The sequence below is a fragment of the Bradyrhizobium iriomotense genome, from assembly GCF_030160715.1.
Classification (GTDB): Bacteria; Pseudomonadota; Alphaproteobacteria; order Rhizobiales; family Xanthobacteraceae; genus Bradyrhizobium; species Bradyrhizobium iriomotense.
Genome location: NZ_BSOW01000055.1, coordinates 1 through 50,837, shown reverse-complemented (window position 1 = coordinate 50,837; position 50,837 = coordinate 1). Strand labels below are relative to the sequence as shown.

50 protein-coding genes are annotated in these 50,837 nt (G+C 64.4%); 26 read left to right on the top strand and 24 right to left on the bottom strand.

The features are described 5' to 3' along the window. Positions 1-128 precede the first annotated feature (128 nt). The 4 genes from QQL28_RS42790 to QQL28_RS42775 all read left to right on the top strand — a co-directional run bounded on the left by QQL28_RS42790 (position 129) and on the right by QQL28_RS42775 (position 3,363). Positions 129-908, top strand: a complete 780-nt coding sequence (locus tag QQL28_RS42790; RefSeq protein ID WP_284275518.1) for a DUF502 domain-containing protein — start codon at positions 129-131, stop codon at positions 906-908. 114 nt (positions 909-1,022) lie between these two features. Beyond that, positions 1,023-1,880: an NAD(P)-dependent oxidoreductase gene (locus tag QQL28_RS42785; protein WP_284275516.1), complete on the top strand. Its 858-nt coding sequence runs from the start codon at positions 1,023-1,025 to the stop codon at positions 1,878-1,880. Between the two features lie 134 nt (positions 1,881-2,014). After that, positions 2,015-2,404 (top strand): nuclear transport factor 2 family protein, encoded by a 390-nt coding sequence (locus QQL28_RS42780; protein WP_284275514.1) that lies wholly within the window; start codon positions 2,015-2,017, stop codon positions 2,402-2,404. Positions 2,405-2,514: 110 nt separating this feature from the next. Continuing rightward, complete coding sequence (locus QQL28_RS42775; protein WP_284275512.1) at positions 2,515-3,363, top strand: helix-turn-helix domain-containing protein; 849 nt, start codon at positions 2,515-2,517, stop codon at positions 3,361-3,363. Between the two features lie 180 nt (positions 3,364-3,543). Here QQL28_RS42775 and QQL28_RS42770 read toward each other — a convergent pair whose 3' ends face one another. The 4 genes from QQL28_RS42770 to QQL28_RS42755 form a co-directional block, all read right to left on the bottom strand. Beyond that, complete coding sequence (locus tag QQL28_RS42770) at positions 3,544-3,750, bottom strand: hypothetical protein (protein WP_284275510.1); 207 nt, start codon at positions 3,748-3,750, stop codon at positions 3,544-3,546. 413 nt (positions 3,751-4,163) lie between these two features. Continuing rightward, on the bottom strand, positions 4,164-6,272 hold the full coding sequence (recG, locus tag QQL28_RS42765) for an ATP-dependent DNA helicase RecG (protein WP_284275508.1): 2,109 nt from the start codon (positions 6,270-6,272) through the stop codon (positions 4,164-4,166). Positions 6,273-6,377: 105 nt separating this feature from the next. Next, positions 6,378-7,001, bottom strand: coding sequence for a peptide chain release factor H (prfH, locus tag QQL28_RS42760; protein WP_284275506.1), 624 nt, complete (start codon positions 6,999-7,001; stop codon positions 6,378-6,380). Continuing rightward, positions 6,998-8,191, bottom strand: coding sequence for an RNA ligase RtcB family protein (locus QQL28_RS42755; RefSeq protein WP_284275503.1), 1,194 nt, complete (start codon positions 8,189-8,191; stop codon positions 6,998-7,000). Before QQL28_RS42755 ends, prfH begins: the two co-directional genes overlap by 4 nt. A gap of 413 nt (positions 8,192-8,604) precedes the next feature. Here QQL28_RS42755 and QQL28_RS42750 point away from each other — a divergent pair, with 413 nt between their 5' ends. From QQL28_RS42750 to QQL28_RS42730, 5 genes are all read left to right on the top strand, one after another. Beyond that, entirely contained in the window at positions 8,605-8,895 is a 291-nt protein-coding gene (locus tag QQL28_RS42750; protein WP_284275501.1) for an FAD assembly factor SdhE, read from the top strand. Beyond that, entirely contained in the window at positions 8,892-12,410 is a 3,519-nt protein-coding gene (gene mfd / locus QQL28_RS42745; protein WP_284275500.1) for a transcription-repair coupling factor, read from the top strand. Before QQL28_RS42750 ends, mfd begins: the two co-directional genes overlap by 4 nt. A 237-nt stretch (positions 12,411-12,647) precedes the next feature. Then, a complete protein-coding gene (locus tag QQL28_RS42740; protein WP_284275498.1) occupies positions 12,648-12,782 on the top strand; it encodes a hypothetical protein in 135 nt (44 codons plus the stop codon). A 159-nt stretch (positions 12,783-12,941) separates the two neighbouring features. Next, positions 12,942-13,217: a hypothetical protein gene (locus QQL28_RS42735; RefSeq protein WP_284275496.1), complete on the top strand. Its 276-nt coding sequence runs from the start codon at positions 12,942-12,944 to the stop codon at positions 13,215-13,217. Beyond that, positions 13,210-13,836, top strand: coding sequence for a TerC family protein (locus QQL28_RS42730; protein WP_284275495.1), 627 nt, complete (start codon positions 13,210-13,212; stop codon positions 13,834-13,836). Before QQL28_RS42735 ends, QQL28_RS42730 begins: the two co-directional genes overlap by 8 nt. A gap of 99 nt (positions 13,837-13,935) precedes the next feature. On the opposite strand, the gene QQL28_RS42725 is transcribed toward QQL28_RS42730, so the two are convergent. From QQL28_RS42725 to QQL28_RS42705, 5 genes are all read right to left on the bottom strand, one after another. Next, complete coding sequence (locus QQL28_RS42725) at positions 13,936-15,615, bottom strand: arylsulfatase (protein ID WP_284275494.1); 1,680 nt, start codon at positions 15,613-15,615, stop codon at positions 13,936-13,938. Positions 15,616-15,644: 29 nt separating this feature from the next. Beyond that, entirely contained in the window at positions 15,645-16,637 is a 993-nt protein-coding gene (locus QQL28_RS42720) for a formylglycine-generating enzyme family protein (protein ID WP_284275492.1), read from the bottom strand. Positions 16,638-16,993: 356 nt separating this feature from the next. After that, positions 16,994-18,217 carry a GGDEF domain-containing protein gene (locus QQL28_RS42715; RefSeq protein ID WP_284275491.1) on the bottom strand — a complete coding sequence of 408 codons (1,224 nt, stop codon included), beginning with the start codon at positions 18,215-18,217 and terminating at the stop codon, positions 16,994-16,996. Between the two features lie 84 nt (positions 18,218-18,301). Next, the gene (locus QQL28_RS42710; protein WP_284275490.1) at positions 18,302-19,804 is read right to left on the bottom strand and encodes a class I adenylate-forming enzyme family protein; all 1,503 of its coding nucleotides are present in this window, start codon (positions 19,802-19,804) and stop codon (positions 18,302-18,304) included. 28 nt (positions 19,805-19,832) lie between these two features. Further along, on the bottom strand, positions 19,833-21,656 hold the full coding sequence (locus QQL28_RS42705) for an extracellular solute-binding protein (protein ID WP_431309727.1): 1,824 nt from the start codon (positions 21,654-21,656) through the stop codon (positions 19,833-19,835). A gap of 265 nt (positions 21,657-21,921) precedes the next feature. On the opposite strand from QQL28_RS42705, the gene QQL28_RS42700 reads away from it, so the two are divergent. After that, the gene (locus tag QQL28_RS42700) at positions 21,922-22,737 is read left to right on the top strand and encodes an invasion associated locus B family protein (RefSeq protein ID WP_284275489.1); all 816 of its coding nucleotides are present in this window, start codon (positions 21,922-21,924) and stop codon (positions 22,735-22,737) included. A 79-nt stretch (positions 22,738-22,816) separates the two neighbouring features. Here the strand turns inward: QQL28_RS42700 and hspQ are convergent, their stop codons facing one another. Further along, entirely contained in the window at positions 22,817-23,149 is a 333-nt protein-coding gene (gene hspQ, locus QQL28_RS42695) for a heat shock protein HspQ (protein ID WP_027523411.1), read from the bottom strand. Positions 23,150-23,255: 106 nt separating this feature from the next. On the opposite strand from hspQ, the gene QQL28_RS42690 reads away from it, so the two are divergent. Then, positions 23,256-24,209, top strand: coding sequence for an AEC family transporter (locus QQL28_RS42690; RefSeq protein ID WP_284275488.1), 954 nt, complete (start codon positions 23,256-23,258; stop codon positions 24,207-24,209). Between the two features lie 18 nt (positions 24,210-24,227). Here the strand turns inward: QQL28_RS42690 and QQL28_RS42685 are convergent, their stop codons facing one another. Beyond that, complete coding sequence (locus QQL28_RS42685) at positions 24,228-25,412, bottom strand: UbiH/UbiF family hydroxylase (RefSeq protein ID WP_284275486.1); 1,185 nt, start codon at positions 25,410-25,412, stop codon at positions 24,228-24,230. Between the two features lie 134 nt (positions 25,413-25,546). Here QQL28_RS42685 and pcsA point away from each other — a divergent pair, with 134 nt between their 5' ends. The 3 genes from pcsA to QQL28_RS42670 all read left to right on the top strand — a co-directional run bounded on the left by pcsA (position 25,547) and on the right by QQL28_RS42670 (position 28,059). Continuing rightward, the gene (gene pcsA, locus QQL28_RS42680) at positions 25,547-26,272 is read left to right on the top strand and encodes a phosphatidylcholine synthase (RefSeq protein WP_431309726.1); all 726 of its coding nucleotides are present in this window, start codon (positions 25,547-25,549) and stop codon (positions 26,270-26,272) included. Continuing rightward, the gene (locus tag QQL28_RS42675; protein ID WP_284275484.1) at positions 26,269-26,994 is read left to right on the top strand and encodes a TerC family protein; all 726 of its coding nucleotides are present in this window, start codon (positions 26,269-26,271) and stop codon (positions 26,992-26,994) included. Before pcsA ends, QQL28_RS42675 begins: the two co-directional genes overlap by 4 nt. Before the next feature lie 90 nt (positions 26,995-27,084). Next, complete coding sequence (locus QQL28_RS42670; protein ID WP_284275483.1) at positions 27,085-28,059, top strand: quinone oxidoreductase family protein; 975 nt, start codon at positions 27,085-27,087, stop codon at positions 28,057-28,059. 203 nt (positions 28,060-28,262) lie between these two features. On the opposite strand, the gene QQL28_RS42665 is transcribed toward QQL28_RS42670, so the two are convergent. The 3 genes from QQL28_RS42665 to QQL28_RS42655 form a co-directional block, all read right to left on the bottom strand. Continuing rightward, positions 28,263-29,459 carry an acetylornithine transaminase gene (locus QQL28_RS42665; RefSeq protein WP_284275482.1) on the bottom strand — a complete coding sequence of 399 codons (1,197 nt, stop codon included), beginning with the start codon at positions 29,457-29,459 and terminating at the stop codon, positions 28,263-28,265. Positions 29,460-29,728: 269 nt separating this feature from the next. Then, complete coding sequence (locus QQL28_RS42660) at positions 29,729-30,886, bottom strand: tetratricopeptide repeat protein (protein WP_284275480.1); 1,158 nt, start codon at positions 30,884-30,886, stop codon at positions 29,729-29,731. Then, entirely contained in the window at positions 30,883-31,023 is a 141-nt protein-coding gene (locus QQL28_RS42655) for a hypothetical protein (RefSeq protein WP_284275478.1), read from the bottom strand. The genes QQL28_RS42660 and QQL28_RS42655 overlap by 4 nt, the downstream gene beginning before the upstream one ends. A gap of 123 nt (positions 31,024-31,146) precedes the next feature. Here QQL28_RS42655 and QQL28_RS42650 point away from each other — a divergent pair, with 123 nt between their 5' ends. Continuing rightward, positions 31,147-32,091, top strand: a complete 945-nt coding sequence (locus tag QQL28_RS42650) for a hypothetical protein (protein ID WP_284275476.1) — start codon at positions 31,147-31,149, stop codon at positions 32,089-32,091. A 13-nt stretch (positions 32,092-32,104) separates the two neighbouring features. On the opposite strand, the gene rimO is transcribed toward QQL28_RS42650, so the two are convergent. Further along, positions 32,105-33,430, bottom strand: a complete 1,326-nt coding sequence (gene rimO, locus QQL28_RS42645; protein ID WP_284275474.1) for a 30S ribosomal protein S12 methylthiotransferase RimO — start codon at positions 33,428-33,430, stop codon at positions 32,105-32,107. 112 nt (positions 33,431-33,542) lie between these two features. Here rimO and QQL28_RS42640 point away from each other — a divergent pair, with 112 nt between their 5' ends. The 6 genes from QQL28_RS42640 to QQL28_RS42615 all read left to right on the top strand — a co-directional run bounded on the left by QQL28_RS42640 (position 33,543) and on the right by QQL28_RS42615 (position 40,242). After that, positions 33,543-34,133, top strand: coding sequence for an ANTAR domain-containing response regulator (locus QQL28_RS42640; RefSeq protein WP_027523399.1), 591 nt, complete (start codon positions 33,543-33,545; stop codon positions 34,131-34,133). Further along, positions 34,130-35,299: a CmpA/NrtA family ABC transporter substrate-binding protein gene (locus QQL28_RS42635; protein ID WP_284275471.1), complete on the top strand. Its 1,170-nt coding sequence runs from the start codon at positions 34,130-34,132 to the stop codon at positions 35,297-35,299. Before QQL28_RS42640 ends, QQL28_RS42635 begins: the two co-directional genes overlap by 4 nt. A gap of 346 nt (positions 35,300-35,645) precedes the next feature. After that, positions 35,646-36,476, top strand: coding sequence for a formate/nitrite transporter family protein (locus tag QQL28_RS42630; RefSeq protein WP_284275469.1), 831 nt, complete (start codon positions 35,646-35,648; stop codon positions 36,474-36,476). Between the two features lie 13 nt (positions 36,477-36,489). Continuing rightward, the gene (locus tag QQL28_RS42625) at positions 36,490-38,292 is read left to right on the top strand and encodes a NirA family protein (protein WP_284275458.1); all 1,803 of its coding nucleotides are present in this window, start codon (positions 36,490-36,492) and stop codon (positions 38,290-38,292) included. Then, positions 38,289-39,902 (top strand): sulfite reductase subunit alpha, encoded by a 1,614-nt coding sequence (locus QQL28_RS42620; protein ID WP_284275456.1) that lies wholly within the window; start codon positions 38,289-38,291, stop codon positions 39,900-39,902. Before QQL28_RS42625 ends, QQL28_RS42620 begins: the two co-directional genes overlap by 4 nt. Before the next feature lie 187 nt (positions 39,903-40,089). Further along, positions 40,090-40,242 (top strand): hypothetical protein, encoded by a 153-nt coding sequence (locus QQL28_RS42615; protein WP_167561251.1) that lies wholly within the window; start codon positions 40,090-40,092, stop codon positions 40,240-40,242. 108 nt (positions 40,243-40,350) lie between these two features. Here the strand turns inward: QQL28_RS42615 and QQL28_RS42610 are convergent, their stop codons facing one another. The 3 genes from QQL28_RS42610 to pxpB are packed head-to-tail and all read right to left on the bottom strand — an operon-like array spanning position 40,351 to position 42,917. After that, the gene (locus QQL28_RS42610; protein ID WP_284275453.1) at positions 40,351-41,121 is read right to left on the bottom strand and encodes a LamB/YcsF family protein; all 771 of its coding nucleotides are present in this window, start codon (positions 41,119-41,121) and stop codon (positions 40,351-40,353) included. 30 nt (positions 41,122-41,151) lie between these two features. Continuing rightward, positions 41,152-42,189, bottom strand: coding sequence for a 5-oxoprolinase subunit C family protein (locus tag QQL28_RS42605; RefSeq protein WP_284275451.1), 1,038 nt, complete (start codon positions 42,187-42,189; stop codon positions 41,152-41,154). Next, positions 42,186-42,917 (bottom strand): 5-oxoprolinase subunit PxpB, encoded by a 732-nt coding sequence (gene pxpB / locus QQL28_RS42600; RefSeq protein ID WP_284275448.1) that lies wholly within the window; start codon positions 42,915-42,917, stop codon positions 42,186-42,188. Before pxpB ends, QQL28_RS42605 begins: the two co-directional genes overlap by 4 nt. A 237-nt stretch (positions 42,918-43,154) precedes the next feature. Here pxpB and QQL28_RS42595 point away from each other — a divergent pair, with 237 nt between their 5' ends. Beyond that, positions 43,155-43,853, top strand: a complete 699-nt coding sequence (locus tag QQL28_RS42595; protein ID WP_036012452.1) for a ribonuclease activity regulator RraA — start codon at positions 43,155-43,157, stop codon at positions 43,851-43,853. Positions 43,854-43,876: 23 nt separating this feature from the next. Continuing rightward, entirely contained in the window at positions 43,877-44,281 is a 405-nt protein-coding gene (locus QQL28_RS42590; protein WP_284275442.1) for a (R)-mandelonitrile lyase, read from the top strand. Between the two features lie 89 nt (positions 44,282-44,370). Here the strand turns inward: QQL28_RS42590 and QQL28_RS42585 are convergent, their stop codons facing one another. The 4 genes from QQL28_RS42585 to QQL28_RS42570 form a co-directional block, all read right to left on the bottom strand. Next, complete coding sequence (locus QQL28_RS42585; RefSeq protein WP_284275441.1) at positions 44,371-44,556, bottom strand: hypothetical protein; 186 nt, start codon at positions 44,554-44,556, stop codon at positions 44,371-44,373. Between the two features lie 233 nt (positions 44,557-44,789). Beyond that, positions 44,790-45,353 carry a hypothetical protein gene (locus QQL28_RS42580; protein WP_284275440.1) on the bottom strand — a complete coding sequence of 188 codons (564 nt, stop codon included), beginning with the start codon at positions 45,351-45,353 and terminating at the stop codon, positions 44,790-44,792. Positions 45,354-45,374: 21 nt separating this feature from the next. Further along, entirely contained in the window at positions 45,375-46,547 is a 1,173-nt protein-coding gene (locus QQL28_RS42575) for a TAXI family TRAP transporter solute-binding subunit (RefSeq protein WP_284275439.1), read from the bottom strand. Positions 46,548-46,915: 368 nt separating this feature from the next. Then, complete coding sequence (locus tag QQL28_RS42570) at positions 46,916-47,272, bottom strand: hypothetical protein (RefSeq protein WP_284275436.1); 357 nt, start codon at positions 47,270-47,272, stop codon at positions 46,916-46,918. 195 nt (positions 47,273-47,467) lie between these two features. Between QQL28_RS42570 and QQL28_RS42565 the strand changes: the two genes are divergently transcribed. Further along, on the top strand, positions 47,468-48,280 hold the full coding sequence (locus tag QQL28_RS42565) for a class I SAM-dependent methyltransferase (RefSeq protein ID WP_284275433.1): 813 nt from the start codon (positions 47,468-47,470) through the stop codon (positions 48,278-48,280). Here QQL28_RS42565 and QQL28_RS42560 read toward each other — a convergent pair. Then, a complete protein-coding gene (locus QQL28_RS42560; RefSeq protein WP_284275432.1) occupies positions 48,277-48,660 on the bottom strand; it encodes a winged helix-turn-helix transcriptional regulator in 384 nt (127 codons plus the stop codon). The genes QQL28_RS42565 and QQL28_RS42560 overlap by 4 nt on opposite strands. A gap of 165 nt (positions 48,661-48,825) precedes the next feature. On the opposite strand from QQL28_RS42560, the gene QQL28_RS42555 reads away from it, so the two are divergent. Together QQL28_RS42555 and QQL28_RS42550 are read left to right on the top strand one after the other, a co-directional pair. Further along, positions 48,826-49,947, top strand: coding sequence for an L-dopachrome tautomerase-related protein (locus QQL28_RS42555; protein ID WP_284275430.1), 1,122 nt, complete (start codon positions 48,826-48,828; stop codon positions 49,945-49,947). A gap of 75 nt (positions 49,948-50,022) precedes the next feature. Continuing rightward, complete coding sequence (locus tag QQL28_RS42550) at positions 50,023-50,409, top strand: DUF1330 domain-containing protein (protein WP_284275427.1); 387 nt, start codon at positions 50,023-50,025, stop codon at positions 50,407-50,409. A gap of 15 nt (positions 50,410-50,424) precedes the next feature. Here the strand turns inward: QQL28_RS42550 and QQL28_RS42545 are convergent. Beyond that, the coding region (locus QQL28_RS42545; RefSeq protein ID WP_284275424.1) for a DUF2147 domain-containing protein at positions 50,425-50,837 on the bottom strand (413 nt) is incomplete at its 5' end.

Below are 50,837 nucleotides of genomic sequence, written 5' to 3'. Positions count from 1 at the left end.
GATACCGTGCACATGTACGTCGCAAGAAAAAACGTACTCGAAAATCGCGAAATACCCCCTATTTTAAAGGGCGAATGTGTTTCGCGACAGAAACTAGCTAGAGTTGCTGCGACCGACTTGGAACCCGAATGACCGCCCGTGACGACGCGCCCCCGCCCGCGCCTGCCGAAGACCTGCCGCCGGAGCCGCATACCGGCCTGATGGGCCGATTCCGCAACTATTTCCTCACAGGCCTCGTCGTTACGGGACCCATCGCGATCACCCTCTATCTGGTCTGGTGGTTCGTCACCTGGGTCGACGGGGTGGTGCGGCCGTTCGTGCCGCTGGCCTATCGGCCCGAAACATATCTACCGTACGGTGTTCCCGGCTGGGGACTGATTGTCGCATTCTTCACGCTGACGCTGGTCGGCTTCCTCGCCGCCAACCTGATCGGCCGGACCCTGGTCGACGTCGGCGAGACCTTCCTCGGCCGGATCCCGGCGGTGCGCGCGATCTACCGCGGCCTGAAGCAGGTGTTCGAGACGCTGTTCTCGGGCAAGGGCTCGAGCTTCCGGAAGGTCGGCCTGGTCGAGTTTCCCTCGCCGGGCATGTGGTCGATCGTGCTGATCTCGCAATCGCCGAGTGAGGACATCGCGCGCAGCCTGCCGGGACAGGAGGAGCATGTCTCGGTGTTCCTGCCGTGCTCGCCCAACCCCACTACGGGATTCTTCTTCTACGTCCCCAAGAGCAAGATCATCGAGGTCGAGCTGAGCGCTGAAGATGCGGCGACGCTGATCATGTCGGCAGGCGTGGTGCAGCCGGGATCGAGCCCCGATCCGAAGAAGGTCGCAGCTCTTGCGGGCGTGGCGAATGCGGCCCGCATTGCCAATGCCGCCGTCGTGCGCGCCGAGCCCGTCAAGGTGGAGTGAGCGTCCGTCATTCCTTCGCGGGATGGCCGGCATTCGCTTTGCGGTTCCCTCACTCTGCTATCATTCCGGATGGCGGAGGCGCAGATCGCGCTCGCATTCGAACTGGAGTGAGCCATGTCCCCAACCATCGCGATCCTCGCACCTGGCGCCATGGGTAGCGCGGTCGCTCGCCGCCTGAGCGAAAACGGCGCGCGCGTGCTGACCTCGCTGAAGGGCCGCAGCGAGCAAACCGCAAAGCGAGCCGCCGAGGCGGGTATGATCGCCGCCGAGGATGCCGATGTCGCGGGTTGCGACATCATCCTGTCGATCGTGCCGCCGGGCGAGGCCGTTGCGCTCGCCGAGCGGCTGGCCGCAGTCATCGTGAGGCGGGAGAAGAAGCCGCTCGTCGTCGACTGCAACGCCGTCAACGTCGATACCGTGCTGGGAATCGAGGAGATCATCGGCTCGGCGCAAGCGCCGTTCGTCGATGCCGGCATCATCGGCTTTCCGCCGCAGCCCGGAGCCAAGGGACCGGCGTTCTACGTGTCCGGCGAGCACGCCAAGGATCTGGCCGTGCTGAAAGAGCTTGGTCTCGACCTGCGGATCGTCGAAGGCCCGGTCGGCGCGGCGTCCGCGCTGAAGATGTCCTATGCCGGCATCGTCAAGGGTCTCGCCGGCATCGGCTCGGCCATGGTGCTCGCAGCCACCAAGGCCGGCGCGTCCGATGCGCTGCGCGACGAACTCGCGCTCAGCCAGCCCGCGATTTTGGCGCGGCTGTCCACCGCGCTGCCGGACATGATCCCGAAGACCTATCGCTGGGTCGCAGAGATGCGCGAGATCGCGGGTTTTCTCGGGCCCGATCATCCGGCCAGCCAGATCTATGAGGGCTTTGCGCGGTGGTTCGAGCATCTTGCTAGTGATGCGAAAGGCGACGCGGTGGATGCAGAGCTTTTGAAGGCGTTCGCAGCAAAGAGCGAGAAGAGGGAGGTCTAGGCGTGTTGCCGAGCCCGCTTTATTACCTCGCATGTAATTGAGCCCATTCGCTGCCCGACTACTCTGCTGATCACCCACCCGCCAGGAGCATCCAATCAAGGTTGCTGGCGAGGGTGTGACTACAGGAGAGAGATATGCAAGTCGTGTTTACAAAGAAGGAGCCGCCCCAATGGCTTCTCGAGATGTGGAAGGATATCGACGACAAGACGTTCGGAAAGGGTTTCGACTGCTTCACCGAGGACGCCGTCTGCAATCTCGGCGTGGCTGATTGGAAGGGGCGCGAAGAGATCCGCGCCAATTTGAAGGCCTTCATCGACACCGGCTTCACCGCGCTGCATCACGTTACCGAATATTGGGATGCCGGCTTCCTGAAGGTGTTTCGCGGTGTCGTCGACATGACGCCCGATGATCGTTCGAAGGAGACAGTGCATCCCACGATGACCCACTTTTTCTACATGGACGAGAAGGACAGTACCAAGGTGCGGCGCTGGGTGGGCGCCGTGGGCCCGGTTGGCTTTGGCTGATCTCCCTTCTGCCCAGCAACCAGCGGCGCGATTGTGTCTCGGGTAATCCGAGGCACCGTCGCTGATGCGTGTTGACGAGGCTGCACATCGACAAGAAGGATCAGCCGAGAATGAAAGTGCCGGCCAGCGACATCAAGACAGGCGCCAGTTCAGCAGGCGCTCTCCTGCGTCAATGGCGGGATATTCGCGGCAAGACGCAGCTCGATCTGTCGTTCGATGCCGGTGTCTCGCAGAAGCACATCAGCTTTGTCGAGAGCGGCCGGAGTGTCCCGAGCCGCCAAATGCTGCTCGATCTCGCTCAAGCCCTCGAGGTCCCATTGCGCGAAAGAAATGAGCTGCTGCTGGCCGCCGGCTACGCGCCGTCATATTCCGATCCCGCACTCGATACGCCCGCCATGACGAGCATCAACCGCGCCCTGCGACGGATGCTGCGTCAGCACGAGCCCTTTCCGGCTATCGTCATGGATCGGTATTGGAACGTGCTGATGACCAACGAGGCCGCACCGCAGCTGTTCAACTGCTTCATCGACATGTCCGCACGACCCACTCCGCGGAACTTGCTGCATCTCATGTTTGACCCGGATGGCATGCGACCCTTCGTGGCGAACTGGCCGCAGACGGCCCGCGGACTGCTCGCGCGGGTATATCGCGAGGCGGTCGGGCACGTCATCGACGAGAGGACGAGGGCGCTTCTGGAGGAGTTGACGCGATATCCCGGCGTGAAGCCGGAATGGCGCGCGCCGACGCCGGCTGACGCGTTGCCGATGATCCCGCTCACCTTCGTCAAGGATGACGTGAGGCTGGAATACTTCTCCATGATCACGACGGTCGGAACACCGCAGACGATTACGGCCGAGGAGCTACGGCTCGAGTGCATGTTCCCCGCCAACGATTCGACCGAATCCGAGCACGGGAGGTTCGTACGGGCGCATTCCGGGCTCCGGCTGGCGCCTCATTGAGCCGGGCGGATCGCCTCGTAGCGCTCACGAGATACAGCAGACATCGCGGCGCTTCGCCGCGGTCGCCTTGCGCCACGGACTAAATCGCGATGAGATTAGGATGAATCGTCATCGCGCTTTAGGTTGTTGTTTGCGCATGATCTTTTCGGAAAACCGCTTCACACTTTTCCGGATCATGCTTTAGCCCGAGTCAGTCCATTTGCGCCAGTGGGTCGGCTGTATGTCGGCGTGCATTTTGCCCCGACCATCGACCCAATTGGATCCGTCCGTGTGACAAGGAAAAGGAAGCGCATGGACGATGCCATCAAAGTCCAGCGCGCAGAGTTCCAGATCTCTGTCTGATGGAGCTGTCGAAGTGGGCTGCCATTCGGTGGAGACGAACTGCATGATCTACCTCCAGCAGTGATGCAGGGGCGATGGCGGTCGGCGGCCGGATGAGTTTCGCCTCTCCGAAGCGGCACATGCTTTGCTTCGCTGACCTGCGACATCCGACTATAGCACGAGTGATCCATCTGCGAATGTGAACCAGCTCGCATCAAGGTACCTAAATTGCACCGGTGATCAGCCGTTGCATTGTACCTCCGGGCGAGCGATCACCGCTTGCAAGTGAGTCCGACGTGGCCTCCGGAGGTTCACGACATGGAGTGAGGCCGAATGTCGCGAACGTTCAGTTCAGCTCTTGCGCCCCCGCGGCCGAACACTTTCAACTCGTCATGCGCGAGTTTGACCAGAGCATCTATCAAAGATGCATGCATAAAGAAGAGACGCCCGACCAAGCCCTGCAATGATGGGCGTCGGTGTCAGCCCGCCCCGATCAGCGGGATCGCCTCGTCCCGCTCATACAGATACAGCAGGCAGCGCAGCGCCTCACCGCGCTCGCCTGTGAGCTTCGGATTGTCCTTCATGATGCGCAGCGCCTCGTCGCGGGCCTGCGTGATGAGCTGGCTGTGCACCTCGGAGCGCGCGATGCGGTAGCCGGGCAGGCCGCTCTGGCGCACGCCCAGCACGTCACCTTCGCCGCGCAATTTCAGATCCTCCTCCGCGATCCGGAAACCGTCCGTGGTCTCGCGGATCACCTTCAGCCGCGCTTTCGACATCTCGCCGAGCGGCTCCGAGTAGAGCAGGAGGCAGGTCGAGGCTTCCGAGCCGCGTCCGATACGGCCGCGTAACTGGTGCAGTTGCGCCAGGCCAAAGCGCTCGGCGTTCTCGATCACCATGATGGTGGCCGCCGGCACATCGACGCCGACCTCGACGACGGTGGTGGCGACCAGAAGTCCGATCTCGTGGGCGGCGAACTGCGCCATCACGCGGTCCTTCTCCATGCCCTTCATCTGGCCGTGGACCAGGCCGACGCGATCGCCAAAGCGCTTATGCAGACTCTCGAAGCGTTTGGTCGCATTGGTCAGGTGCTCGGTACCCTCGGCCTCGGATTCCTCGACCAGCGGACAGATCCAATAGACCAGCTTGCCGGATTGCAACGAGCGGGCGACGCCATCCATGACCTCGGAAAGCCGGCTCATCGGCACCGCCCGGGTGTCGATCGGCTGGCGGCCGGCCGGCTTCTCGCGCAGCTCCGAGACGTCCATGTCGCCGAAATAGGTCAGCACCAGCGTGCGCGGGATCGGAGTCGCGCTCAGCACCAGCACATCGACGGCCTCGCCCTTTGAGGTCAGCGCCAGCCGCTCGCGGACGCCGAAGCGATGCTGCTCGTCGACGATTGCAAGGGCGAGCGCCCTGAAGACCACGTCGTCCTGGATCAGCGCGTGGGTTCCGACCAGAAGATCGATCTCGCCTTCGGCAAGGCGTGCAAGGATGTCGCGCCGCTCCTTGCCTTTCTCCCGGCCGGTGAGGATCGCAACGCGCAGGCCAGCGCGCTCGGCGAGCGGGGCGATGGTCTTGATGTGCTGGCGCGCCAGAATTTCGGTCGGCGCCATCAGCGCGGCCTGCTTGCCGACTTCCGCGACGGCTGCGGCAGCCAACAGCGCCACCACGGTCTTGCCCGAGCCGACGTCGCCCTGAAGCAGGCGTAGCATGCGCACGGGCTGTTGCAGATCATCGGCGATCGCGGCAGCGGCGCTGCGCTGGGACGGCGTCAGCGCATAGGGCAGGGCGTCGATGATCTTGTTGCGCAAATGACCATCGCCTGCATTGCGCACGCCGGCAGGCCGGCGCAATTGTGCGCGGACCAGCGCCAGCGCGAGCTGGCCGGCGAGCAGCTCGTCGAAGGCAAGCCGCGACCAGAACGGCTGGTCGGGCAGCACGTCGGTGAGCTCGACGGGCTGGTGCACACGGGTGAGCGCTTCCGCGATTGGCGGGAAGTGGCAGCGGCGGATGACCTCCGGGCTGATCCATTCCGGCAGGGCCGGCAGCTTTTGCAGAGCCTGCGCGATCGCGCGCCGAAGCGAGCCGAGCGCCAGCCCTTCGGTGAGCGGATAAACGGGATCAATTCCCGAGAGTTTTGCGATGGCCTCCTCGTCCAGCACACGGTCGGGATGCACGATCTGCGGAATGCCGTCGTACATCTGGAGCGTGCCGGAGACGTAGCGCTTCTCGCCCATCGGCAGCAGTTTTTCGACATAGCCGGGCTTGGCGCGAAAGAAGGTCAGCACGACGTCGCCGGTATCGTCGCTGGCGTAGACCAGATACGGCGCGCGCGCATTGCGCGGCGGGGGCGGGCGGTGGCGATCGATCGTCACCTCCAGCGTCACCACGGTTCCGGGGACGGCGTCGCGGATTTTTGGCCGTGCCCGTCGGTCGATGACCTGACTCGGCAGATGGAGCAGGAGATCGACCAGCCGCGGCGTCTCCTCGCGGCTCAGCAGATAGCGCAACAGCTTGTCCTGCTTCGGCCCGACGCCGGGCAGGCTGGTCACGGGAGCAAACAGCGGATTGAGCAGGCTGGGGCGCATAGGGAAAGCTAAGACCGTTTCGTGCTGTCATGTGCGGCCTTGTGCGCGACGTCCACGGCTTTTTTCGTACCGCGGCGGAACGCTGCCGGCCAGAACTCAAGCATGCTAAGAGGCCCGAAAGGCGGCGCCCTTGAATTGCTTCACCGGACGCCCGCGCTCAAGCCGATCGTGCGCTGCATGCATCTCGTTCTGCGAGGCGACCGCTTCCAGTTGGCCTTGAAGTCTGAGCAACGCCTCCAGCCGCTCCAATGCCAGCGCCTTGTTTCGATGCTGCGAGCGTTCTTCGCGAGCTACGACGGTGAGGCCGCTCGGACCGTGGATGGCACGCACGGCGCTCTCGGTCTTATTTTGATGCTGGCCGCCGGGACCGCCGGCCCGGAAGGCTTCGAAGCGAACGTCCACGGTGGATATGGCGTTCGGGGGATCAGGTAATGGGGGAAGCTCGAAGACGCCGATGAACCAGTTTTTCCGTTTGTGGTGCGGTCTGAGTGGGCTTTGCGCGGTCCATTGGATCGCCCCGATCCACGGCCGCGCAAAGCTGGGGGCGGCTTGACCATGGACTATCACGATCGCGGATGCAGGACCATGCCCGTCTGGATTCGGCCCTTCAACGCAATCGGTATCAAGGCCGAGCGATTCGGCTTCGGCGGTGAGAGCTGCAACCGCGTTGGCGACCGCGATCCGGCATTCCGCCGGACCGCGTCCGCTGGTGAAGAGAAGTCGGATCATCGACGATCCTCCTTCCAAGACTTGCTCCGATTGCTCTCGCGCAGCGCGGCATCGGATTGAGCCCTCTTGAAGGTCAGCAGCGGTCGGAAGGTCGCCACCACGCGCGCCAAGCCAAACTCCACGAGGTCAGCGATGACGCGATCGATGTTCTTGTAAGCTTCTGGCGCCTCCTCCGCGAGCAAGCCGCGATCGCCGCAGACGACGATGCCGCCATAGGGATTGCGCTCCAACCGCGCCACGTCGGACCTCTTGACCCGCACGCGGCCATGCATGGATGCGCGATCGTACTTGCGACCCGCTCCATGCGCGAGCGAGGCAAGTGCCTCGGCTCGCATCTCACACAACGGCTCCACCAGATACGACAGCGTTCCGCGCGATCCCGGCACAGGAACCAGTCCACGGTCGGAGGCCGCAGCTCCCTTGCGATGCAGTGCCATGACATCGCCGGTCGCGCCGGCCTGACGCTCGACCATGTTATGGGCGAGGTCGTTCAGGAGACGAAGGTCCGTGCGCGCCGCCACGGCGGTCCGCTCGGCGATGATGCGACGATTGAGCTTTGCCCACTGCACGGCATGATCATGCGCGCTCATGTAGGCGTTCCCCTCGTCACTCGTGGGATGAAGAGCTGTCTGGCCGTTGCGCAGGGCGGTTTCCAGAATCGAGAAGCCGAAGCCTCGTGAACCGGAATGGACCAGGATATAGGCATGATCCCGGTCAAGCCCGGCTTGCGCGGCCGTGTCCGGCGCCAGAATCTTGTCGACGGCCTGGATCTCGCAGAAATGATTGCCGCCGCCGATGCTGCCAAGCGCGGCATCGAACGCAGTAGCGCCGAGACCTGCGTCAGCCAGGGCCCTAGTCACGTCGCCGTCGCAGGGTTGGTCGAGCACGTGCAGCCGGTCGGCCAATTGGTCGAGCCTTAGCTTGCGTGCCGCAATATCGAGCTCGAACAACCCCATGCCGCAGCCGATGTCCGAGCCGACAAGCTGAGGGTGAATCCGGTCCGCGAGTATCACGCAGCCCACGGGGCCAAATTTGCCGGGATGGAGATCAGGCATGGCGGCGACCGCCTGGACCCCGGGCAAACCGGCGACGTGTTCGAGTTGAAAGGTTGCGTTGCCCTCAATCCACGATTTGGACGAGGCGAAGACGCGGATCGGCGCGCGGCCGTCCGCTTTGGGAGAAGTGCCCATTGAAAAAACTTTCGGGAGGCAGAAATCGTCTACACGCGCAGAACAGCGATCGCTGACTTAAGCGTGCGATTTCCCAAGCGACGTGGCTAACGCACACGCCCTCAGGCGATGCCCTCGACGGGGCGGCGAGACGTCGTCGTCATCGAGCCTTCTCCCTGATGACCGTCCCCAAATTGGCGACGGATCGCGCAGACACATAACGGCGAAACGGAAAAGCTGCAAGTGCTTCGGCAGGTGAGGAGCGCGCGCCCTGCCGATCTGCGTTCGGGGGCGGGGCCCGGCATTTGCCCGACAAGCCACACTTTCGCATGGACCAATCCGAGGAAACGCTGCTGACTTTTGCGAATGTGGGGGCTATATCACCCCCCGCCCGGCACGTCCGGGCTTTCGGCGTTGGACTGGATCTCACGAATATGACGGGAACGACACGATCGAGCGGTGGCCTGGACGAGCGCCGCAAGCGGCTTCTGTTCCGCTGCTGGCACCGCGGCACGCGCGAGATGGACCTCATCCTCGGCCGCTTTGCCGACGCCGAGATCGGCAACCTCACGGAGGGCGAACTCGCCGAGCTCGAGCAACTCCTCGAGGTCAACGATCCCGATCTCTATGCCGCCATCACCGGCGACAAGGTGCTGCCGACCAATGTTGCAGGCGCCCTGTTTGCCCGCATCAAGGCGTTTCCCGTGGCGGATGGCAACGTATGAAACAGGCGTTGAAATCGCCAGCCGAATCGCTGGCGCCCGGTCGCGTGCTGATGCTCGCCAATGTCGCCGAAGGTGCCGAGGGGCTCGTCGTCTCCGATCTTGCGCGTGCGATCGCGGCGCGGCCGAAGAAATCCGCCGTCAGCCTCGCGGTGATCTGCCGCGACGGTCCGCGCATGCAGCAGCTGGAGCGCGCGCTGCAATTCTTCGCGCCGGATCTGCCGGTGCTGCAGTTCCCGGCCTGGGACTGCCAGCCCTATGACCGCGTCTCGCCGCATGGCGGCATCCTGGCCCAGCGCCTGACCACGCTGGCGCGCCTCGCTTCGCTCACCGGCAGCGACAAGCCGCTGATCGTGCTGACCACCGTCAATGCCATCGTGCAGCGCGTGCCGTCGCGCGATCTCGTGGCGGCGCAAGCGCTCTCGCTCGCGCCCGGAAACGTCGTGCCGATGGACACGATCGTCGCCTGGCTCGAGCACAACGGCTATGGCCGCTCTTCCACCGTGCGCGAGCCCGGCGAATATGCGGTGCGCGGCGGCATCCTCGACCTGTTCCCGGCCGGCCTCGACCAGCCCGTCCGCTTCGACTTCTTCGGCGACAGCCTGGAATCGATCCGCTCCTTCGATGCCGAGACCCAGCGCACGCTCCTGGACATGCGCTCGCTCGACCTGGTGCCGATCTCGGAATTCCAGCTGGTCACCGAGACCATCCGACGCTTCCGCATGGGCTATGTCGCCGAATTCGGTGCGCCCGAGCGCGACGATGCGCTCTACGAGGCCGTGACCGAAGGCCGCCGCCATCCCGGCATGGAGCATTGGCTGCCGCTGTTCCAGGAGCGGATGGACACGCTGTTCGACTATCTGCAAGGCGCGGCCGTCGCGATCGAGCCGCAGGCGGAAGACGCGATCCGCGAACGCTTCAAGCAGATCCTCGACTACTACCAGGCGCGCCGCGATGCGCTGGAGCATCCGACCGGCGGCGCCGTCTACAAGCCGCTGCCGCCTGACAGGCTCTATCTGACCGAAGAGGAATGGGGGAAGCGGGAAGGCGCGATTCCGCTGGTGCGGCTGACGCAGTTCTCAGTGCCTGCCGACGGCACCAGCGTCATCGATGCCGGCGCGCGTAAGGGCCGCGACTTTGCGCCCGAGCGCAACGATTCCACCGTCAACGTCTTCGAGGCGGTGGTCGCGCATGTGATGGCCTTGCAGGCGCAGCGCAAGAAAGTCGTCGTCGCGCTCTGGACCGAAGGCTCGCGCGACCGCATGACCTCGATGCTGCGCGACCACAAGCTCACGCACACGACCAGCGTCAATAGCTGGCGCACCGTGCAGGCGACCCCGCGCAACGAGACCATGCTCGCCGTGCTGGGCCTCGAAAGCGGTTTCGAGACCGACGAGATCGCGCTCATCAGCGAGCAGGACATCCTCGGCGACCGCCTGGTGCGGCCGCGCAAGGCGAGCCGCAAGCTCGACAATTTCATCTCGGAGGTGACGAGCCTAGCGGCCGGCGACATCGTCGTCCACGTCGATCACGGCATCGGCCGCTTCGTCGGCTTGCAGACGCTGGAGGTCGGCGGCGCGCCGCATGACTGTCTCGAGCTGCATTATGCCGCCGAGACAAAGCTGTTCCTGCCGGTCGAGAACATCGAGCTGCTCTCGCGCTACGGCTCCGACCAGACCACGGTCGAGCTCGACCGCCTCGGAGGCGGTGGCTGGCAGACCCGAAAAGCAAAACTGAAGAACCGCATCCGCGAGATCGCGGGTGAGCTGATCAAGATCGCCGCCACGCGCCATTTGCACGAGGCACCAAAGCTCCCGGTGCAGCAGGGCCTTTATGACGAGTTCTGCGCGCGCTTCCCCTATGACGAGACCGAGGACCAGTTAGGGGCCATCGAATCCACCCTGAAAGATCTCGAACTCGGCCGGCCCATGGACCGGCTGATCTGCGGCGACGTCGGCTTCGGCAAGACGGAGGTAGCGCTGCGCGCAGCCTTCGCCGTTGCGCTCGAGGGCAAGCAGGTTGCGGTCGTGGTGCCGACCACGCTGCTCGCGCGCCAGCACGCAAAGACCTTCACCGAGCGCTTCAAGGGCTTTCCCGTGAACGTGGCGCAGGCCTCGCGCCTGATCGCGACGAAGGAACTGAACCAGGTCAAGAAGGGGATCGCCGACGGTTCGGTCGATATCGTCGTCGGTACCCACGCGCTGCTCGGCAAGGCCATCAAATTCCGCGATCTCGGCCTCGTCATCGTCGACGAGGAACAGCATTTCGGCGTCACCCACAAGGAGCGACTGAAGGCGCTTCGCTCCGAGGTGCACGTGCTGACGCTGTCCGCAACGCCGATCCCGCGCACGCTCCAACTCGCACTCACCGGCGTGCGCGAGCTCTCGATCATTGCCTCGCCGCCGGTCGACCGCCTCGCGGTCCGCACCTTCGTCGCCCCGCACGATCCCCTCATGATCCGCGAGGCGCTCTTGCGCGAGCGCTATCGCGGCGGGCAGGCGTTCTACGTGGTGCCGCGGATCGACGACCTGGCCGAGGTCAAGGACTTCCTCGACAAGAACGTGCCGGAGATGAAGGTCGCGGTCGCGCACGGGCAGATGCCGCCCGCCGTGATCGAGGACATCATGACCGGGTTCTATGACGGCAAGTTCGATATCCTGCTCTCGACCACGATCGTCGAGTCCGGCCTCGACATTCCCAACGCCAACACGCTGATCGTACATCGCGCCGACATGTTCGGCCTTGCCCAGCTCTACCAGCTCCGCGGCCGCGTCGGCCGCTCGAAGCTGCGCGCCTACGCGCTGTTCACGCTGCCGGCGCAGCAGAAGATCACCGCGCAGGCCGAGCGCCGCCTCACCGTGCTGCAATCGCTGGAGACGCTCGGCGCGGGTTTCCAGCTCGCCTCGCACGACCTCGACATCCGCGGCGCCGGCAATCTGCTCGGTGAGGAGCAGTCCGGCCATATCAAGGAGGTCGGTTTCGAGCTCTATCAATCGATGCTGGAGGAGGCGATCGTCAACCTCAAGGCCGGTGTTTCCGAGCCCGCGGCCGACCGCTGGTCGCCCTCGATCACGATCGGCATGCCCGTGCTCATTCCGGAAGATTACGTCGGCGACCTCTCGGTGCGGCTGTCGCTCTACCGGCGGCTGGCCGATCTCGACACCGAGGAGGAGATCGAGAACTTTGCCGCCGAGATGCGCGACCGTTTCGGCGTGTTGCCCGACGAGGTGCGCTACCTCTTCAAGATCGCGGCGATCAAGGCCTATTGCCGGCGCGCCAATGTCGAGAAGGTCGATGCCGGCCCGAAGGGCGCGGTCATCGTCTTCCGCGACAACTCCTTTGCCCATCCCGACCGCCTGGTGTCGTTCATCCGCAGCCACGGCGAGGCTGCGAAGGTGCGGCCCGACATGAAGGTGGTGTTCTTCCAGGACTGGGAGACACCCGAGGAGCGGCTTGCGGGCACGACGGAGATCCTGCGCCAGCTCGCGCAGCTCGCCATGAGCAAGAAGGCGGCTTGATTTGCGGTGCATAGCTGAGCCGATCGGTTACGCAGCCGTGGCTGTTCGCCTTTCTCTTGAAATTTGCTGGTGAAGCACGAGGTGGCGGCATGCCGCCTCGGTGACGCCCTAAGTCATGTTGCCGCGCGGTCAAAACCCGCGCGGCGATAGGTAGCATTGTCTTTTCGGTCGCAAAGGCACGTCCTTTAGAGACTGGATTTTATCGCTCGTAAGTGGGCTCTCGATAGGGGCCAGCTCATGCTTGAGCTTTGGAACAAATGGTACGCGACCTTGGCCTCGGTCGAGGCGCTTGCCACTGTCGTCGTTATTGCCGTGGTGGCTGCTGGCGTCATCACGCTCGTGGACGGTCGGCGGCATCGGACAAAACATTGATCTGGGGAGGCGTCGGCAAACCGGCCGTCCAGACCAGGAGTGGTTCGGTCGGTTAGCCGCGCCGGCTCGGTCAAGACGCCCCCTGTGCAAGAGGACAAAATGATTGCTCCTCATGCAAGCTGGACCAACAGGAATGCGCCCTGGCGGGACTCATTCGGCATGCTCGCGCTGTTGAGCATGCTGATCGCAACTCCCGCATTGTTGATGATCTGCTTGCTGGAGCCCGAACTCGTCCTGCCTGCGCTCAGCATTCTGCTTTTCTTGGGTGCAACGATCGCCGCCCTGTTGGCCCGAACAGATTCAGAGAAAGTCACGTTACAAAACGTAACGCTATGGGATATTGCCGGTGCATTCACCATGATGGGTTGCGCCGCGGCGATTTTTAGCGAGCCGGATCAAGTGGCGCTGTTTTTCGAGCCGCTGACCCGTGATTGAATTTCTCATCACAGATGTCCTGAACGTACTGTTGCAGGTCATTCTGATCGACCTCGTGCTCGCTGGCGACAACGCCATCGTCATTGGTCTTGCCGCCGCGGGACTTCCTCAGGCGCAGCGAGTCAAGGCGATTTTGATCGGCATCGTGGTCGCGACGATGCTGCGCATGCTGTTCGCTGCGTTAGCGACGCAAATCCTCCAGATCGTCGGCCTCCTGCTCGCCGGCGGAATCCTGTTGTTGTGGGTGTGTTGGAAAATGTGGCGAGAGTTGCGCGCCTCCTCCGCGGAGCCCACGGGTTCGAAGGAAGCTGGAGCAAGCGCAGGGAGCAAGCCCCGGAAAACGCTGCTCCAAGCAAGTTGGCAGATTATCGTGGCCGACGTTTCCATGTCACTCGACAACGTCCTGGCGGTCGCAGGGGCGGCACGCGAGCATCCCGTGGTCATGATTTTCGGCTTGGGGCTTTCCATTGCGATGATGGGCGTGGCCGCTTCTTTCATTGCGCGGCTGCTGCAAAATCATCGATGGATTGCTTACGTGGGCCTGGCCGTGATTCTGTACGTGGCGGTGGAGATGATCTTTCGCGGAACGCTGGATATCATCAAGGTTGCGTCAATATGACATGACGGTCGCGTCGTTTCTTGCGTGCCCGCCTGGGGCAAACCTCAGTCCGCCAATGGCACAGGCGCCCCGGACCTGGGGCGCCCGTCACCGCATATTCTACTTGCCAGCGTGCGACTGCATGGCCTTCTCGATCTGCTCCTTGACGGCTTCCAGGTTGAAGCTCGCACCTTTCTGCATCGGTGGAAACTCGATCGCAGTTTGAGCGAGCTTGCCCACCTCCTGCTGCACGAACTGGAATCGCCAGAACTCGTAGGCAAACCAGTTATAGAATGCCAACGATCCCTTATCGCCGTTTGGCAAGTTTGTGCGTTCGAAGGGATCAAGGCGGATATTGGTGAGGATGGGCCAATCAACCTTGACCGTGCCGCCCAACCAGCCGCCCGGCTGATCGGTGAAGCGATACTTGAAGTCGTCGATGCGCACCGCGCTCAGTGTGCCCTCAGTGAAATAGAAGATCGAGTGGCGGGCAGACGGGCCTTTTCCGGTAATCAGGTCCGTCTGGTTGTACCCGTCGAGGTAGACCTTGTAGGTCTTGTCGCCGAGCTGCTTTCCCTTCCTCAACTCGTCGGCGATATTCGGATTGCCGGCGGCGGCGACGAAGGTCGGGAACCAGTCGAGTCCGGACATGATGCCGTTCTCGACTTTTCCCGCCGGCACCTTGCCCGGCCAGCGGATCATGCAGGGCACGCGGAAGCCGCCTTCCAGGGCCGTTCCCTTGCCGCCCGCAAATGGTGTTTGTCCGCCATCAGGCCAGGTGAAGTTCTCCGCGCCGTTGTCGGTTGTGAACGCGACGATCGTGTTGTCGTCGAAGCCCTCGTCCTTGAGCTTCTTCATGACGGAGCCGACGATGTCGTCGAGTTGGGCGAACCCGCCCTCGGAAACCGACCAGCCGTTTTCCGAGTTGCGCATGTTCTCGTATTTTTCCGAAAGATGGGTGACGACGTGCATGCGCGTGGGATTGAGCCAGACGAAGAACGGCTTGTTGTCCTGCTTCGCCTTGTCGATGAAGGCGAAGGTGGCCTGCAGAATCTCGTCGTCGACCGTTTCCATCCGCTTCGGATAAAGCGTCCCGGCGTCCTCGATCCGCTGCTTGCCGATCTTCCCCCAGCGCGCTTGCACCGACGGATCGTCGACGTTGGTCGCCCACGAATGAACCATGTTGCGGGGACCGACGGTAGCCAGCAGCGATTGCGGGTAATTGCGGTGCGCCGGGTCCTCCATCGCATCGAGGTGATAGAGGTAGCCGAAGAACTCATCGAAGCCGTGCATGGTCGGCAGGAACTCGTTGAGGTCACCCAGGTGGTTCTTGCCGAACTGTCCCGTCGCGTACCCCATTGACTTGAGCACCGTGGCGATAGTCGGCGCTTGCGCCGGCATGCCGATGGGAGAGCCGGCCTGGCCGACCGTGGTAAGGCCGGTGCGGATCGGCAGTTCGCCGGTGATGAAGTTGGCGCGACCCGCGGTGCAACTCGCCTCGGCGTAATAGTCGGTGAAGCGCATGCCTTCCGCGGCGAGCTTGTCGAGGTTTGGTGTCCGGCTGGCCATGATTCCCTGGTGGTAGGCGCCGATGTTGAACCAGCCGATGTCGTCACCCATGATAAAGACGATGTTCGGCGGCTGGCCGGCCGCAGCGGGCGCCGGCGCCGCAGCTCGTTGCTGCGCTTGCGCGGGGCTCGACAATCCGACGGCCGAGAGCGCCGAAGCGGCGACGAGAGAACTACCACTCAACAAGAGATCGCGGCGTTTCAATCCTCCGCCGATTGGTCCCGTGCTCATCTCAGGCTTATCCGGAATCCTATCGTTCCTCATGACGTGATCCTCTTCCTGATGATGCACCTGAAGCCGACATGGCTTGCTGAGGTGTCGATCGGCTCGGCATGACGCGCGGCCGGACGATAGCGGCGGCAGTAGTTGGGAGCGCAAAGATGCGAGCCGCCTTTGAGCACCTTGCGCGGAATCCTGAGGTTCGGCTGACGAGAGTCGTAGCTCGCGCCCTCGGGCCCGCCGCGAGGATTTTGCGGAATGCAGCAGGCTTTCGGGGCGTCGGCTTCGTGCTTCTGCGAATACCAGTCGGCCGTCCATTCCCAGACATTGCCGATCATGTCGTGGAGGCCGTAACCGTTGGCCGGGAATGCGGCGACGGGCGAGGTGCGTTCGAAGCCATCAGCCGCGAGATTCTGGTGGGGGAAATGACCCTGCCAGGTGTTCGCCATATGCCTGCCGCCGGGAAATTGCTCGTCACCCCAGGCGAATTCCGCGCCGTCCAGTCCGCCGCGTGCGGCGAATTCCCATTCGGCCTCGGTCGGCAATTCCTTGCCGGCCCATTTGGCATAGGCTTCGACGTCCCGGTAGGCGACGTGGACGACCGGGTGGTCGTCGAGCCCGCTGATGTTGGTGCGCGGACCATAGGGACGGCGCCAGTCGGCGCCGAATTTGAACGTCCACCATTGCGCCCAGTCGTGCAGGTCCACAGCTCGCTTGGGCGGCGTGAAGACCAGCGAGCCGGCCTTGAGCATGTGCGGCAGGGCGCCCGGATAATCCTTCGCATCAGGTGTAATTTCGGCGAAAGTGACGTAGCCGGTCGCGTTCACGAATTTGCGGAATTGGCGGTTGGTGACCGGCGTGCGATCCATCCAGAATCCGTCCACGGTGACGCGATGGACCGGCGCTTCCTCCGGATAATGCCGATCCGAACCCATGCGAAACGTGCCGCCCGGCAAATACAGCATCCCGTCATCTGCTGGAGGCTCGAACGCTTGTCCGGAGCCTGACGACGATTTCGTATCGGCCAGATTCATGACGATCTCCGGGCCTGCGCTTCAGCGGCCGGCGTTTCGTGATACTGCCCGAAGAGCTATTCCGCTCGATATGCGTCGGTAGCGGGTCGTTTGACGGATGGTGGCGTACAGAAACGGAGCGGCTCGCTCTCGCGTTGATCTAGATCAAAGGGTGTCCAAGCTGGGTCAAACCGAGAAGAACATAGTGTGAGCAATTCCGGATTACCCGGCGGGTTCAACTGATCGCCGCAACACGTTCTGCGAATTTAGCGAAATCACTGAAAAGACTGACGAGGATTCCCGGTCAAACCAACGTCCGATCGAGCTCATCGACTCGCCCAGGGTGGACGGCCCCCGAACATCGAGCGCGATGATATCTACGACGCAGCGCGCGGTGCTTCGGCAGAAAGGCGCGCGAGCAGCGATCTCGCGGTATCCGACGGTGACAGCGAGTCCACGCTAACGACGGGCTCGCTGCGGGGTTCGCGCTTGCCGTTCGAGGTGTGCCGCATCACGGCGGAGAGGCGGCGGGCGATCATGTGGGCGGTACGGAAATCGGTCTCGGCGAACACCACGATGACGGAGCCGTCCTTTTGCGCGGCGCCAAAGTCCATCTGCCGCATCAGCCGGCTCAGGATCCGTGCGGCATCGAGCTGCGCGCGTGGATTGCTTGCATCGAAAGCGAAGCGCGCCACCGACAGGCCGCCGCCGCGGGCGAGCGTCTGCTCGACCGCCTTGGAAAAATCACGGGCAAAGGCTTCCGGCGTGAGCAGGCCGCTGCGCGGATCGAGCCAGCCGCCGGCGTCGATCGAGCGCAGCGTGCGGCTGAACTGCGCCTCCATCGCGTGCTGACGGATCAGCGGCAATGCGTTGGCGGCGATCTGCGTCGGCTCGCCGGAGATGAGCTCGAGGTTGGGCAGGTCGTAAGTCTGGGTGAGCTGATGCGCGGTGACGATCACGGGCATGTTGCGAAAGCGGGTGTCTTCCGCAAGCACCGTGAGGAAGGCGTCGGCGACGCGCGCGGTAAAACCTTCGGCGAGCACGACGCCGTCGATGTCGCGGGTGTTGAGATGTTTTGCGGCGGCTTCGATGGAGAGCGCTCCGATCACGCCCATGCGCTCGCCGAGGGCGACCGAGAGCGCCGGATAGGCGGAGCCGCGGCCGATCAGCAGCACTGTGGCGTCGCGCGCGGGGTCGGTTTCTGGCAGTGAGATCTTCGCCTCCGGCAGGCGGCGCAGCACGGTTGCGTGCAGCGTGCGGACGCGCATCGCGGCGCGCAGCCGCGCGATGAGGCGGTCGGAATTGTTGTCGCGCAGCGTGAACGGCAGCGCGTTATGGGGCAGCGCGGTCTGGGGATCGACGATGATCAGCGGCAGATAGAGCGTCTGGTCCGCAATCGCCTTTGCGACCGCGGCAAGATGCGGCTCATGTCCACTGCCAGGCGCCGCGACGACTGCGGCCGGCTGGACCTCTTCGACGGCGCGGGCTGCGCTCGACCAATCACTGTCGATGACCGGAAAAAGGCGGGCCTCGTCGAGGGCCGAAATGAAGGCCGGCCGCTGGGCATTGGACACAAAAAGGATCGGGCCCGCCTGGGACATCTCAAGCTCTGATTACGCACACGAATGCCGCGCAATCTAGTTGGGCCGCCTTAATGCCCGGTCAACGGACGCGGTGAAATGCATTCAACCGGGCCCGGTGCGGTCGCGAAAAGCCTCAACCATCAGGGGGTTAAGCCCGAGTTCGCCGAGCGCCTCGCGGGCCCTTGCATTGTCCTGGGCGCGCCCGGCCAGACGGTGTCCGGAGAGCCGGTCAGGCAGCGCCGTGAGCAGGGCGCCCTGGCCGAGCCGGCGCGCCCATTCCTGCAAATCATTGGACAGGAAGCGGTAGCCGCCGACGGCCATGATGCCGGACGGGGGCGCCGTGATGCAGATCGCGCCACTCGGGCGATCGAGCCGCGCGGCGTAGCCGGTGTCGACATAGTCGCGCGGCGGCTGCGCTGTCAGCATGTCGCCGACCGGCTGCGGCGGGGCATAGGCCGCGATCGGTACCATCGGCCCGCGCAGGCCGAGCGTGCCCTTCGGCGTCAGCAGGATCTCGCCGGCAACCGAGGAGCCGGACTGCTCCCGCGGGGCGCCGTGCGGCCCTGGCATCACCGGCACGGGCATGCCGTCCTCGCCGCGCCGCGCCCCGAACAGGCCGGCCTCGCCGAACAGATAGACATCCGTCAGCGGCGCATGCGGCGCGATCCAGGCATCGCTCGCCGCGACCTGCTCCGGCGCGCGCCACAGGCCGACGACGTTGCGCAAGCCCGGCATCCGCGCCGCGAGATCGGCCTCGCCGAGCCGCAGGGCGAGCAGGGCGGGCGCGATCAGCACCTCGCAGCCCTGCTCATTGACTTGCTGCTCCAGCACCTCGCCATCGAAGGGATGATGCAGCGCGAGCGTTCCACCAGACAGCAGCCAGATCGCAAGCGAGGAGGCGAGACCGGCAAACGACATCGGCGTGAACGCCGACATGATGGTCGCGCCCTGCGGAATGTCGGCTTCGAGCGACATCGCAAGCCCGCCCGCGATGATGCTGAAATGCGGCCGCGGCACCGGACGAAAGCCTTCCGCAGTGACGTCGAAGGAGATCATCGCCGCCTTGCGGCCGTCCTGGATGACACTGCGTGTCGTGCCGGGTGCGCGCGAAAGAACATCGTCGAGCGAGGCCATGCCTTCGGGCAGATCGGTGCCGAAGCCGCAGACGTGACGGATGGAGAAGGCTTCCGCCGCGGCATGCATGGCGAGATCGGCGTAGACGACCCCGTCGACCTTGCTCATGGTGACGATCGCACGCGCCGCGGTGCGGTTGAGCGCCGCGGTCAGCTCGGCGTGACGCCACAAGAGCGGCAGCACGGCGACGACGAGGCCGGCGCGATGAGCGGCGAGCACCGTGAGCACGAACTCGACAGTGCTAGGCAATTGCACGGCGATGACGGAGTTGGCCGGCAGACCGGACTCGACGAAATGGGCCGACAGCGCCTCGATCGCCCGATCGGCTTCCGCATAGGTCAAGCGCCTGGGCAGATGCCCGGTGATGCGAATCTTGTTGAGGGGATCGTACAGCGCCGGCGCATGCGGCTGGCGGGCCAGCGTCCGCTGGAACAGCGTGTCGAGCGTCGGCGATACGGCTGGCTGGATCACGGCATCACGTCGCTTGCTGGTTGCCTTGTTACTTGCTCGGGGCGTCCGCCTTCTGCCACCAGGTCTCCGGCAGATAGCCGGACAACGCGGTAGCCGATGGCCGTTCTATCCGATTCCAACGCGCGATCCATTGCTCCGATACGTTAAACAGGGGGATCGTGTAGAAACCAGCGATCAGGGCGCGGTCGAGGGCCCGGACGGCGGAGACAAAATCCGCGTGGTCACGGGCCTCCAGCAGGGCTGCGATCATCGCGTCGACGGCCGGGTCCTTCGCGCCCATGTAGTTGCGGGTGCCTGGATTGTCGGCCGCGACGCTGCCCCAGTAGAACGACTGCTCGTTGCCCGGCGAGAGCGACTGGTCCCAGCGGTTCTGGATCATGTCGAACTCGAAGCCGAGCCGGCGCTGGTCGAACTGCACCGGATCGACCGAACGCACGGTCGGCTCGATGCCGGCGCGCTTGAGGTCACGCACGAAGGCGAGCGCAATGCGCTCCTGGTCGCGCGTCGTCACCAGGATCTCGAAGGTGAAGGGCGCCTTCGTCGCGCGGTTGCGCAGCACCGTGCCGTCGAGATCGTAGCCGGCCTCCGACAACAGCTTCAGTGCCGCGCGCAGCGTCGTGCGGTCTCGGCCCGAGCCGTCGGTCACCGGCAGGCGATAGCTGCCATCCATGATGTCCGGCCGGATTTGCGCCGCATACGGCTTCAGGAGCTCCCGCTCGCGCGCGTCGGCGGGGCGGCCATAGGCGGAGAGGTCCGAGCCCGCGAAGTAGCCGGCCACGCGCGAATAGAGCCCGAAGAAATAGCTGCGGTTGACCAGCTCGAAATCGAACAGCAGCGTCAGTGCCTGCCGCACCCGGATGTCGGCAAACATCGGGCGGCGGGTGTTGAACACGAGAAATTCCGAGGGCTGCGGCACACCGGGCTTGATAGTGTCGCGGATCACCTCGCCGTTCTTGACGGCGGGAAAGTCGTAGGCGTCGTGCCAGCGCAGCGGCTCGGTCTCGACGCGAAAGTCATAAAGGCCGCGCTTGAAGGCTTCGAACTGGCCGTTCGCCTCACGATAATAATCGAGCCTGATCTCGTCGAAATTGTAGAGGCCGCGATTGACCGGCAGGTCGCGGCCCCAATAATCGGGATTGCGGGTCAGCGTCACGCTGGTGCCGGGCTTCACGGCCGTGACGCGATAGGGGCCCGAGCCGGTCGGGCCGGTCATCGTCGTCTCCTCGAAGGTCGCGACATCGACGCCGTGCCTCGGCAGGATCGGCATCAGCCCGAGGATCAGCGGCAGTTCCCGGTCATTGGCCCCGGCGAGATCGAAGCGGACGGTGAGGGGATCAGGTGCCTCCGCCTTGGCGACTTTGGTGTAAAATTGGCGGTGGTTGGGGCGGCCATGGTCGCGCAGGAGTTGCCAGGAGAACAGTACGTCATCGGCCAGCACCGGTGTTCCGTCGGAGAACCGCGCTCGCGGATCGAGGTGGAATGTCACGTAAGTCCGGTCGTTGTCGGTCTCGACCGTCTTGGCGAGCAGGCCGTACAGCGTGAAGGCCTCATCATTGCCGCGCGCCAGCAGGCTTTCGACGATGTAGCTGCGAACCTGCTGGACTGCGATACCCCTCACGATGAACGGATTGAGGCTGTCGAAGGTGCCGAGCACCGACCAGATCAGCCTACCGCCCTTGGGTGCATCTGGATTGGCATAGGGCATGTGGGTGAAATCGGGCGGCAGGGCCGGCGCGCCATGCATGGCAATGGCGTAGCTGTCGGCGGCCCTGCCCGGAACGGACATCGGCGCCGCAAATGTGAGCGCGAGCGCCACGCAGGCCGCGGCGGCTAAGCGCAGGCACTTAGACATGAACGACGGCGCGCGGATCGATTCGGGGATCAGTCACCTCCAAACCCTAGCATAGGCCTTCGACTTCGGCCTCTCTGCCCACTTCAAAGATGCTTGTCGGCATTGATCTTTTCGTCCGCCACGTTAAGAAGGCGGGCAATCGCGCAGGAGCGCCGAACTTGTCACGTTTCCGCCTCTATTGATGGGGAGACAGCCGCGCCACAGCGGCTCGGTTCGGTGTTTAGGAGCGGTTCGGGCACTTCCCGTTCAGAAAGGGTTTTCCGCAATGAATTTCCGTATTTTGGCCGCGTCGGTCCGGCCGCGCGGGCGCCTTCTCGCCCTGTTGACGGCCTCTGCACTGGTTGTTCCGTTCGCCGCCCAGGCTCAGACCGCAACGCCTGCTCCGGCGGCACCGAAGGCTGCTCCGAAAGCCGCGCCGAAGGCCGCTGCTCCCAAGGCGCCGGCGCCCGCCACGCCGGCGCCGCAGGCTCAGGGCCAGGCACCCGCCGCTGGCGCTCCGCCGGCCGGCGCACCGCCCGCCGACCAGCAACAGCAGCAAGTCCAGCTGATCTACGCGCCCTGGACCAAGTTCTGCCTGAAGGGCCAGGACGCCAACGCCAAGCAGGTCTGCTTCACCGGCAAGGACGGCCGCATCGAGTCCGGCCAGCCGGTGATTGCCGCCGTGATCATCGAGCCGGAAGGCGAGCCGAAGAAGATTCTTCGCGTCACGCTGCCGCTCGGCATGCAGCTCGTGCACGGCACCCGCATCATCGTCGACAGCAATCCGCCGCTGCAGAGCCCCTATGTGATCTGCTTCGCCAACGGCTGCATGTCGGATTATGAGGCGACCCCCGACCTCATCGCCAACCTGAAGAAGGGCCAGAACCTGGTGGTGCAGGCGATCAACGCCAATGGCGCGCCGCTGACGCTGCCGCTGCCGCTCGCCGGCGAATTTGCCAAGGCCTATGACGGTCCGCCGACCGATCCGAAGGTGTTCGAAGAGAACCAGAAGAAGCTCCAGGAAGAGCTTCAGAAGAAGGCCGACGAGCAGCGCAAGAAGCTCGAGCAGAGCGGTCAGGTGGCGCCTTCCGCCCAGAAGTAATCGGGCCGACGCAGAACACGAAAAAGGCGCTCGATTGAGCGCCTTTTTTGTTGGCTCGATTGGCCGAATTTGAAAGGGATCAGTTGAGCGACGGATTGCGCGGGCGATAGCCGCCAGACTTGTCCTTCACGAAGATCTCGGCGACCTGGGAATGGCGGATCGGCTCGCCGGAATCGTCGGGCAACAGGTTCTGCTCCGAGACGTAGGCGACGTATTCGGATTCCGCGTTCTCGGCCAGCAGATGGTAGAACGGCTGATCCTTGTGGGGCCGGACCTCCTCCGGGATCGACAGCCACCATTCCTCGGTGTTGTTGAATTCCGGATCGATGTCGAAGATCACGCCCCGGAACGAGAAGATCCGGTGGCGCACGACCTGTCCGATCTGGAATTTGGCGGTCCGAGCTTTAATCATGCTTCGTCGATAGACCAGGATTGTGGCCGATGCTAGTGCCCTTGCTTGGAATTAACCCGCGGAGGGCGGGCGGATAGCCCCGATTACCTCAGAAGTCACTTCATAAATGGTCGATATCCTCAATCTGGCCTTACCTTATTTCGGCCTGATCTTCGTCGGTTACGCCTGCGGCAAGGCCAAGTCCCTGCCGGAATCGGGCCTCGCCTGGATGAATTTCTTCCTGCTCTACGTGTCGTTGCCGGCGCTGCTCTTTGCAATCATGTCGAAGACGCCGTTCTCCGAGTTGAACAACCCGCCGTTTCTGGTTGCGACCACGCTTTCGACGGTTGCGGCGTTCAGCATTGCGCTCGTTGTCGGGAAGGTCGTTGGCCGGCTGTCGCTGCGCGAGGCGACGCTTGCGGGGCTCTCCGGCGGCTACGGCAATATCGGCTATATGGGCCCAGGGCTCGCGCTCGCGGTGCTCGGATCGAAAGCTGCTGCGCCCACCGCGCTGATCTTCTGCTGCGACAGCATCTTCCTGTTCACGATCGTGCCGCTCCTGATCGAGCTCTCTGACCGCGATCATCCCTCGATCCTGCACGCCTTCGGCGTCGTGCTGAAGCAGATCCTGCTCAACCCGCTGATCATGTCGGCCTGCTTTGGCGCGGCCGTCGCGGCACTCCATATCGAGCTGCCCGTTGCGCTCGATCGCACCATCACCTTCCTGCAAAATGCCGCCGCGCCGACCGCGCTGTTCGTGCTCGGCGTCACCGTGGCGTTGCGGCCGTTCGATCGCGTGCCTTGGGAGGTGCCGGGCGTGATCGCGGTAAAGCTCCTCGTCCATCCGCTCGCAGCGCTGGGCCTCATGCTCGCCTTCGGCCCGTTCGCGCAGCCTTGGGCCGCGACCGCGGTGTTGATGGCCTCGCTGCCGCCGGCGCTGAACGTGTTCGTCATCGCACGGCAGAATGACGCCTGGATCGAGTCCGCGTCCGTGGCGGTGCTGCTCGGGACGTTTGCGTCGGTTGTCACGCTGACCAGCGTGATGTGGTTCATCCAGACCGGACGGCTGGCGTTTCCGTGAAACGCCGTTAGCGCCAGATTAGCGTCGCCACGTCGGCGCGAGCCCCTCGCGCATCGCAAAGCGCCGCAACGGGCCGATGGCGCCGAGCAGGTGCATGCCGACGGCGCGGACCGGTTGCAGCGGCAGGAAATCGTTCAGCAGCGAACGGTTCGCCATATCGATCATGAAGGTCCGGCTCAAAATGTCCGGGCGGCGCGCCCAGTCGTAGCGCTTGAGCACATCGTCCGCGCCGGGATCGCCGCCAGCCGCGATCGCCTCTCCAGCGAGCCTGGCGATATCGGCGGCATCCCGCAGGCCCAGATTGAGGCCCTGTGCGCCAATCGGGGGAACCACATGGGCCGCTTCGCCCACGAGCGCGATGCGGTCGCGGGCGAAGGATTTCGGCCGCTCGATCGCCAGCGGAAACAGGTTGCGGCCCGGTTCCACGCTCATGCGGCCCAGGATGAAATGCGATTGCTTCTCGATCGCAGCCGAGAGCTCCTCGTCGCTCAGGGCCCTGAGCCGCTCGGCTTCCGCAGGCGAGGCGACCCAGACGATGCTGGAGCGATCGCCCGGAAGCGGCACGAACACGCAGGGACCGTGCGGCGTGTGGAACTCGGTCGAGACGTTGCGATGCGGCCGGGAATGGCTGACGTTGAAGGTCAGCGCCGTCTGCTTGAGATCGCGTCGCGTGACATCGATGCCGGCGGTCTCCCGGCACAGCGAATGCCGGCCGTCGGCGCCGACCACGAGGTGCGCCGTCAGATACTGCCCCGCGGCCGTGTGGAGCGCGACGTCCTCGGCCTCGGTGAGGACGCTGTCGGCCTCGTCATCGAAGCGAACGAGATTGGCAAGCTCGATGGCACGTGCCTCCAGCGCCAGCATCAGCGAGCGGTTGTCGATGTTGTAGCCGAACGCGTCGAGCCCGATCTCATGGCAGGAAAACCGCACCTCCGGCGCGCGGATCAGGCGGCCGGTGTCGTCGACGAGCCGCATCGCCTCCAGCGGCGCGGCCTTGTCGCTGCAGCGTGACCAGACCCCGAGCCCGTCCAGGAATTCAACGGAGCCGCCGAGCAGTGCAGTGGTGCGGTTGTCGGAATAAGGCGCGTGCCGCGCCACCAGCGCGGTGCGTGCGCCGGTCTGCGCCAGCGCGATGGCCGCGGCGACGCCCGCCGGTCCACCGCCGATCACGGCCACGTCAAAAGGTGCTGCTAGATCTGTCATGACCCCGGACATTTGACATGCCCGGCGGCAATTTCAAGCCGCTTGTTTCGCGCGAATTTGTCGCGAATTGCGCGGCCGGATGCCGCCGCGGCTTATGTGCAAATCGTTCTCATTCTGATAGCACTGCGCCAGCCATGGATACCCCGCAGGATTCTCTCAACCCCACGCCGGCCGCCCGCGCCGCGGCCTTCTCCGTGCATATCTTCACGGCGTTCGGCGGCGCGGTGGCGCTGCTGGCGATGCTGGAGGCCGTGCGCGAGCAGTGGGCGGCGATGTTTCAATGGCTCGGCGTCGCCCTCATCATCGACGCGATCGACGGACCCATCGCACGCAGGCTGAACGTCAAGAACGTGCAGCCGAACTGGTCGGGCGACGTGCTCGACCTCGTGGTCGATTTCGTCACCTATGTGTTCGTGCCGGCCTATGCGATCGTGGCGAGCGGCCTGTTGCTGCCGGTCGCGGCGCCGCTGCTCGGGGTCGCCATCATCGTCACCAGCGCGCTGTATTTCGCCGACCTGCGCATGAAGGCCGAGGACAATCACTTCCGCGGCTTTCCGGCGCTGTGGAACGCCGCGGCGTTCTATCTGTTCCTGCTGCACTGGTCGCCGCTGTGGTCGACGCTGCTGGTTGCCGCACTAGTCGTCCTGACCTTCGTCCCCTTCCGCGTGCTGCATCCGGTCCGCGTCGTGCGGCTGCGCTGGCTCACCATGTCGCTGATCGTGGTCTGGGCCGCGCTCGGCCTCTATACGCTGGAGATGGATTTCCAGGTCGGCACCGCCGTGAAGGTCGCGCTGTGCGCGATCGCGCTCTGGATTGTCGGCAGCGACGCCGTAATCAGGATGGCAAGATTCTTCGCATGATGCATCTCATCACCAGCCCGGAAGCCTGGGCCGCGCTTCTCACCTTGACCTCGCTCGAGATCGTGCTCGGCATCGACAACGTCATCTTCCTGTCGGTGATCGTCTCGCGCATCCCCGACAAGCAGGCGCACCGCGCCCGCCAGATCGGGCTCGCGCTGGCCCTGGTGTTCCGCATCATTCTGCTCAGCGTCCTGGTCTGGCTGATCGGCCTGACCCAGCCGGTGTTCTCGCTCAGGGGTTACGATTTCTCCTGGCGCGACCTCATCCTGATCGGTGGCGGCCTGTTCCTGATCGCGAAAGCGACCCACGAGATCCATGCCGAGGTCGATGCGGATGACGAGGAAGGCGGGGACAATTCCGGCCGCCGCGCCTTCTTCTGGGTGATTGCCCAGATCGTCGTCATCGACATCGTGTTTTCGCTGGATTCCATCATCACAGCGATCGGCATGGCGCAGGACCTCGAGATCATGATCGCGGCCGTCGTGATCGCCTGTCTCGTGATGTACATTTCCTCGGGACCGGTGGCGCGATTCGTTGCCGAGCATCCCACCACCAAGATGCTGGCGCTGGCATTCTTGGTGCTGATCGGCGTCGCGCTGGTCGCGGATGGATTCCAGTTTCACATTCCGCGCGGCTACATCTACTTCGCAATTGCGTTCTCGGCGGCGGTCGAGTTCTTCAACGTGCTGGCCAAGCGCAATCGCAGGAAGGCCGGCAAATAGTCGGGTCTGCCCGGTCCGCTCCTACCGGAAGTTGACAAGGCAGGCGTGATGGCTTTCGCTTGCGCTCAACAAGACCGAGGAGGTCAGGTGATGACCAAAGCCGTCCGCGTGCACAAGGTCGGGGGTCCCGAAGCCCTGGTCTATGAGAGCGTCGAGGTGCCGGCGCCGGGACCGGGCGAGGTGCGCATCCGCCAGCACGCGGTCGGGTTGAACTTCATCGACGTCTATTTCCGCACTGGTCTCTACAAGGCCCCTGGACTTCCCTTCATCGCCGGCAACGAGGCAGCGGGCGAGGTGGTCTCCGTCGGTCCCGGCGTGACGAATTTCCACCCCGGCGACCGCGTCGCCTACTACCACAATCTCGGCGCCTACACCGGCGAGCGCAACATGCCCTGGGAGCGGCTGGTCAAGCTGCCCGACCACATCACCTACGAGCAGGGCGCCGTGCTGATGCTCAAGGGCCTCACCGTCTGGTATCTCCTGCACAAGACCTTCAAGGTCGAGCCGCATCATCGCGTGCTGATCCATGCCGCAGCCGGCGGCATCGGCCTGCTCGCCTGCCAATGGGCGAGGGCGCTCGGGGCGCACGTGATCGGCACCGTCGGCTCACGCGCCAAGGCGGAGCTTGCCGAGGCCAATGGCTGCGACCATGTCATCCTCTACAGCGAGGAGGATTTCGTTGCGCGCGTGAAGCAGATCAGCCGCAACGAGGGCTGCGACGTCGTCTATGACGGCGTCGGCAAGGCGACTTTCCCGGGCTCGCTGTCCTGCCTGAAGCCGCGCGGCATGTTCGTCTCCTTCGGCAATGCCTCGGGACCGGTGCCGCCGTTCGCGATCGCTGAGCTCAACAATCACGGCTCGCTGTTTGCGACGAGGCCGAAGCTCAACGACTACATCGGCAAGCGCTCGGAATTGCTGGAAGGCGCCGACACGCTGTTCGCCGCCGTGATCAGCGGCAAGCTGCACGTGCCGATCAACCATGCCTATGCGCTGAAGGACGCGGCGAAAGCGCATATTGATCTCGAAAGCCGCGCCACCACGGGTGCGTCGATCTTGAAGCCGTAGTTCTTCCGTCATCATCCGCACCCGTGTCCCGGACAAGCTGCAACGCGCAAGCGTTGCGGCGCAGAGCCGGGACCCAGATCGTGATGCGAAGAGATGGGCCCCGGCTCTGCAGCGCACCGCCGAAGGGGCGCTGCGCTGCGTCCGGGGCACGAGACAAGGAGTGAAGCGCACACTCGTCGTTTCGCTCCTCGCAATGACGAGCCTTACGCTACCCTCCGTGCCGCACCCGCTTTGGTCAGAATCGCGTCGAGGCAATCGATCATCTCACTGATTTCCTCGCGCCTGACGTTGAGCGCCGGCATGAAGCGGAGCGTGTCGACCTGTGGCGCATTGAGGAGGACGCCGTCTTCGAATGCCTGCGCGACGATCGCAGGCGCGATCGGCAGTTTCAGGTCGAGCGCCAGGAGCAGGCCGCGGCCGCGCACCTCGCCAAGCCCGTGCCGCGCCGAGACCTTCTGCAACTCGCTCTCGAGCAACAGACCGGTGTCGGTGACGGTCTTGAGAAATTCGGGCTTGCCGACCTCCTCAAGCACCGCGAGGCCGGCCGCGCACATCACCGGATTGCCGTTGAACGTGCCACCCTGATCGCCATGCGCGAAGCATGAGGCGTGCTCGGTCGCAAGCAGAGCGGCGAGCGGCACGCCGCCGCCGATGCCCTTGCCGAGCGTCATGATGTCGGGCGCAATCCCGGCATGCTCGTAGTGGAAGAGCTTTCCGGTCCGGCCCATGCCGGTCTGGATCTCGTCGAAGATCAGCAAGAGACCGTGCGCCTTGGTGAGTGCGCGCAGCTCCTGCAAGAACTTGTCGGTCGCCGGCCACACGCCGGCCTCGCCCTGGATCGGTTCGAGCATCACGGCCACGGTGTTGGCGGTGACGAGCGCCTCGACGGAGGCGATGTCGTTCAGCGTCGCCTTCTTGAAGCCCGAGACCTTGGGCTCGAACAGCGGCTCAAAGGCCTTCTTGCCCGACGCCGACATGGTGGCAAGCGTGCGGCCGTGGAAGCCGCCAGCGAAGGTGATGATCTCGAACGCACCGCCTTTGTGCACGCTGCCAAACTTGCGCGCGAGCTTGATCGCGCCTTCGTTGGCCTCCGCACCGGAATTGGCGAAGAACACCTGGTCGAAACAACTGTTCTCGACCAGCGCCTGCGCGAGCTTCAGGCTGGGCTCGTTGTAGAAGGCCGGGCTCGGCGTCAAGAGCCGCTTGGCCTGCGCCGCAAGCGCATCGGCGACCGCCGGCGGCGAATGACCGAGGCAGTTGACCGCCCATCCCTGCACGAAATCGAGATAGCGCCTGCGGCTGTCGTCCCAGAGGTAGGAGCCCGCGCCGCGGACGAACACGGCCTTCGGCCGTGCGGTGATGTCCATCAGCGCATCATACGGATGGGTAGCGTCGGTCATGTCAGACTCCTCTTGGGGCAGGGACAGTTCAGGGAAAAGACGCGCGAAAAAGCGAGAAGGCCGCACTTTGCGGGTGCGGCCTTCTCGAAAACTCTGCTGATGTCAGTGCTTCAGCGGCGTCGTCGGACATGGCGCAACCCATCATCGTCGCGGGTGCGACGACGGAAAGCTGCGCGGCGGTGGGTCCGAGAGGTGATCATGGGGCGCCGCCATACAGCCGAAGGGCAGGGCTTGTCAAGCCGGTTCTCGACGCAGGCAAGGTGCGGTGACTACTCGACGCCGTAATGCGCGAACTCATCGGCGATGCCGGCGTTGATCGCCTTGGCTGCGGCGATGTCGCGCTCCGCTCCATCGGCATCACCCTTCCTGCGCCTGGCAATGCCGCGGCCGTACAGCGCGCTTTCGAGCTGTGGCTTTGCCGCCAGTGCGGTGTCGTAGCCCGCGATCGCCGCATCGAGATTGCCGAGCTTCAGGTAGCAGAGCGCGCGGCTGTCGAGCGTGTAGGGGTCGTTCGGGCGCATACGCAGCGACTGCTCGCAATCGGCCAGCGCCTCCTGCAACTGGCCGAGGATCGCGCGCGTCATGCAGCGTGCGTTGAACACGCCGGCATAGCTCGCATTGATCTTGATCGCGCGGTCGTAATCGGCGAGCGCAAGCACATAGTCGTGCTGATCAAGATAAATGTTGGCGCGGGCATAGGCGTCGCGGTCGTTGTTCGGATTGAGCTCGAGCGATTTGCCGAAGTCGGCCAGTGCCCGTGTCCGGTCGCCACGGTCGCGGAAGATGCGCGCGCGATTGCCGTAGGCCGGGCCATAGTTCGGATCGAGCTTGATTGCCATGTCGAGATCGGCGAGCGCGCGATCTGCGTCTTGATGCTCGCGATAGGCGCTGCCCCGATTGTAGTAGGCAAGCGCGAATTTCGGGTCGAGCTTGATCGCCTGATTATAGTCGTCGAGCGCGTGCTCGTGGTCGTTCTTGGCGCTGTAGGAATTGCCGCGGTTGTTGTAGTAGAGCGGGTCACTCGGCCTCAGCCGGATCGCGCGCGTATAATCGACGATGGCATGGTCGCGATCGCCGAGGTCGTCGTAGGCGATGCCGCGATTGTACCATGCGACCGCATCCTTCGGATTGAGATCGATGGCACGGTTGAGGTCGGCGACCGCGCGCTCCGGATCACCCTTGCGTCGGTACGTCTCACCGCGATTGGCCAGCGCCATCGCATCCGACGGGCTGGACTGTAACACGGCCGTGCAGCCTTCGATGCGCTGATCGCTGCTGATCTTGCCGGTGCCGAAGCACCAGGCACGCGCCTGTGTCGGCGACAAGGGTTCGGCGGCGGATAGCGAGGGCAGCACCAGGGTCGCCAGCAGAGCCAACGCGGCGACAGCATGCTGGTTGCGGGGCGCTGTCGAGTGAGACTGGTTCACTCGACGCCCCAATGCACGAACTCTTTGGCGACGGGTGGCCAGAGCGATCTGGCGGAGGCAGCGTCGCTGTTCGCGCCGCCGCTCAAATTGGCCCCGCGCACGGCCTTCAGACCGGTCTTGAGATCGCCTTGCATCATTTGCGCCCGCGCCGAACTATTTTCACGCCCGCGTGTTTGTACCATTCAGGCGCCGTTTGGTTCGAACCGAGCCGGCGACCTGCGCGACCAAGTAGACATCGCAATTCCGTCAGGCGCGCCCCTTTGTCCGATCCCTCCTATCGCATCGACGTCGACAGCATCCGCCGAGCCTTTCCGCCCGGCACCGAAGCGTCACCCCTGCTGCTGGATTTTGCAGGCTGGCTCGAGGGCCGTCCCTGGGGCAGCGTCGGCTGCTTCGATCTGCGCGGGCAGTTCGCGGATACCGCGCCATTGTTCGATAGCAGCCCGTTACGCGACAAGTTTGCCCTGTTCATGCGCCTGCCGGATGGCTCCGCCGTTGGCGCCTGGTATGGCGAGGGTCTCGACCGCGCCGATCCGCCGATCGTCGGACTTGGATCAGAGGGCGAGTATGACATCCTGGCGCCGTCGCTGCCCTGGCTGATCGCCAAGCTCGCAGCCCAGGAATTCGAAAGCGCATGGCACGATCTGGCCCCCCGCGACGATGTCGAATGTCAGACGGTCGAGCTGGCGCTGTGGCTGAAACAGCGGCTCGCCGACGTAGGGTTGACGCCGCTCGAGCAGGCATCGTCGATCCTGCCGGATTTCCGTGGCTTCATGGCGAAGTGGAGCAGGGATCGCGAGGAATATTGGTCAAACCATCCGATGATGGCCGAGCTCGGCTGGCGGCTTGCCGCTCACTTACCGAAGGGCAAGAACCCCTGGGACAAGACGTCATTCGAGGTCGCGATCGTCGGTGCGCAATATCAGGCGCGCCTCAACTGGCCGGGACCGCGACCTCTCAAAGAGGCCAAGGCGATCGAGCCATTGCTGCGTGAGTTGCGCGACGACATGCGCCGCGCCCAGCCCGAGCTCGGGCTTTGGTACTCGATGGATTTCGGCCTCTACGCCGACGGCCGCGTCATGCCGCGCTTCGACTATGACGAGCGGCCGACGATCGACGACGTCCCGGCCGAGCTGTCCGAGGCGAAGGCTGACCTCGCCCGGGCGCCGCGGCCGGAGCGCTGGGTGCCGACCTGGCTGGCCTGAGTGGAGCGCTGACCTAAAATCCCGCGACGCTGCCGTGCAGATCATAGGCGTCGGCGCGCTCGATCTTGGCGGTGACGATCTCGCCGACGCGCAGGGGGCGGCGGCTCGACAGGTAAACGGCGCCGTCGATCTCCGGCGCATCCGCCTTGGAGCGGCCTTTCGCAACGGTGGGGCCGACCTCGTCGATGATGACCTGCTGGCGGGTGCCGACCTTGCGCTTCAGCCGCCGTGCCGAAATCTTCTGCTGGCGCGCCATCAGCGCGTTGTAGCGCTCCTGCTTCACCTCATCCGGGACAGTGCCGGGCAGCGCGTTGGAGGTGGCGCCCGCGACCGGCTCGTATTTGAAGCAGCCGACGCGATCGATCTCGGCTTCATCGAGCCAGTCGAGCAGATAGGCGAAGTCCGCATCGGTCTCGCCGGGGAAGCCGACGATGAAGGTCGAGCGCAGGGCGAGATCGGGACATTCTTCGCGCCAGCGCTTGATCCGCGCCAGCGTCTTGTCCTGCGCGGCCGGCCGCTTCATCGCTTTGAGGACTTCGGGGCTCGCATGCTGGAAGGGGATGTCGAGATAGGGCAGCACTTTGCCCTCGGTCATCAGCGCAATGACGTCGTCGACATGCGGGTAGGGGTAGACATATTGCAGCCGGACCCAGGCCCCTAGCTCGCCGAGCTCGCGCGCGAGATCGAGGAATCTGGCGCGGACCTGGCGGTCCCTCCACGGGCTCTCGGCATATTTGACGTCGACGCCATAGGCCGACGTGTCCTGCGAGATGACGAGCAGCTCCTTGACGCCGGCGCCGACCAGCCGCTCGGCCTCACGCAGCACATCATTGGCGGGGCGTGACACCAGGTCGCCGCGCAGCTTCGGGATGATGCAGAAGGTGCAGCGGTTGTTGCAGCCCTCGGAGATCTTCAAATAGGCGTAGTGGCGCGGCGTCAGCTTGATGCCCTGCGGCGGCACCAGGTCGAGATGCGGATTGTGCGCCGGCGGCAGCGCCCGGTGCACGGCATCGAGCACGGATTCGTATTGCTGCGGACCGGTGATCGAGAGCACGCCTGGATATGCCTGCTCGATCTGCTCGGGCTCGGCGCCCATGCAGCCGGTCACGATCACCTTGCCGTTCTCGGCCATGGCGTCGCCGATCGCCGAAAGCGATTCCTGCTTGGCGCTGTCGAGGAAGCCACAGGTGTTAACGATGACGATATCGGCCCCGTCATGCTTGCGAGCGAGCTCGTAGCCTTCGGCGCGCAGGCGCGTGATGATGCGCTCGGAATCCACCAATGCCTTGGGACATCCGAGCGAAACGAAGCTGACCTTGGGCGCAGCCGTCTGATCCATACCTAAATCTGCCTGATTGACCGCTTGCAGCTAGTCCCAATTGCCCACAATTACAACCCTTTGCATGGGGCTCCGGCGTGCTATGGATGCGTCGCCGGGGGTGAGTTGAGCGATGAGCGCCGAACAGTCGCCTAAAATTGTGATTGTCGACGAAAGCCCGATCCGGGCCGCGATCCTCGAGGAAGGGTTGCGGGAGGCGGGTTTCACCCAGGTCGTGCATATCAGCGAGATGCAGAGCCTCTTGGCGCGCATCTATGCCGTCGACCCCGATATCATCCTGATCGATCTGGAAAACCCCAGCCGCGACGTCCTGGAACAGATGTTCCAGGTCAGCCGCGCCGTGCGCCGGCCGATCGCGATGTTCGTCGATCAGAGTGATTCGGCCTCGATCCAGGCCTCCGTGGAGGCGGGGGTATCCGCCTACATCGTCGACGGGCTGAAGAAAGAACGCATCAAGCCGATCCTCGACCTCTGCGTGTCCCGCTTCAACGCCTTCGCGAAACTCCAGGAGGAGCTGGAGCGCACCAAATCGCAGCTCGAGGACCGCAAGATCATCGAGCGCGCCAAGGGCATATTGATGCGGGTGAAGGGCCTGACCGAAGACGAGGCCTACGTGCTGATGCGCTCCACCGCGATGCGCGAGAAGAAGAAGATCGGCGAGATCGCCCAGTCGATCATCACCGCGTCGGAGATGCTGAAATGACCGGACCGCTCCGTATAGGGTTCATCCCGCTGGTCGATGCCGCCGCGCTGATCGTTGCCGTCGACAAGGGCTTTACCGCGGCCGAGGGGCTCGAGGTCGAGCTGGTGCGCGAGGTGTCCTGGTCCAACGTCCGCGACAAGCTCAATATCGGCCTGTTCGATGCTGCGCATCTGCTTGCGCCCGTCGCGATCGCGTCCTCGCTCGGGCTCGGCCACGTCAAGGTCCCGATCGCAGCCCCCTTCAACCTCGGCATCAACGGCAACGCCATCACGGTCTCGCCTCCGCTCCATGCGGCGCTGATGGAGGAGATCGACGGCGACCGCTTCGATCCGATGGTGACCGCCAAGGCGCTCTCGCGCGTGGTGGCGAAGCGGCGCAAGGCGGGGGCTGAACCGCTGACCTTCGGCATGACCTTCCCGTTCTCGACCCACAATTACCAGCTCCGGTTCTGGATGGCGGCGGCCGGCGTCGATCCCGACGAGGACGTGCGCCTCGTGGTGCTGCCGCCACCCTACATGGTCGACAGCCTGGCCAGCGGCCATGTCGATGCGTTCTGCGTCGGCGCGCCCTGGAATTCGGTCGCGGTCGATCTCGGCATCGGCCATATCCTGCATTTCGTCTCTGACATCTTGGTCCGCGCGGCCGAGAAGGTTCTGGCCGTGCGCCAGACCTGGGCCGAGAAGAACCCGGATGTGGTCGCAGCACTGGTGCGCGCGGCGGTGAAGGCTGCGGAGTTCATCGAGCATCCAGAAAACCGCGACGAGGCGGCGCAGATCCTGGCGCAGCCGGAGCGGATCGGCGTCGATGCCGAGGTGATCCAGCGCACCCTGGGTGGCCGCCTGAAGATCTCGCCCGATGGCACCTTGCGCGAGAGCGGCCGCTACCTGCTGGTCGGCCGCGAAGGGGCAGGGCGGCCGGACCCGGTCCAGGCCGCCTGGCTCTATGCACAGATGGTGCGCTGGGGGCAGACGGCGCTCAGCGAAGCCGCGCTGAGGACGGCCATGGGCGTGTTCCGGCCCGACCTCTATGACGCCGCGGTGGGGCAAAGCGGGAGCGCCAAGGACGTCTCCGGCGGGCCGTTCGGGGCCTTCGCTGGGCCGGGTTTCGATCCCCAGGATCTGGCCGGATATCTCGCCTCCTTCGAGGTCGCGCATCGCACCCGTTAGGCGCTGCTCAAATAATGGGCGAGTCGATTCGAAGGCTAAACTTTGGGCCATTGCTGCCCGATGCGGCATGAATACTGATCCATTTCATGCGCTGCACATAAGCTTAAGCCGCTGATTTTAAACAATTCCTGGATCCATGCTGCGTTGGCACACTCCTTGAATAGGAGGGAGCAAGCCGACCGGCGTGGAAGCCGGCGGCCCAAGTCCATGATGGATTTCCGCAGCAACGAGGCTGATCGGATCGCCCCGGGTTCCGGCCAGGCCGCGTGCGCCTGAAATCGTGCTCCCAGCGATCAACGTCGTTTCAACCCGTTGTGGCCGCCCCGCGCGGCGCTGGAGCTTCGATATGGATTACGCAAAACCCTCTGACGTTGTGGCCTCGATGATCGATGCCAGCCTGAAGAAGCTGGCGCTCGGCCCGCGCGACCTCCTGATCCGCGGCGCGATTTCCGGCGCGCTCTTGGGCGCTGCCACCAGCCTCGCCTTCGGCGCCGCCGTTACCACCGGCCAGCCGCTGGTCGGCGCCATCATCTTCCCCGTCGGCTTCGTGATGATCGTGCTGCTCGGCCTCGAGCTCGTCACCGGCAGCTTCGCGTTGCTGCCGCTTGCGCCGCTCGAGGGCAAGTCGAGCTGGGGCGCGGTGATCTCCAACTGGTCGTGGGTATTCCTCGGCAACCTCCTCGGCAGCATCCTGTTCGGCGGCCTGCTCGCGATCGCGCTGACCAACATGGGCACGGCCGCGCCGACCGGCGTTGCCGCGCGCATCATTGCGGTCGCCGAAGCCAAGACGCTCGCCAACGAAGCGCTCGGCACCGCCGGCATGATCAGCGTCTTCGTCAAGGCGATCCTCTGCAACTGGCTGGTCTGCCTCGGTGTCGTGATGGCGATGACCTCGACCTCCACGGTCGGCAAGATCGTCGCCGCATCGCTGCCGATCACGACCTTTTTCGCGCAGGGTTTCGAGCACGCCGTCGTCAACATGTTCGTCATGCCGACCGGCATGCTGATGGGCGCGAAGGTCAGCGTCTACCAGTGGTGGGTGTGGAACCAGATCCCGGTCACGCTGGGCAACATTGTGGGCGGCTGCCTGTTCACCGGCATCGCGCTCTACGCAACGTACAAGCCCGCAAAGCCGGCGGCCGAAGTGGCGCAGGTCGCGGTCCAGGCAGCAGAGTAGGTCCAGTCACCCCATGAAACTCGACACAGCACCCACGGCCGACTTCTCCGACGAGCAGAAGCGCTATCTCGAAGGCTTCATGTCCGGCCTCCAGGTCGGACGTGTGGGCCGCGCCTTCGCCGCCGGCGGCGCTCCCGCCGCGGCGGCCAGCGCGCCGTCAGAGCCGACCGGTCCCGATGCCGCGGCGCTGAAAGCGCAGGACAAGGTCACGGCGGCGGGCAAGAAGCTCGCCGACCAGGAGAAGTTCAAGCGCGAGCTACATCCTTTCGACGGCTACGAGCGGCTGAAGGATCAGGCGCGCAACAACGCAAATCCGACGCCGGCGGACAATTTCCGCTGGCGCTATTACGGCATCTTCTGGGTCGCGCCTGCGCAGACCTCCTACATGGCGCGCCTGCGCATTCCGAACGGCATCCTGAAGCACTGGCAGATGTCGGGCCTCGCCGATCTGGCTGAGGCTTACGGCGGCGGCTACACCCATGTGACCACGCGCGCCAACTTCCAGATCCGCGAGATCGAGCCGAAGAACGCGGTCGCGCTGATCGAAGGCATCCAGGACATCGGCCTGTGCTCGCGCGGCTCCGGCGCGGACAACATCCGCAACGTCACGGGCACGCCGACTGCTGGCATCGATCCGCAGGAATTGCTCGACACGCGCCCCTATGCGCGCGAGTGGCACTACCACATCCTCAACGACCGTTCGCTCTACGGCCTGCCGCGCAAGTTCAACGTCGCCTTTGACGGTGCGGGCCGCGTCGCGGTGCTGGAGGAGACCAACGACATCGCGTTCTCCGCGGTCGAAGTGAAGGACGGCTTCGGCGTCGACGCCGGCGTCTGGTTCAGGCTCGGCATCGGCGGCATCACTGGCCACAGGGATTTCGCAAAGTATTCGGACATCGTCGTTCGTCCCGAGGACGCCACCGCGGTTGCTGACGCCATCGTGCGCGTCTTCATCGAGCATGGCGACCGCACCAACCGCACCAAGGCGCGGCTGAAATACGTGCTCGACAACATGGGGCACGACCAGTTTCTCAAGCTGGTCGAGGAACGGCTCAAGAAGCCGTTTGCGCGCGTGCCGGCGGACGCGATTGCAGCGCGCCCAAGCTTCGATCGCATGGCCCATATCGGCGTGCACAAGCAGAAGCAGGCCGGGCTCAACTGGGTCGGCGTCGCGCTGCCGGTCGGCAAGCTCACCTGTGAGCAGATGCGCGGCATCGGCAAGATCTCGCAGGATCTCGGCGACGGCGACATCCGCCTGACCGTCTGGCAGAACTTCCTGATCTCGGGCGTCCGCGACGAGAACGTCGCGCTGGTGACCGCAGCCGTCGAAAAGCTCGGGCTTGCCACGCAGGTCTCGAACGTCCGCGCTGGCCTGATTGCCTGCACGGGGAACGCCGGCTGCAAGTTCGCGGCCTCCGACACCAAGCGCCACGCGGCCGCGATCGGCGACTGGTGCGACGAGCGCGTCAACCTCGACACGCCGCTCAACATCCATCTGACCGGCTGCCATCACTCCTGCGCGCAGCACTTCATCTCCGACATCGGCCTGATCGCCGCGAAGGTGCCGGGCGCGACAGAGGAGGACACGGTCGAGGGCTATCACCTCTTCACCGGCGGCGGCTTCGGTCCCGATGCCGATATCGGGCAGGAGGTCTATCACGACGTCAAGGCCGAGGACGCGCCAAAACTCGTCGAGGGTCTCTTGAAGGCCTATCTCGCCAACCGCGCCTCGCCGGTAGAAACGTTCCTCACCTTCTCACGTCGCCATGACGGCGAAGCCCTGCGCAAACTGGCCGGAGCGGAAGCAACAGCATGACCCAGATGCCTGTCCCACCGAAACTCGAGATCATCCCGCCGAACGCGCCCTTCAGCGAAGGGCAGCGGCTGTGGCTGAATGGATTTCTCGTGGGCATGTTCGGCCTCGACGGCTCGACGCCGTTGTCGCCCGCCGAAAACGGTGCGGTGCTCGCGCCGCAGGGCGATGGCGATGATGGTGAGGCACCCTGGCACGATCCGGCGATGCCGATCGGCGATCGCATGAAGCTTGCGGAAGGGCGTCCGCTCCGCCGCCGCATGATGGCGGCGATGGCGCAGCAGGATTGCGGCCAGTGCGGCTACAACTGCGCCGACTATTCCGACGCCATCGCCAAGAAGAGCGAGGCCCGCCTCAATCTCTGCGCTCCCGGCGGCAAGGACACCGCGCGGATGCTGAAGCAGCTCTATGAGGAGCTGGACAAGGCGCCGGCGGCGAAGCCTGCCGAAGGTGCCGCGGCGTCGGCGGCCGCACCGGCCAAGCCCGAAGTGAAGGCCGAGCTGGGTCGCGCCCGCGAAAATCCGGCTGAAGCCGTCTTCCTGTCGCGGCGTCTTCTCAACAAACAGGGCTCCGAGAAGGAGACCTATCACATCGAGTTCGATCTCTCGGAGAGCAAGCTCGACTATATCGTCGGCGACAGCTTCGGCGTGTTCGCACGCAACGATCTCGGCCTCGTCGACCAGATCATCGCGCTGCTCGGCGCCTCCCATACCACAGAGGTCAACGGCAAGACGCTGCGCCAGGCGCTGGTCGAGGACGTCTCGCTCTCGCCGGCGCCCGACAAGCTGTTCGAGCTGCTCTCCTTCATCACCGGCGGCGCGCAGCGCGAGAAGGCGCGGGCGCTGGCGCAGGGCGAGGATCCCGATGGCGATGCCACGACCCTCGACGTCATGGCGGCGCTGCAAAAATTCTCCGGCTGCCGTCCGCATCCCGAAGCCTTCGTCGAGGCGCTCGAGCCCTTGCAGCCGCGGCTCTACTCGATCTCGTCCTCGCACAATGCGACGCCGGGAAAGCTGTCGCTGACCGTCGATTCCGTGCGCTACGTCATCGGCAAGCGCAAGCGCCTCGGCGTCGCCTCGACCTTCCTCGGCGAGCGCATCACCGAAGGCGAGAAGCTGAAGGTTTATGTGCAGAAGGCGCACGGCTTTGCGCTGCCGCAGGATCCGAAGACGCCGATCATCATGATCGGTCCCGGCACCGGCGTCGCGCCGTTCCGCGCCTTCCTGCTCGACCGCAAGGCGACCGGCGCGCCGGGCAAGAACTGGCTGTTCTTCGGCCATCAGCGCAGCGACTGTGATTTCTTCTATCGCGACGAGCTCAACGCGCTGAAGACCTCGGGTCTGCTGACCCGCCTTTCGCTGGCCTGGTCGCGCGACGGCGAGAAGAAGTTTTACGTGCAGGACCGCATGCGCGAGCTTGGCCGCGAGGTGTGGACGTGGCTCGCCGAAGGCGCGCATCTCTACATCTGCGGCGATGCCAAGCGCATGGCCAAGGACGTCGAGCGTGCGCTGGTCGACATCGTCGCCCAGTTCGGCGCGCGCTCGACGGACGAGGCCGTGAGCTTCGTGGCCGATCTCAAGAAGAAGGGCAGGTTCCAGGCGGACGTCTATTAGTGCACGGGAACCGGTTCCATTGGCTTAAAGGTTGAACGAATAAGATTCTCGGAACCCGCCGGTGAAGAGAATTTCCCTCTACGGCGGCGGTTCTAAAGAGAACCGCCGTCGCTATTTCCGCCGCCATCTTGTCCGCCGTCGCGATTGCTCCTTCATATCCCCGCAAATGGGGCGTTGGAGATCGACCATGCGCGAACTATCGGCGGAAGCCAGGCTGCACTTCTACGCGCGCTCGCTCTCGCGGCGGACCGGGGCCAGCATGCACCATGTTGCGCTCTACAGCGCCTTTGCGGTCATCGCGGCCATCGTCTTCGGCACGCTGTCGGTGCACCCGTTTTGAATCTTCGAAGGGTGGGTTAGCCGAAGGCGTAACCCACCCTTCTCTCTTCGTGGAAAGTAAAAGAGGTCGGTTACGCTTCGCAAAGCTAACCCACCCTACAAATTCGCCTCACGCGGCGCGCTTGAATGGCGCCACTGCAATCCCCGCATCCTTCAACGCCTGACGCAGATTGCGCGCGATGTCGACGGCGCCTTGCGTGTCGCCGTGGATGCAGACCGTATCCATCCGCATCTTGATGACCTTGCCGGTGACCGAGACCACGGCGCCGTCCTGCACCATGCGCACGACGCGGTCCGCGATCGCCTTGGCATCGTGCAGCACCGCGCCAGGCTTCTTGCGCGAGACCAAATTGCCGTCGTCCTCATAGGCGCGGTCGGCGAACACCTCATGCACCATCGGTAGGTTGGCGTCCTCGCCGGCCTTCACCAGCTTTGAATTGGCGAGTACGACGAAGATCAGGCTGGGATCGACGGCCTTGATGCCCGCCGCGATCGCCTTTGCGGTCATGTCGTCCTCGCAGGCGACGTTGGAGAGCGCGCCATGCGCCTTCACATGCGTGACCTTGTGGCCAGCCGCGGTCGCGATCGCCTGAAGCGCGCCGATCTGGTAGGCGACGAGGTTCTCGATCTCCGAAGCCTTCAGCCCGACGATCGGGTGCCGGCCGAAGCCGTGCAGGTCGCGATAACCAGGGTGCGCGCCGATCGAGACGCCGCGTGCTTTCGCCAGCTCAACCGTCCGCCGCATGATGTCGGGGTCGCCGGCATGGAAGCCGCAGGCGACGTTGACCGAGGTCGCAAGCTCAAGCATCGCGGCGTCGTTGCCCATCTCCCAGGCGCCAAATCCTTCACCGAGGTCGCAGTTGAGATCGATCGTCGTCATGGTGCTCTCCGCCTCTGGTCTTCTCGTCGGTTACGGCTCCGCCGGACTCTGCCACGTCGCGGCATCGACCGCATTCACCGCGTGGCCCGCGACGTTAGCATCGTGCAAAGCCTCGATGTTGAGCTCGACGGTATCCGCCGTGCGCAAGCGGTCGGGCAGGCTGCGCAGGAGCTGCGCGAATTTTTTCGCCTCGTCCTGCGCTTCCGCCATGCTGATCGCCTTGAAGCGGAACGCCGTGCCGGCCGAGGTCTGGGCGAGGCTGCCGAGATCGGCGGAGATGACAGTTGCGATCTTCGGATAGCCGCCGCTGGTGCCGCGATCCATCATCAGGACGATCGGCGCGCCGTTGCCGGGCACCTGGATGCTGCCGTTGACCGTGCCGTCGGAGACGATGTTGTGGCCGTGCAGATGCTTGATCACGGGGCCTTCGAGCCGGTAGCCCATGCGATCGGAGGTTGCCGAGATCTTCCAGTCGCTCGACAGGAACAACTCCCTGTTGGCGTCGTCGAACTCGTCGTCCTGCGGCCCCAGCAGGACGCGGATCGGACCGTCCGGCGGTTTCGGCAATTCGATCCGCTGCTCGGGCCCGCCGCTTGCGGCCGCAACCGTGAACTCGTCGCCGGCCTGGAGCGGGCGCGGGTAGGGGCTGCCGAGCCCTGCGCGGGCGTTCACCGCGAGGCTGCCGAACACCGGCTCGCCCTGGATAGCCCCTTCGATCGCGAGATAAGTGAAGGCGCCGCCGCGGGCGAAGCCAAGCGTCAGCGTCTCGCCATCCTTCAGCGTCACCGAGGTCTCGCTCGCCACCGGCTTGCCGGCGATATCGGCATTGCGCGGCGCGCCCGTGATCGCGATGCGCACCGCGCCGTCGCGCGCGGTGAAGGAGGCGCCAAACGGGCCGATCTCGACAACGGCCGCGAACAGCTCGTTGCCGACCAGGCAGTTGGCGGCTGCCAGCGCCAGCCGGTCCATCGCGCCGCTCGGCGTCAGGCCATAGCGCTGCGCGCCCGTACGCCCGCCATCCTGGACGGAGCTTGCAGGGCCGATGCTGGCGACGACGAGCCGGCTCATGCGTCCACCCGCTCGGCGATGATCTCGCCGGCCTCGGCGGCGCGGTCCTGCTCCGCGAAGGTCTTGTGGTCGATGGCGAAAAACGTCACGCGATCACCGGGTTCGGTGAGGAATGTCGGATTCCGGTGGAGCTGATAGGTCCGCACCGGCGTGCGGCCGAGCAGGTGCCAGCCGCTCGGCGCGGCAAGGCATTGGATTCCGGCCTGGATGCCGCCGATCGAGATCGTGCCGGCGGGTGTCAGCAGGCGCGGATTCTGCCGCCGCGACATGTGCAGGGATTCGTCCAGGCCGCTGAGATAGGACCAGCCCGGCGTGAAGCCGATCATGGCGACGCGATAGTCGCCGGCCACATGCCGGGCGACGATGTCCTCGGGCGTGGTGTTCAGCGCCTTGGCGACATCCTCGAGGTCGATGCCGTGCTCGCCGCCATAGGCCACGGGAATGCGCCAGCGGCGCGCTTTTGCCGTGGGCGGCTGCGGCCGGCTTGCAAGTGCCAGCAGCTGTTCGCCCAGCGCATCGAAGCCGATCCGTCCCGGATCGTAGTGCACCAGCAGCGAGCGATAGGTCGGCACCGCCTCGGTGACGCCCTCGATGGCAGCCGCGGTGAGCGCCCGGTCGAGCACCAGCACGCGCTGGTTGGCGTCGTCGTCGATGGTGCGGCTGAACTCGACCGTGACGGCACTGTCGCCACTGGGCAGAAGGCGGGGCGGGGGAAGCGTCGCGGCCATGAGCTGTCGAAATCGGCCTTTTGGAAAATCGCGGGAGACTCCCTTGGTTCCCGCTGCCCCATTGCTTCGCGTAAATGCGCCCGCAAGTCCAATAAATTAATGCAAGGGTGTGCGATAAGGCCTTGTTATCGCGTCGCATAATAGGCCTGCGCGGCTTCGCCTTGGCCCTTGACGGCAGGCCCGCGCCTCGCAAGATGCGCGCGTCGTTTCCCGCCCATCCGGAGCTCGTTGTCGTCCATGTCGCTATCCCCCGAAGCCCGCAAGACCCTCGCCGGCATCACCACCGCCACCATCACCACGGTCCTCCTGAAGAAGGGCCTGCGCAATGTCTGGATGCGCGGCGCGCGTCCGCTGCGCCCCGGTTTGCCGCGGCTGGTCGGCCCGGCCTTCACGCTGCGCTTCGTGCCGGCACGCGAGGATCTGGCGACGCCGGAATCCTGGTCCTCGCCGATCTCGACCCGCACCGCGATCGAAGCGATGCCGGAGGGCTGCATCGCCGTGGTCGACGCCATGGGCATCACCGACGCCGGCATTTTCGGCGACATCCTCTGCGCGCGCATGGTCAAGCGCGGCGTCACCGCACTCGTAACCGACGGCGTCGTGCGTGACGTCGAGGGCGTGCTCGGCACCAATCTTCCGGTCTGGTGCGACGGCTATGCCGCGCCGCCGTCCGTTGCGGGCCTGACCTTCGTTGGCTGGGGCGAGCCGATCGGCTGCGGCGGCGTTGCGGTGTTTCCGAACGACATCGTCGTCGCCGACCAGGACGGCTGCGTGCTGATTCCGCAGGCCATGCTCGATCACGTGCTCAACGAGGGCGTCGAGCAGGAGCGGATGGAAGCCTGGATCGTCAACGAGGTGAACAACGGCGCCGTGCTGCCGGGCCTCTATCCCATGAACGCCGAGACCAAGGCGCGCTACGCCGCAAGCAAGAAGTAACGAGAAACCAAGCGAGGTACCCCATGGAGATCCACGTCGCAGGCACGCGGCCGACCCGCCGCGCGCCCAAGGAGAATTTCACCGGCACGGTGTTGCAGGACCCCGTCATCATGGCGCCCGCGCCGGCGCGCCTGAACTGCTCGCGCGTCTCGTTCGAGCCGGGCGCGCGCACCAACTGGCACCATCATCCGCTCGGGCAGACGCTCTACGTCATCTCCGGCGTCGGCCGTGTCCAGGCCAAGGGCGGCCCGATCAGGGAAATCCGCCCCGGCGACACCGTCTGGATTCCGCCGAACGAATTGCACTGGCACGGCGCTTCACCGACCAACGGCATGACCCACATCGCCATGCAGGAGGCGCTCGACGGCGTCTACTCGACCTGGATGGAGCCGGTCACCGACGCGGAATATTCGGCGCCGGTCGGCTAGCTACGGTCTTTCGCGCCGGACGCAACGCAGCGCGTCAGCGCTGTGTTGCTGATCCGGGGCCCGAGTTCTCGACGCGTCTGAGGCGCTGCTCACAGGGCGTCGCGCCCCGCGGCGGTGATCCGGTATTCGATCTCTCCTGAATCGAGTGGTTCGGTCTCAACGAGTCCCAACTCGACAAGTCGGGCGACGATTTCGTGGTCGAACAGCGGTGGGCTGATCCAGGCTTCGCAAGCCAGCCGTCCCAGGAAATCGCGCTCGGTCGCGGTAAGGTCCATCGGACAAATCTCGCCACCCCAGAACCAAGGCCGCAGCCGTGTCCTGGTTCCGGCCGACAATCCCTAGATACTCCCAAAAGCGCTCAAGAGCCCGATTGCGATGGGCACGAGGGCCGCGCACGCCCAAAATGCGGGTGCGCCGGAGCTTAGGCCGGCAACAAGGATCCAGACGCCGAAGCCGGCGATGAAACCCGAAATCGCATAGGCGAGTACCTTGTCCATCGTGACACGCGTCAGTTGGCGACGCGGGCTTCCTCCTTCCTGCTCACCTGCCAGATCACGACATGGTAGTGCGGCACGTCCACTCCGGGGTGCCCCGGGTTGAAGTAGATGCTGACGTGGTCAACTCTTCCAGCAAATCCCGGCGCCTCCAATGACTTGTGGTCGTCGACGTCTCTTGTCGGCACCATGTACACGGTCGCTGCCAGGCGATCCATGCGATCGAAGCAGAGGAACGGCCCAAGTGGCAGAGAGTCGGGTTTGACAAAGAGGATGCCTAGCCCAGGAAAGAACTTTGGGAAGTTCACGAGGTCGCTGACGCGCTTGAATCCGTTCTTCTCGGCAATCTTCCGCTGATTTGCCGGCAAGTGAACGATCTGGCGCTTCCTGCGCGCCTTCGCCTCCCGGCGAGTCACTGCTCTGGCTTTTTCGACCTTGCCGGCCGGCTGCACCCTGGTCGGTGCAAGCGTCTCCGGCGCCGATGGCTGGGTTTGAAAGAACTGGGCTGCAGGCTGCCTCACGCCGGCAGTCAACACAATCAATGCGACCAGGGCTGCGGTCGCCAGTGAATTGCGCATGGAGACCTCCCAATGGTTTGGTCACCGGCCCTGCCTCTGCTCTCGCCAGCGCATGAAGTCCTGAAATAATTGCTCGCGGTCCGGCGGACGGTCCCGCGGATTGCTGATCGGTTTTTGCTCGAGGAAACGACCGAACGCCTTGCGAAGCGCGGCTTCTCCGCCGGATTGCTGCTGGAGCCAGCGGTCCGCAGGTTGAAATCGCCGCCAGCCGGGAAGCTGCGCGGCCAGGTTCACCTCTCGCCATTTGGGGTGATGACCGTCGCCCAGAAATTCAGGAAACCGCGAGAACAGTGTCTGCACGAACAGTTCCAGAAGCGGAAACCGCTCGCTGCGGGTCGGCCAGTTGTAAGCGAAAAGCGCGCATTTGATCGCGATGGTGTCGACGCTGTCGGAGACGCCGATGATCTCCGGATAGTCTTCGTGGCGGAGAGTCGATGGCAGATAATCACGCTGCAGCATCGCCTTCGAATAGGGGATGGACAGAAAGTGAAGGCTGTCGCCCGGCGCGTAGCGCGCCAGGAAGCTGACCGGCTTGCCGGACACCAGCAAGGCGGCTGAGATTTGCCCCTTCCGCATTCCCTCCAGTGCTGCATCCAGAGCCAGGTTGGATTCGCTGACCTTCACCTCAAGATGGTCGAGCACCTCGCGGCCGAGAACAGCGCCAGCACTGCCTTCTTCGCCGAGATTGACCCGCTTTCCCGCAAGATCCGCCACGCTCTGGATCTCGGACCGTGCGAGGAGGTGGAACTCTTCGACAAACAACGGGGTGATGTAGACAAGCTTGTTGCCGACATCTCCGAGGGTTCCTGAGTCTCGGAGACGATCAGCCAGTAGGACAGGAGCGATCGCCATGTCGGCGCCTGCCAGGCTGAGTATGTCGATGATGTTGCGCGTGCCACCATTTCCCACCATTGGCAGCACCCGCAATGCGACCTCCCCATGAGGGCCGGTCTCCTGGCCACTGGCCAGCGTCGTCGCAATGTCCTGAGCTATGGCGAACTCGGTGCTCTGCGCCGCACCGGTTACAAATCCTGTCGTGTGCGGATCAGCTCTTGCGGCTTCCTTCCTTGGGGCATTTTCCTTCCGCGGAGACATCTTCGCCGCGTCGCTAGGGGAAACGGATGGCCGGGTTTGCGCGAGGGATGTCTGGACCTGTCCGCCGAGCCAGGTCGCTGCAATGAATGCGGTGAACAAACCGGCCCGCACAGCTTCGCAGACCCTCATTGTTCAAACCTGTTCGCGGCGTCAGCGCCCGCTTGGCGCGGTCTCATCCAGCCGGCAAATCTCACTCTGCCCATCCGTCGCGCGACAGGCTGGAATGGGTTTGCTTGGGTTTCCCAACGCACCGATCGGAGCGACGTTCCCTGATGTCTGCCCACCATTGGTGAGGCGCGACTCGTTAGCAACCGTGCGACGGGCAAGCGTTGCCGTGCCTAAAGCGCGATGAGATTGGGATGAATCGTCATCGCGCTTTAGGGTTATTGTTGGAGCATGATCTCCGCGCAAACGCGTTCCGCGTTTGTCGCGAGGGAAAACCGCTTCACACTTTTCCGGATCATGCTCTAGAGTCTTTCCGCAGTCCACGTGCCCGTGCACAGGGTGCCGCGCCAGGTGCCCGAGCCGGAGGTGCCGGCGAGGTGGCCAAAGCCTGTGGCGCGCTTGACGCCGCTAATCAAGATGACGTTGATACTGCCGGCGTCGGCGACGCGCCCCGACGCACTCACCGCGGCGCTGCTGGAGGCGACCTGACCGTTGCTGATGCCGATGGCGACTGTCGAGCCGTTGCCGCAGGCATCCGATGACGATGCGATCCGCACGTTCCAGGTGCCGTCAAACGTCGCGGTCGCGGCGCTTGCGTGTGCGACCGGCAAGGCAATGACGAGGATGCTGGTCAAAAGTCCCTTGCGAAAATGATTCATGGCTGGCCCCTATGGATTGAACATGCGGGGAACCTGTCACGGTGCTCGGGTGCGCCGATGTGAGGGCTGTCACGTCGGTTCCGCGGGCGTGACGTCGCGCACGCGGGATGCTGCTGTGCAGCGCAACGTGACAAGGCGTTACCTTCGTGGCCTGCTGCCTGCGACCCAAAGGGCTTTTCGCAAAGGATCCAAAGGATGCCTGAATCCGACAAGGTGTTTGCCGGCTCGGTCCCGGAGAATTACGACCGCTATATGGTTCCCCTGATCTTCCAGAGCTATGCCGACGACATGGCGCGTCGCGTCGCCGCGCGCTCGCCCAGGGCCGTGCTGGAAACGGCGGCGGGAAGCGGCGTAGTCACACGCGCCGTCGCAGCCGTCCTGCCGCCGGATGCGACTTACGTCGCGACCGATCTCAATCAGCCGATGCTCGACCATGCAAAGCTTCGGCAGGGCGCCGATCCACGCGTGAGCTGGCGCCAGGCCGACGCGCAGGTACTCCCGTTCCCCGACGGTTCGTTCGATGTCGTGTGCTGCCAGTTTGGCGCGATGTTCTTCCCGGACCGCGTCAAGGCCTACGAGGAGGCGCGGCGCGTGCTGAGGCCGGAGGGGGTTTTCATCTTCAACGTCTGGGACAGGATCGAGGACAACGTCTTCGCCGCAGACGTCACCGACGCGCTGGCCGAACTCTTCCCGGACGATCCACCGCGCTTCCTCGCGCGCACGCCGCATGGCTATAACGACACGGCCCTGATCCGCCGCGATGTGCAGGACGCAGGATTTTCAGACGTGGCAGTTCAAACGAGGGCCGATCAAAGCCGGGCGATTTCGGCGCAGCATGCCGCTATGAGTTATTGTCAGGGCACGCCGCTCCGCAACGAAATCGAGGCGAGACGCCCCGACGCGCTGGAGGCTGCCACCGCTCACGCGGCAAGGAAAATTGCCGCGCGACACGGTGGGGGCGAGATCTCCGCCAAGATCCAGGCGCACGTGATCGAGGCCTCGGGTTAGGGCTGACCGAGGCGTTGCTCCGCCAGGGAGTCAGCCGGCGGCCTTCGCGTCGAAATATACTGATTGCCCCACGTCCACAGCATGCGAATGACGGGCTCGAGCGAGCGACCGAGCGTCGTCAGCGAATATTCAACACGTAGCGGGACCTCGGCATAGATCTCGCGATGAATGAGGCCCGCAGCCTCGAGTTCGCGAAGCTGTCGCGTCAGCATGCGCTGAGTAATGCGTGACAGACGGCGCTTGAGCTCGTTGAAGCGAACGACGTCGTTGAGGAGGTGATAGAGGATCACCGCCTTCCACTTGCCGTCGATCAGATCGAGCGTCGCCTCCACCGGACATCCGACCGCGCAATCATAGGTGTTGCCCGCGAGCTTCTTCATAGTTCACTCCGTGATACCAGGAGACGAAACTGTGCGTAATTGTCAGCGCCCAAATTAGCGCGCAACGTGACGCTCGCAAAGTCCGATATTGCAGCGAGCCGCAGCCGGCGCAGACCGGCAGAGCACGCGTGACAACCGTGTCGAGGAACACAAGGAGCGAGCAACGTGAGAAGAGGGATTCGACTGGTCACTTTGGCCGCAGCGGCAATCCTGGCGGGAGCTGCACACGCGGAGAACGGAAACATCCATGCGGAGGTATTCGCCAAATTACCTCAGTCCGTCGGCAACATTGCATTCACGCCGGACAACCAGCTGATCTTCAGCCATCATCCATTCTACAGTCCAGACGTCCGCGTGGCCCGACTGACGTCGCCGACGACCTTCGAGCCGTTTCCAAATGCCGAATGGAATACACCGCGCAAAGGCACTGATCAGTACCTCGACAACGTGCTGGGCCTGCGATCCGATGAAAGCGGTGTCGTATGGATCATCGACATGGGCTTCCGGACCCAGATCACGCCGAAGCTGGTCGGCTGGAATACACGCACGAACAGGCTGGAGCGCATCTACTACATCCCGGAGCCGATCACGCTGAAGGGATCGCAGCCGCAGGATATCGTGATCGATCAGAAGAACCGGAAATTCTACATCGCCGACGAAAATATAGGACCAGGCGGTGACGGCTCCCATGCGGCAATCATCGTCATCGACATGGACAGCGGCGTCGCGCGGCGCGTGCTGGATGGTGATCGATCAACCGTTCCTGAGAATGTGCCGATCACCGTCGATGGTAGCGATCTGACCGTGCCCGGCAAGGATGGCAAGCCGTCGATCATCAAGGTCGGCTGCGACGGCATCACGATGGATGTGAGATCCGAATGGGTCTACTTCGCGCCGCTCAGCGGCCGGTCGTTGTACCGCATCAAGGTCGCCGATCTGAACGACGAGAAGCTCAGCCCGGAGGAGCTGAGCGGCAGGGTCGAACGCTACTCGGACAAGCCGAACAATGGCGGCCTGTCGATCGACTATGCAGGTAATCTCTACCTGACCGCCGTCGAGACAAAGTCGATTGGCATTATCGGCGCGGACCGCAAGTACCGCACCTATCTTAGCGATCCCGACATGGTATGGCCTGATGGGATCACGGCCTCGCCTGACGGTTACATGTACGTTTCGGCGTCCCAGGTATCGGCGGCAGCCATGTTCCATGACGGGAAGGCGGAGAACAAGACGCCATATCTCATCTATCGCTTCAAGCCGCTGGCGACAGGCTACATCTCACGCTGAGACAGGCGAGCAGGCAACCCCGGCGACGAGGTCGCCGGAGCCGACCGAGGACCACTATTAACAACGGAGCGCACGATGAAATCGAAGGCCTGGGGCATCGCAAGCGTCGCCGTCTGTATCGCATTGGGTGTCGCGCCCGCAGCGACTGCGCAAGCCCAGGAAGCGGCGCCTCACGCCTTCCTGGTCGCCATTGAATCAATTCACGACATGGAGACCTTCAGCAAAGAGTACGGCCCAAAGGTGCCTGCAACGCTGCAACCTTACGGCGGTCGCTTTCTGGTTCGCGGAGGAATGCTGACCAACCTTGAAGGCGAGGCGCCGGGTCGCTTCGTCATCATCGAGTTCGACAGCCTTCAGAACGCGCTGAACTGGTACCAATCGCCCGAGTATCAGAAGCTCATCCCGCTCCGCCAGAAGGCATCGAGGTCGACGCTGTTCATTGCCGAAGGTCCGTCGAAATAGTCGGGCGCGATATCGTCAGTTCACGCGCGACCAGGTCTGGCCGCCGCAGAACATGCCGCCGAAGGCGCAGCCCTGCACGCGCAGGCGATCGGTGCCGCGCATCGCGATCGTGGAATCGTAGGTCGAGCCGGTGTTGGGATCGACGATCCGGCCGGTCCATTTTTGGCCCTGGACCGGCTTCATATTGATCAGGATCTGCTCGCCATTCTGGTCCGACTTGGCATCGACCGAGTAGCCGCAGAGATTGTTGCCGCACTGCTCGATGCGGACCTTGCCTTCCTTCTCCTCGGTCAGCCAGACGCCGAGCGGCGAGTTGAGGTCGCGCGTGGGCGCGGGCGCTGCGGCCGGAGCGGCCGCCGCCTGAACGGGAGGCGGAGCGGGTGCCGACGGCGGAGCCGGGGGGGCGGGCGGAGCAACTGCGACGGTGG

Coding starts and splice junctions, on each gene's coding strand:
- QQL28_RS42640 (WP_027523399.1), top strand. CDS start 33,543: ATGAGCGCCGAACAGTCGCCTAAAATTGTGATTGTCGACGAAAGCCCG.
- QQL28_RS42775 (WP_284275512.1), top strand. CDS start 2,515: ATGAAAGTGCCGGCCAGCGACATCAAGACAGGCGCCAGTTCAGCAGGC.
- QQL28_RS42655 (WP_284275478.1), bottom strand. CDS start 31,023: ATGATGCAAGGCGATCTCAAGACCGGTCTGAAGGCCGTGCGCGGGGCC.
- QQL28_RS42610 (WP_284275453.1), bottom strand. CDS start 41,121: ATGACGACGATCGATCTCAACTGCGACCTCGGTGAAGGATTTGGCGCC.
- QQL28_RS42560 (WP_284275432.1), bottom strand. CDS start 48,660: ATGAAGAAGCTCGCGGGCAACACCTATGATTGCGCGGTCGGATGTCCG.
- QQL28_RS42750 (WP_284275501.1), top strand. CDS start 8,605: ATGACGGGAACGACACGATCGAGCGGTGGCCTGGACGAGCGCCGCAAG.
- QQL28_RS42700 (WP_284275489.1), top strand. CDS start 21,922: ATGAATTTCCGTATTTTGGCCGCGTCGGTCCGGCCGCGCGGGCGCCTT.
- QQL28_RS42755 (WP_284275503.1), bottom strand. CDS start 8,191: ATGGGCACTTCTCCCAAAGCGGACGGCCGCGCGCCGATCCGCGTCTTC.
- QQL28_RS42735 (WP_284275496.1), top strand. CDS start 12,942: ATGCTCGCGCTGTTGAGCATGCTGATCGCAACTCCCGCATTGTTGATG.
- QQL28_RS42625 (WP_284275458.1), top strand. CDS start 36,490: ATGAAACTCGACACAGCACCCACGGCCGACTTCTCCGACGAGCAGAAG.
- QQL28_RS42725 (WP_284275494.1), bottom strand. CDS start 15,615: ATGAGCACGGGACCAATCGGCGGAGGATTGAAACGCCGCGATCTCTTG.
- QQL28_RS42630 (WP_284275469.1), top strand. CDS start 35,646: ATGGATTACGCAAAACCCTCTGACGTTGTGGCCTCGATGATCGATGCC.
- QQL28_RS42715 (WP_284275491.1), bottom strand. CDS start 18,217: ATGTCCCAGGCGGGCCCGATCCTTTTTGTGTCCAATGCCCAGCGGCCG.
- QQL28_RS42635 (WP_284275471.1), top strand. CDS start 34,130: ATGACCGGACCGCTCCGTATAGGGTTCATCCCGCTGGTCGATGCCGCC.
- QQL28_RS42770 (WP_284275510.1), bottom strand. CDS start 3,750: ATGCAGTTCGTCTCCACCGAATGGCAGCCCACTTCGACAGCTCCATCA.
- QQL28_RS42595 (WP_036012452.1), top strand. CDS start 43,155: ATGTCGCTATCCCCCGAAGCCCGCAAGACCCTCGCCGGCATCACCACC.
- QQL28_RS42785 (WP_284275516.1), top strand. CDS start 1,023: ATGTCCCCAACCATCGCGATCCTCGCACCTGGCGCCATGGGTAGCGCG.
- mfd (WP_284275500.1), top strand. CDS start 8,892: ATGAAACAGGCGTTGAAATCGCCAGCCGAATCGCTGGCGCCCGGTCGC.
- QQL28_RS42780 (WP_284275514.1), top strand. CDS start 2,015: ATGCAAGTCGTGTTTACAAAGAAGGAGCCGCCCCAATGGCTTCTCGAG.
- QQL28_RS42550 (WP_284275427.1), top strand. CDS start 50,023: ATGAAATCGAAGGCCTGGGGCATCGCAAGCGTCGCCGTCTGTATCGCA.
- QQL28_RS42685 (WP_284275486.1), bottom strand. CDS start 25,412: ATGACAGATCTAGCAGCACCTTTTGACGTGGCCGTGATCGGCGGTGGA.
- QQL28_RS42690 (WP_284275488.1), top strand. CDS start 23,256: ATGGTCGATATCCTCAATCTGGCCTTACCTTATTTCGGCCTGATCTTC.
- pcsA (WP_431309726.1), top strand. CDS start 25,547: ATGGATACCCCGCAGGATTCTCTCAACCCCACGCCGGCCGCCCGCGCC.
- QQL28_RS42665 (WP_284275482.1), bottom strand. CDS start 29,459: ATGACCGACGCTACCCATCCGTATGATGCGCTGATGGACATCACCGCA.
- QQL28_RS42590 (WP_284275442.1), top strand. CDS start 43,877: ATGGAGATCCACGTCGCAGGCACGCGGCCGACCCGCCGCGCGCCCAAG.
- recG (WP_284275508.1), bottom strand. CDS start 6,272: ATGCGCCCCAGCCTGCTCAATCCGCTGTTTGCTCCCGTGACCAGCCTG.
- QQL28_RS42615 (WP_167561251.1), top strand. CDS start 40,090: ATGCGCGAACTATCGGCGGAAGCCAGGCTGCACTTCTACGCGCGCTCG.
- prfH (WP_284275506.1), bottom strand. CDS start 7,001: ATGATCCGACTTCTCTTCACCAGCGGACGCGGTCCGGCGGAATGCCGG.
- QQL28_RS42705 (WP_431309727.1), bottom strand. CDS start 21,656: ATGTCTAAGTGCCTGCGCTTAGCCGCCGCGGCCTGCGTGGCGCTCGCG.
- QQL28_RS42570 (WP_284275436.1), bottom strand. CDS start 47,272: ATGAATCATTTTCGCAAGGGACTTTTGACCAGCATCCTCGTCATTGCC.
- rimO (WP_284275474.1), bottom strand. CDS start 33,430: ATGGATCAGACGGCTGCGCCCAAGGTCAGCTTCGTTTCGCTCGGATGT.
- QQL28_RS42790 (WP_284275518.1), top strand. CDS start 129: ATGACCGCCCGTGACGACGCGCCCCCGCCCGCGCCTGCCGAAGACCTG.
- QQL28_RS42605 (WP_284275451.1), bottom strand. CDS start 42,189: ATGAGCCGGCTCGTCGTCGCCAGCATCGGCCCTGCAAGCTCCGTCCAG.
- QQL28_RS42720 (WP_284275492.1), bottom strand. CDS start 16,637: ATGAATCTGGCCGATACGAAATCGTCGTCAGGCTCCGGACAAGCGTTC.
- QQL28_RS42675 (WP_284275484.1), top strand. CDS start 26,269: ATGATGCATCTCATCACCAGCCCGGAAGCCTGGGCCGCGCTTCTCACC.
- QQL28_RS42585 (WP_284275441.1), bottom strand. CDS start 44,556: ATGGACCTTACCGCGACCGAGCGCGATTTCCTGGGACGGCTGGCTTGC.
- hspQ (WP_027523411.1), bottom strand. CDS start 23,149: ATGATTAAAGCTCGGACCGCCAAATTCCAGATCGGACAGGTCGTGCGC.
- QQL28_RS42565 (WP_284275433.1), top strand. CDS start 47,468: ATGCCTGAATCCGACAAGGTGTTTGCCGGCTCGGTCCCGGAGAATTAC.
- pxpB (WP_284275448.1), bottom strand. CDS start 42,917: ATGGCCGCGACGCTTCCCCCGCCCCGCCTTCTGCCCAGTGGCGACAGT.
- QQL28_RS42740 (WP_284275498.1), top strand. CDS start 12,648: ATGCTTGAGCTTTGGAACAAATGGTACGCGACCTTGGCCTCGGTCGAG.
- QQL28_RS42580 (WP_284275440.1), bottom strand. CDS start 45,353: ATGCGCAATTCACTGGCGACCGCAGCCCTGGTCGCATTGATTGTGTTG.
- QQL28_RS42620 (WP_284275456.1), top strand. CDS start 38,289: ATGACCCAGATGCCTGTCCCACCGAAACTCGAGATCATCCCGCCGAAC.
- QQL28_RS42670 (WP_284275483.1), top strand. CDS start 27,085: ATGACCAAAGCCGTCCGCGTGCACAAGGTCGGGGGTCCCGAAGCCCTG.